The organism is Streptomyces paromomycinus (genome assembly GCF_003865155.1).
GTDB classification, from domain to species: Bacteria; Actinomycetota; Actinomycetes; order Streptomycetales; family Streptomycetaceae; genus Streptomyces; species Streptomyces chrestomyceticus.
This window is the reverse complement of the sequence record NZ_BHZD01000001.1, coordinates 6,705,167-6,762,837: the sequence shown is the minus strand read 5'-3', so window position 1 is coordinate 6,762,837 and position 57,671 is coordinate 6,705,167. Positions and strand designations below refer to the sequence as shown.

General features: G+C 71.6%; 45 protein-coding genes and 3 pseudogenes. 26 read left to right on the top strand and 22 right to left on the bottom strand.

Translation table 11 applies throughout. The annotated features are described in order from the left end of the window. Positions 1 to 123: 123 nt before the first annotated feature. The 6 genes and pseudogenes from rbsK to OEIGOIKO_RS28955 all read right to left on the bottom strand — a co-directional run bounded on the left by rbsK (position 124) and on the right by OEIGOIKO_RS28955 (position 8,359). Entirely contained in the window at positions 124 to 1,026 is a 903-nt protein-coding gene (gene rbsK / locus OEIGOIKO_RS28985; RefSeq protein WP_125059090.1) for a ribokinase, read from the bottom strand. A gap of 7 nt (positions 1,027 to 1,033) precedes the next feature. Beyond that, a pseudogene (locus OEIGOIKO_RS43115) lies at positions 1,034 to 3,132 on the bottom strand (ABC transporter permease/substrate-binding protein). Next, positions 3,122 to 4,873 carry a sugar ABC transporter ATP-binding protein gene (locus OEIGOIKO_RS28970; protein ID WP_125056503.1) on the bottom strand — a complete coding sequence of 584 codons (1,752 nt, stop codon included), beginning with the start codon at positions 4,871 to 4,873 and terminating at the stop codon, positions 3,122 to 3,124. Before OEIGOIKO_RS28970 ends, OEIGOIKO_RS43115 begins: the two are co-directional and overlap by 11 nt. Beyond that, positions 4,870 to 5,904, bottom strand: coding sequence for a LacI family DNA-binding transcriptional regulator (locus tag OEIGOIKO_RS28965; RefSeq protein WP_125056502.1), 1,035 nt, complete (start codon positions 5,902 to 5,904; stop codon positions 4,870 to 4,872). Before OEIGOIKO_RS28965 ends, OEIGOIKO_RS28970 begins: the two co-directional genes overlap by 4 nt. Positions 5,905 to 6,813: 909 nt before the next feature. After that, entirely contained in the window at positions 6,814 to 7,242 is a 429-nt protein-coding gene (locus OEIGOIKO_RS28960) for an organic hydroperoxide resistance protein (RefSeq protein ID WP_031003443.1), read from the bottom strand. Positions 7,243 to 7,336: 94 nt separating this feature from the next. Beyond that, positions 7,337 to 8,359, bottom strand: a complete 1,023-nt coding sequence (locus tag OEIGOIKO_RS28955; protein WP_125056501.1) for an NADP-dependent oxidoreductase — start codon at positions 8,357 to 8,359, stop codon at positions 7,337 to 7,339. Positions 8,360 to 8,448: 89 nt separating this feature from the next. On the opposite strand from OEIGOIKO_RS28955, the gene OEIGOIKO_RS28950 reads away from it, so the two are divergent. The 3 genes from OEIGOIKO_RS28950 (at position 8,449) to OEIGOIKO_RS28940 (ending at position 10,508) form a co-directional block, all read left to right on the top strand. Further along, a complete protein-coding gene (locus OEIGOIKO_RS28950) occupies positions 8,449 to 8,880 on the top strand; it encodes a MarR family winged helix-turn-helix transcriptional regulator (protein ID WP_125056500.1) in 432 nt (143 codons plus the stop codon). Positions 8,881 to 9,022: 142 nt separating this feature from the next. Next, positions 9,023 to 9,661, top strand: coding sequence for a mycothiol-dependent nitroreductase Rv2466c family protein (locus OEIGOIKO_RS28945; protein WP_125056499.1), 639 nt, complete (start codon positions 9,023 to 9,025; stop codon positions 9,659 to 9,661). A gap of 40 nt (positions 9,662 to 9,701) precedes the next feature. After that, positions 9,702 to 10,508 (top strand): maleylpyruvate isomerase family mycothiol-dependent enzyme, encoded by an 807-nt coding sequence (locus OEIGOIKO_RS28940; protein WP_125056498.1) that lies wholly within the window; start codon positions 9,702 to 9,704, stop codon positions 10,506 to 10,508. On the opposite strand, the gene OEIGOIKO_RS28935 is transcribed toward OEIGOIKO_RS28940, so the two are convergent. Beyond that, on the bottom strand, positions 10,495 to 12,159 hold the full coding sequence (locus tag OEIGOIKO_RS28935) for an MFS transporter (protein WP_125056497.1): 1,665 nt from the start codon (positions 12,157 to 12,159) through the stop codon (positions 10,495 to 10,497). The genes OEIGOIKO_RS28940 and OEIGOIKO_RS28935 overlap by 14 nt on opposite strands. 169 nt (positions 12,160 to 12,328) lie before the next feature. On the opposite strand from OEIGOIKO_RS28935, the gene OEIGOIKO_RS28930 reads away from it, so the two are divergent. After that, positions 12,329 to 13,357: a GntR family transcriptional regulator gene (locus OEIGOIKO_RS28930; RefSeq protein WP_125056496.1), complete on the top strand. Its 1,029-nt coding sequence runs from the start codon at positions 12,329 to 12,331 to the stop codon at positions 13,355 to 13,357. On the opposite strand, the gene OEIGOIKO_RS28925 is transcribed toward OEIGOIKO_RS28930, so the two are convergent. Continuing rightward, positions 13,323 to 14,558, bottom strand: coding sequence for a helix-turn-helix domain-containing protein (locus OEIGOIKO_RS28925; protein ID WP_125056495.1), 1,236 nt, complete (start codon positions 14,556 to 14,558; stop codon positions 13,323 to 13,325). The two genes, OEIGOIKO_RS28930 and OEIGOIKO_RS28925, sit on opposite strands and share 35 nt — an antisense overlap. A gap of 14 nt (positions 14,559 to 14,572) precedes the next feature. Continuing rightward, positions 14,573 to 14,716 carry a hypothetical protein gene (locus OEIGOIKO_RS41865; RefSeq protein WP_170251898.1) on the bottom strand — a complete coding sequence of 48 codons (144 nt, stop codon included), beginning with the start codon at positions 14,714 to 14,716 and terminating at the stop codon, positions 14,573 to 14,575. Between the two features lie 279 nt (positions 14,717 to 14,995). On the opposite strand from OEIGOIKO_RS41865, the gene OEIGOIKO_RS28920 reads away from it, so the two are divergent. The 9 genes from OEIGOIKO_RS28920 to OEIGOIKO_RS28875 all read left to right on the top strand — a co-directional run bounded on the left by OEIGOIKO_RS28920 (position 14,996) and on the right by OEIGOIKO_RS28875 (position 26,875). Further along, positions 14,996 to 15,943: a PorA family protein gene (locus OEIGOIKO_RS28920; protein WP_125056494.1), complete on the top strand. Its 948-nt coding sequence runs from the start codon at positions 14,996 to 14,998 to the stop codon at positions 15,941 to 15,943. A 209-nt stretch (positions 15,944 to 16,152) separates the two neighbouring features. Next, positions 16,153 to 17,388 carry a glycosyltransferase family 4 protein gene (locus tag OEIGOIKO_RS28915; protein ID WP_125056493.1) on the top strand — a complete coding sequence of 412 codons (1,236 nt, stop codon included), beginning with the start codon at positions 16,153 to 16,155 and terminating at the stop codon, positions 17,386 to 17,388. A 7-nt stretch (positions 17,389 to 17,395) separates the two neighbouring features. Then, the gene (locus OEIGOIKO_RS28910) at positions 17,396 to 18,121 is read left to right on the top strand and encodes a class I SAM-dependent methyltransferase (RefSeq protein ID WP_125056492.1); all 726 of its coding nucleotides are present in this window, start codon (positions 17,396 to 17,398) and stop codon (positions 18,119 to 18,121) included. After that, entirely contained in the window at positions 18,118 to 22,560 is a 4,443-nt protein-coding gene (locus tag OEIGOIKO_RS28905) for an alpha-(1->3)-arabinofuranosyltransferase domain-containing protein (protein WP_125056491.1), read from the top strand. The genes OEIGOIKO_RS28910 and OEIGOIKO_RS28905 overlap by 4 nt, the downstream gene beginning before the upstream one ends. Further along, positions 22,557 to 24,239 carry a condensation protein gene (locus OEIGOIKO_RS43110; protein WP_246177576.1) on the top strand — a complete coding sequence of 561 codons (1,683 nt, stop codon included), beginning with the start codon at positions 22,557 to 22,559 and terminating at the stop codon, positions 24,237 to 24,239. Before OEIGOIKO_RS28905 ends, OEIGOIKO_RS43110 begins: the two co-directional genes overlap by 4 nt. Further along, positions 24,236 to 25,024, top strand: coding sequence for a class I SAM-dependent methyltransferase (locus OEIGOIKO_RS28890; RefSeq protein WP_125056490.1), 789 nt, complete (start codon positions 24,236 to 24,238; stop codon positions 25,022 to 25,024). Before OEIGOIKO_RS43110 ends, OEIGOIKO_RS28890 begins: the two co-directional genes overlap by 4 nt. Positions 25,025 to 25,028: 4 nt before the next feature. Then, the gene (locus tag OEIGOIKO_RS28885; RefSeq protein WP_246177575.1) at positions 25,029 to 26,000 is read left to right on the top strand and encodes a DMT family transporter; all 972 of its coding nucleotides are present in this window, start codon (positions 25,029 to 25,031) and stop codon (positions 25,998 to 26,000) included. A gap of 3 nt (positions 26,001 to 26,003) precedes the next feature. After that, on the top strand, positions 26,004 to 26,240 hold the full coding sequence (locus OEIGOIKO_RS28880; protein ID WP_125056489.1) for a Trm112 family protein: 237 nt from the start codon (positions 26,004 to 26,006) through the stop codon (positions 26,238 to 26,240). A 38-nt stretch (positions 26,241 to 26,278) separates the two neighbouring features. Next, positions 26,279 to 26,875: a hypothetical protein gene (locus tag OEIGOIKO_RS28875; RefSeq protein ID WP_125056488.1), complete on the top strand. Its 597-nt coding sequence runs from the start codon at positions 26,279 to 26,281 to the stop codon at positions 26,873 to 26,875. A 38-nt stretch (positions 26,876 to 26,913) separates the two neighbouring features. On the opposite strand, the gene OEIGOIKO_RS28870 is transcribed toward OEIGOIKO_RS28875, so the two are convergent. After that, positions 26,914 to 29,253, bottom strand: coding sequence for an ATP-binding cassette domain-containing protein (locus tag OEIGOIKO_RS28870; RefSeq protein ID WP_125056487.1), 2,340 nt, complete (start codon positions 29,251 to 29,253; stop codon positions 26,914 to 26,916). Between the two features lie 61 nt (positions 29,254 to 29,314). Here OEIGOIKO_RS28870 and OEIGOIKO_RS28865 point away from each other — a divergent pair, with 61 nt between their 5' ends. Further along, positions 29,315 to 30,319: a helix-turn-helix transcriptional regulator gene (locus OEIGOIKO_RS28865; protein ID WP_125056486.1), complete on the top strand. Its 1,005-nt coding sequence runs from the start codon at positions 29,315 to 29,317 to the stop codon at positions 30,317 to 30,319. 150 nt (positions 30,320 to 30,469) lie between these two features. Beyond that, entirely contained in the window at positions 30,470 to 31,501 is a 1,032-nt protein-coding gene (locus tag OEIGOIKO_RS28860; RefSeq protein ID WP_125056485.1) for a rod shape-determining protein, read from the top strand. Between the two features lie 108 nt (positions 31,502 to 31,609). Here the strand turns inward: OEIGOIKO_RS28860 and OEIGOIKO_RS28855 are convergent, their stop codons facing one another. From OEIGOIKO_RS28855 to OEIGOIKO_RS43105, 4 genes and pseudogenes are all read right to left on the bottom strand, one after another. After that, the gene (locus tag OEIGOIKO_RS28855) at positions 31,610 to 32,206 is read right to left on the bottom strand and encodes a histidine phosphatase family protein (RefSeq protein WP_125056484.1); all 597 of its coding nucleotides are present in this window, start codon (positions 32,204 to 32,206) and stop codon (positions 31,610 to 31,612) included. Then, positions 32,199 to 32,600 carry a thioredoxin gene (trxA, locus tag OEIGOIKO_RS28850; protein ID WP_125056483.1) on the bottom strand — a complete coding sequence of 134 codons (402 nt, stop codon included), beginning with the start codon at positions 32,598 to 32,600 and terminating at the stop codon, positions 32,199 to 32,201. Before trxA ends, OEIGOIKO_RS28855 begins: the two co-directional genes overlap by 8 nt. A gap of 117 nt (positions 32,601 to 32,717) precedes the next feature. Further along, a complete protein-coding gene (locus OEIGOIKO_RS42340; RefSeq protein WP_246178144.1) occupies positions 32,718 to 35,423 on the bottom strand; it encodes a molybdopterin-dependent oxidoreductase in 2,706 nt (901 codons plus the stop codon). A 189-nt stretch (positions 35,424 to 35,612) separates the two neighbouring features. After that, a pseudogene (locus OEIGOIKO_RS43105) lies at positions 35,613 to 36,494 on the bottom strand (FAD binding domain-containing protein); the annotation flags it as partial. Between the two features lie 220 nt (positions 36,495 to 36,714). Here OEIGOIKO_RS43105 and OEIGOIKO_RS28840 point away from each other — a divergent pair. Then, positions 36,715 to 37,071: a PucR family transcriptional regulator gene (locus OEIGOIKO_RS28840; RefSeq protein WP_125056481.1), complete on the top strand. Its 357-nt coding sequence runs from the start codon at positions 36,715 to 36,717 to the stop codon at positions 37,069 to 37,071. A 68-nt stretch (positions 37,072 to 37,139) separates the two neighbouring features. On the opposite strand, the gene OEIGOIKO_RS28835 is transcribed toward OEIGOIKO_RS28840, so the two are convergent. From OEIGOIKO_RS28835 to OEIGOIKO_RS28820, 4 genes are all read right to left on the bottom strand, one after another. Continuing rightward, complete coding sequence (locus OEIGOIKO_RS28835; protein ID WP_125056480.1) at positions 37,140 to 37,565, bottom strand: hypothetical protein; 426 nt, start codon at positions 37,563 to 37,565, stop codon at positions 37,140 to 37,142. Positions 37,566 to 37,958: 393 nt separating this feature from the next. After that, positions 37,959 to 38,942: a helix-turn-helix transcriptional regulator gene (locus OEIGOIKO_RS28830; protein WP_246177574.1), complete on the bottom strand. Its 984-nt coding sequence runs from the start codon at positions 38,940 to 38,942 to the stop codon at positions 37,959 to 37,961. 1,471 nt (positions 38,943 to 40,413) lie between these two features. After that, on the bottom strand, positions 40,414 to 40,794 hold the full coding sequence (locus OEIGOIKO_RS28825) for a MerR family transcriptional regulator (RefSeq protein ID WP_032926872.1): 381 nt from the start codon (positions 40,792 to 40,794) through the stop codon (positions 40,414 to 40,416). A gap of 319 nt (positions 40,795 to 41,113) precedes the next feature. Then, positions 41,114 to 42,355, bottom strand: a complete 1,242-nt coding sequence (locus tag OEIGOIKO_RS28820) for an MFS transporter (protein WP_218040014.1) — start codon at positions 42,353 to 42,355, stop codon at positions 41,114 to 41,116. 481 nt (positions 42,356 to 42,836) lie between these two features. Here OEIGOIKO_RS28820 and OEIGOIKO_RS28815 point away from each other — a divergent pair, with 481 nt between their 5' ends. The 9 genes from OEIGOIKO_RS28815 to OEIGOIKO_RS28775 all read left to right on the top strand — a co-directional run bounded on the left by OEIGOIKO_RS28815 (position 42,837) and on the right by OEIGOIKO_RS28775 (position 53,299). Further along, complete coding sequence (locus tag OEIGOIKO_RS28815) at positions 42,837 to 44,084, top strand: aspartate kinase (RefSeq protein WP_125056477.1); 1,248 nt, start codon at positions 42,837 to 42,839, stop codon at positions 44,082 to 44,084. Positions 44,085 to 44,191: 107 nt separating this feature from the next. Then, positions 44,192 to 45,298, top strand: coding sequence for a 3-dehydroquinate synthase II (locus OEIGOIKO_RS28810; RefSeq protein WP_125056476.1), 1,107 nt, complete (start codon positions 44,192 to 44,194; stop codon positions 45,296 to 45,298). A gap of 468 nt (positions 45,299 to 45,766) precedes the next feature. Further along, positions 45,767 to 46,591: a 2-amino-3,7-dideoxy-D-threo-hept-6-ulosonate synthase gene (locus OEIGOIKO_RS28805; RefSeq protein WP_031013194.1), complete on the top strand. Its 825-nt coding sequence runs from the start codon at positions 45,767 to 45,769 to the stop codon at positions 46,589 to 46,591. A 114-nt stretch (positions 46,592 to 46,705) separates the two neighbouring features. Further along, positions 46,706 to 47,248 (top strand): flavin reductase family protein, encoded by a 543-nt coding sequence (locus OEIGOIKO_RS28800; RefSeq protein ID WP_125056475.1) that lies wholly within the window; start codon positions 46,706 to 46,708, stop codon positions 47,246 to 47,248. A 16-nt stretch (positions 47,249 to 47,264) separates the two neighbouring features. Continuing rightward, positions 47,265 to 48,461: an FAD-dependent oxidoreductase gene (locus OEIGOIKO_RS28795; protein ID WP_170251896.1), complete on the top strand. Its 1,197-nt coding sequence runs from the start codon at positions 47,265 to 47,267 to the stop codon at positions 48,459 to 48,461. Positions 48,462 to 48,582: 121 nt separating this feature from the next. Further along, positions 48,583 to 49,377 (top strand): arylamine N-acetyltransferase family protein, encoded by a 795-nt coding sequence (locus OEIGOIKO_RS28790; RefSeq protein WP_307721250.1) that lies wholly within the window; start codon positions 48,583 to 48,585, stop codon positions 49,375 to 49,377. 122 nt (positions 49,378 to 49,499) lie between these two features. Next, entirely contained in the window at positions 49,500 to 50,726 is a 1,227-nt protein-coding gene (locus tag OEIGOIKO_RS28785; protein ID WP_218040012.1) for an MFS transporter, read from the top strand. 187 nt (positions 50,727 to 50,913) lie between these two features. Next, entirely contained in the window at positions 50,914 to 52,353 is a 1,440-nt protein-coding gene (locus OEIGOIKO_RS28780; protein ID WP_246177573.1) for an AMP-binding protein, read from the top strand. Between the two features lie 175 nt (positions 52,354 to 52,528). Beyond that, positions 52,529 to 53,299 carry a methyltransferase domain-containing protein gene (locus OEIGOIKO_RS28775; protein ID WP_170251894.1) on the top strand — a complete coding sequence of 257 codons (771 nt, stop codon included), beginning with the start codon at positions 52,529 to 52,531 and terminating at the stop codon, positions 53,297 to 53,299. 345 nt (positions 53,300 to 53,644) lie between these two features. Here OEIGOIKO_RS28775 and OEIGOIKO_RS28770 read toward each other — a convergent pair whose 3' ends face one another. From OEIGOIKO_RS28770 to OEIGOIKO_RS43100, 3 genes are all read right to left on the bottom strand, one after another. Beyond that, complete coding sequence (locus OEIGOIKO_RS28770; RefSeq protein ID WP_125056466.1) at positions 53,645 to 54,472, bottom strand: TIGR03619 family F420-dependent LLM class oxidoreductase; 828 nt, start codon at positions 54,470 to 54,472, stop codon at positions 53,645 to 53,647. A 131-nt stretch (positions 54,473 to 54,603) separates the two neighbouring features. After that, the gene (locus tag OEIGOIKO_RS28765) at positions 54,604 to 55,110 is read right to left on the bottom strand and encodes a MaoC family dehydratase (protein WP_125056464.1); all 507 of its coding nucleotides are present in this window, start codon (positions 55,108 to 55,110) and stop codon (positions 54,604 to 54,606) included. Between the two features lie 815 nt (positions 55,111 to 55,925). Then, complete coding sequence (locus tag OEIGOIKO_RS43100; protein ID WP_246177572.1) at positions 55,926 to 56,081, bottom strand: hypothetical protein; 156 nt, start codon at positions 56,079 to 56,081, stop codon at positions 55,926 to 55,928. Between the two features lie 141 nt (positions 56,082 to 56,222). On the opposite strand from OEIGOIKO_RS43100, the pseudogene OEIGOIKO_RS43095 reads away from it, so the two are divergent. Further along, a pseudogene (locus tag OEIGOIKO_RS43095) lies at positions 56,223 to 56,495 on the top strand (helix-turn-helix transcriptional regulator); the annotation flags it as partial. 231 nt (positions 56,496 to 56,726) lie between these two features. On the opposite strand, the gene OEIGOIKO_RS28750 reads toward OEIGOIKO_RS43095, so the two are convergent. Beyond that, on the bottom strand, positions 56,727 to 57,632 hold the full coding sequence (locus OEIGOIKO_RS28750; RefSeq protein WP_125056462.1) for a helix-turn-helix transcriptional regulator: 906 nt from the start codon (positions 57,630 to 57,632) through the stop codon (positions 56,727 to 56,729). Between the last annotated feature and the right edge of the window lie 39 nt (positions 57,633 to 57,671).

Here is a 57,671-nt window from a genome sequence, read left to right as displayed (position 1 = left end):
TCCGGCAGCAGCCTGCGGGAGGCGGGCCCACACCGCTGACGACGCATCAGAGGTGAGCGGGCCCGGGCGGGGCCGGCCTGCGTACGGCCGCCCCCGCCGCGCCCCCGCGGCTGCGCCCTCCGCTCAGGACGGCAGTTCGTCCGGCGTCGGGTAGGACGGCTGGGCGCCCGGCTTGGTGACGGCCGCGGCGCCCACCCGTACGGCGAAGCGGGCCGCGTCCGTGAGGGAGTCGCCGCGGGCCAGGCGGGTCGCGAGGGCGCCGGTGAAGGCGTCGCCCGCGCCCGTGGTGTCGACGGCCTCGACCTTGACGCCGGGGACCCGGCCGGTGCCGCCCTCGCCGTCCACGACCAGCGCGCCGTCGCCGCCGAGGGTGACCACGACCGAGCGGGCGCCCTGCTCGCGCAGCGCCCTGGCCCAGTCCTCCGGAGTGCCTTCGCTGCTGCCGCCCGCGAGCTGCTGCGCCTCGTGCTCGTTGACCACGAGGGGGTCGGCGGCGGCGAGCAGCTCCGGGTCGAGGCTGTCGGGGGTCGGGGACGGGTTGAGGACGACCCGGGTGCCGGTCTCCGTGGCGGTGGCGGCGGTGGCCCGTACGGTCTCCATCGGGACCTCGAACTGGAGAGACACCGCGGCGGACGCGGCGATGACGTCGCGGGCGGCCGCCACGTCCTCCGGCGTGAGCGCCGCGTTCGCGCCCGGGGAGACGACGATGCTGTTGTCGCCGTCCGGCCCCACGACGATCATCGCGGTGCCGGTACGGGCGCCGGACTCGACGATCACGTGCGCGACGTCCGTGCCCGCGGCGCGCTGCGCGTCCAGCAGCAGCTCGCCGTACGCGTCGTCGCCGACCCGGGCCAGCAGGCCGACCCGGCCGCCGAGCCGGGCGGCGGCGGCCGCCTGGTTGGCGCCCTTGCCGCCCGCCGACTCGACCAGGTCGGAGCCGTGCACGGTCTCGCCCGCGCCGGGCCGCCGCGCCACCCGGACCGTCAGGTCCGCGTTGGCCGAGCCCACTACCAGTACGTCGTACATCTGCTTCTCACCCATCGAATTCCGCCGCGTTCTTGCCGGTCACCAGGACCACCGGCACCTTCACCTGCTGCGGCAGCCGCTCGCCGCGCGCCGCCTTGAGCGCCTGCGTCACGGCCTGCCTGCCCAGCAGCCTGGGCTGCTGGGCGACCGTGGCGGTCAGCGTTTTGCCGCGTACCGCCGCGACGCCCTCCGGCGTCCCGTCGAACGCCACGATCTTCACGTCCTTGCCCGCCCGGGCGCCCAGCGACTTGGCGGCGCCGAGCGCCATCTCGTCGTTGGCCGCGAAGACGCCGCCGATGTCCCGGTGTACTTGGAGCATATTGGACATCACGTCCATGCCCTTGGCCCGGTCGAAGTCGGCGGGCTGCCGCGCCACCACCTCGATGCCCGGATACGCCTTGATGCCCTCCTCGAAGCCCTGCCCGCGCTCCCGGGCGGCCGAGGTGCCGGGCTGCCCCTCCAGGAAGGCCACCTTGCCCTTGCCGCCGAGCGACTCGGCCAGCGTCTTCGCGGCGAGCCGGCCGCCGGCGACATTGTCGGAGGCGATGGCCGTGCCGACCCGGCCGCCGTTGACGCCGCGGTCGAGGGAGATCACCGGCACGTCCGCCCGGTTGGCGACCCCGACGGCCGGCACGGCGGCGTCGGAGTCCACCGGGTTGATGATCGCCGCCTTGACGTCCTGGCTGGTGAACGTCTCCATCTGGTTGATCTGCTGCATGGGGTCGTTCTGCGCGTCGGTGATGTTGATGTGCAGGCCGCGCCGGTCCGCCTCGGCCTGCGCGCCCTCCCGGACGGCGACGAAGAACGGGTTGTTCAGGGTGGAGAGGGCCAGCCCCAGGTCGGTGTCGCCGCCGCGGTCGCAGCCGGACAGGGCGAGGGCCCCGGCCAGGACGGCCGCGCCGAGGAGGCCCGTACGGTTGCGGAACGAGCCGGTGCCCCTGACGGGCGTACAGCTCGCGGGCAGACCCGTACGCCGTTTGCGGAACGAGCCCGCGCTCCTGCCGGGCGTACCGGCGTCGAGCGGCCCCGTACGCCGCTTGCCGAACGAGCCCGTCCCCCCACCGGGCGTACCGCCGCCGAGCGGCCCCGTACGCCGCCTCATCGCGCGCTCCGGCGCCGCAGCGTGTCCAGGAGCACCGCCAGCGCGATGACCAGGCCGGTCGCCACCTGCTGCCAGAACGCCGAGACGCTCAGCAGGTTCAGGCCGTTGCGCAGCACGGCGAGGATCAGGGCGCCGATGAGGGTGCCGGACGCCTTGCCGGAGCCGCCGGAGAGGCTGGCGCCGCCGATCACGACGGCGGCGATGGCGTCGAGTTCGTAGCCGACAGCGGCCTGCGGCTGGGCGGAGGTCAGCCGGGCCGCGAGGACGATGCCCGCGACCGCCGCGAACAGTCCGGACATCGCGTAGATCACCAGCTTGCGGCGCTTGACGTCGATGCCGGAGAGCCGGGCGGCCTCCTCGTTGCCGCCGATGGCGAACATCGTGCGGCCCGCGTACGTCCGGTTGAGGACCAGTGCCGCCACCAGCCCCATCGCGATCATGACCAGGACCGGGACGGGCAGCCAGCCGCCCAGCGTGTCCCCCAGCCTGCTGACCGAGGCCGGGAAGGGGATCGGCGTGCCGCCGGTGATCACCAGGGCGAGGCCGCGGCCGACGGAGAGCATCGCGAGAGTGGCGATGAAGGCGGGCAGCTTCCCGTACGCGACCAGCGCGCCGGAGACCAGACCGGCCGCCGCGCCGAGCGCGAGCCCCAGCAGGACGGCGGCCCACACCGGCAGGCCCGCGTCGGTCGCGGCCCAGGCGACCACGGTGGCGCTGAGGGCGGCCACCGAGCCGACCGACAGGTCGATGCCGGCCGAGACGATCACGAAGGTGACACCGAAGGCCAGGACGGCGGTGACGGACGCCTGGACGCCGACGTTGAGGAGGTTCTGCCCGTTCAGGAAGTCCCCGGACAGGATCGCCATGACCACGACCAGGGCGATCAGCCCGCCCAGCGGGCCGTTCCGCAGGACGGCCCGGGTGAACCACGGGCCGAAGCCGTCACCGGGCGGGGCGGTGCCGACCGCCTCGGCGGCCGCTCCCGTCTTCACATCAGCGGACATCGGAGCCCTCCTTCGCGCTCTCGTTCGTCGTGTGCGGGGTCGTGCCCGAGGTCGTGTGCGGGGCCGTCCCGTGCGGTCCGGACGCGCCGCCGTCGGACCGCACCGCCAGTTCCATCACCGCGTCCTGCGTCGCCTCGTCGCCGGAGAGTTCACCGGCGAGCCGCCCCTGGGCCATGACCAGCACCCGGTCGCTCATACCGAGCACCTCGGGCAGATCGCTGGAGATCATCAGCACCGCGCGGCCGGCTGCCGTCAGCTCGTTGACCAGCTGGTAGATCTCGACCTTCGCGCCCACGTCGATGCCGCGCGTCGGCTCGTCCAGGATCAGCAGCCGGGTGTCGGCCAGCAGCCACTTGCCGATGACGACCTTCTGCTGGTTGCCGCCGGACAGGGTGCGGGCGTGCTGCCCCAGACCGCTCATCCGTACTTTCAGCTGGGCGGCCACCTCGGCGGCCGCCCGGCGCTGGCCGCGCCGGTCGACCAGGCCGGCGCGGGTGTCGCGGTCCAGCCGGGCCAGCGTCAGGTTGTCCTGGAGGGAGGCGTCCAGGACCAGCCCCTGGCCCTTGCGGTCCTCGGGGACCAGGCCGAGCCCGGCGCGCATCGCGGCCCGTACGTCGCCGGGGGCCAGCACCTTCCCGTCGACCTCGACGCTCCCGGCGTCGTAACGGTCCACGCCGAACACCGCCCGCGCGACCTCGGTACGGCCCGCGCCGACCAGGCCCGCGAGGCCGACGACCTCACCGGCCCGCACCTCGAAGCCGATGTCCTCGAAGACGGGTGCGCCGTCGGTGCCGTGCCGGGTCAGGCCGCGGACGCGCAGCAGCGGCGCGCCGGGCCCGTCCGGGCGCTGCCGCGGGTACTGCTCGGCGATGTCCCGGCCCACCATCAGGCGGATCAGCTCGTCCTCGCCCGTACCGGCCGGGACCTCGGCGACCGAGCGGCCGTCGCGCAGTACGGTGACGCGGTCGCCGAGGGCGCCGATCTCCTCCAGGTGGTGGGTGATGAAGATGATCCCCACGCCGTCGGCACGCAGTTCGCGCACGATGCCGAAGAGGGTCTCGACCTCTTCGGAGGTCAGTACGGCGGTCGGCTCGTCCATGATCAGGACGCGGGCGCGCAGGCTCAGCGCCTTGGCTATCTCGACCATCTGGAGGCGGGCGATGCCCAGTTCGGCGACCGGGGTGTCCGGGGAGACGTCCAGGCGTACCCGGCGCAGCAGGTCGGCGGCGCGCGCCCGCATGGCCTTCTTGTCGATCAGGCGGAGCGCCGTGCGCGGCTGCCGGCCGAGGAAGATGTTCTCCGCGACGGTCAGCCGGGGGACGAGGTTGAACTCCTGGTAGATGGTGGCGATACCGAGGCGTTCGGCGTCCTGGGCGGTGCGGATGTGCACTTCGCGGAGAGCGTCGGGAGGGGTGTCTCGGGGGGTGGCGGCGGCCGGGGCGGGGCCGCTGTGACCTCCGTCATCGACGTGATCGCCATGATCGCCGTGATCGCCCGTCGGTGCGTCGGCCGCGAGGATGCGCCCCGCGTCGGGCCGGTGGGCGCCGGAGAGCATTTTGATCAGGGTGCTCTTGCCCGCGCCGTTCTCGCCGAGCAGGACGTGCACCTCGCCCGCGCGCAGGCTCAAGTCCACGCCGTCCAGCGCGCGCACGCCGGGGAACGTCTTCGTCACCCCCTCCACGCGCAGCAGTTCGCGGCCTGTCGGTGCGTCGTCCCGAACGTCGTCGTTGACGTCGGTCATGCGCTGCCCTCCTCCTCTTGGGTGTCCTCACGGGCGGTGCCCGGTTCGCCGCAGGAGCGGCGGGTGACGAGGCGGGCCGGCAGCAGTACGGAGCCGGGCGCGCGCCCCTCGATCCGTTCCAGCAGGGTGTGCAGGGCGGCCCGGCCCAGCTCGCGGGTGGGCTGCGCGATGGCGGTGAGCGGCGGGTCGATGTGTGCGAACCAGGGCACGTCGTCGTACACGACCAGCGCCATGTCGTCCGGCACCCGCAGCCCGCGTGCGCGGAGCTCGTCCATCGCGCCGAGCGCCATCAGGTTGTCGGTGGCCAGTACGGCGTCGGGCGGCTCGGGCAGGTCCAGGAGACGCCGCATCACCTGGCGGCCGCCGGTGGGCTGGAGGTCGGGCGTGGAGCCGACGCGCTCGTCCGGCAGCGCTATGCCGTGCGCGGCCAGCGCCGTACGGAAGAGTTCCAGCCGCTCGTCGCCGGTCGGTGTGCCGGCCGGAGCCACGATGATCGCGGGGCGGCGCCTGCCGAGGGCGGCGAGGTGGGCGGCCAGGTCGGTGAGCGCCGCGGCGCCGTCGGCCCGTACGCACGGCGCGTCGACGCCCGGCACGATCCGGTCCAGCAGCACCAGCGGCGTGCCGGAGGCGACGACCTCGCGCAGCATCGCGGAGCCGGTACCGGCCGAGCTGACCAGCAGGCCGTCGATACGGCGGTCCAGCAGCGTACGGATGTAGTCGTCCTGCTGGGCGGTGCGTTCGGCGGCGTTACCGATGATCAGGCTGTAGCCGAGGCCGCGCGCGGCGTCCTCGACGGCATCGGCCAGCTCGGTGAAGAACGGGTTGGTCAGGTCGCTGATGACCAGGCCGAGCGTGCCGGTACGGGCGGTCCGCAGGGCGCGGGCGACGTTGTTGGGCCGATACCCGAGCGCCTCGACGGCGGCGAGCACCCGTTCCCGCGTCTCGGCCACCGGACTCCGCCCGTTGAGCACCCGGGAGACGGTCGCCACGGACACCCCGGCCCGCTCGGCCACATCCTTGATCTTCGCCATCCCGCCCCAGCCCTTCCGTGCAGGTCCGCGCAGGCAGGTCGAGGACACCACGGCGCGGGGCGTCTCGATCGCACAACGGCGTGTAATCGATTTCGTGTGGGCTTACGTAATCGATTTCACGCCATCGCCGTCAAGATGGTGTACGAGTGGCCTGCGTCACAGGCGGGCCGGAGGCGACGGAGGGGGCAGTGGGGGGCGCAGAGGAGACCGTGGGATGACGGTGGGCGGCGACACGCGGCCCGACTCTGCCGCCACTCACCCCCCGGAAGCCTCGCACCATCACGTCAACCACTGTCCGCACGGCACCCCAGAGCGCGGCCGGAACCGAAATTGGCGCGAACCTGACACTCGCGCGGGTGGGCCGACCCTGGGGGCGGATCGGGCTTGGAGCTGATCGGACCTGAAGGCCGATCGGCCCTGAAGGCTGATCAGCCCTGGGGGCGGATAGGTCCTGAAGGCTGATCGGCCCTGGGGGGCGGATAGGCCCTGAAGACGGAAAAGCCTTGGGAGCGGATAGGCCCTGAAGGCTGGCCGACCCTGGGGGCGGATAGGCCCTGGGGCTGATCGGCTGGACCGAACTGCCTCGGGAAGGCGAACCGCCGCGGGACGCCTTTGGGCGCGCGCAACCAGAAGGCCCCCCGGGCGGGCCGCCCCCGGGCAGGCCGCCCCTGGGCAGGCCACTCCAGGACAGGCCGCCCCTGGGCAGGCCGCCCCTGGGCAGGCCACTCCAGGACAGTCCGCCCCTGGGCAGCCTCCGGAGCGACCGGCACTCCTACGCCCGACGCTCCTGCCCCCGGCACTTCGACGACCGACACCCCGGCCGAAGGCGTGGAGGCACCCCCACAGCAGCCGGAACGAGTCGAGGGCCGCACCCCGAGCAGGAGTGCGGCCCTCAGCCCTGACCTCGCGTCAGCCGACGCTGAGCTTGACGTCGATGTTGCCCCGGGTGGCGTTCGAGTACGGGCACACCTGGTGGGCCTTTTCGACCAGGTCCTTGGCGGTGGCCTCGTCCACGTTCGGGATGGTGGCGTTGATCTCGACGGTGAGGCCGAAGCCGCCGGACGGGGTCTTGCCGATGCCGACCTTGGCGGTCACCCGGGAGCCGGAGACGTCCGCCTTCTCCCGGCGGGCGACGACGCTGAGCGCGCCCTGGAAGCAGGCGCTGTAGCCGGCCGCGAAGAGCTGCTCGGGGTTGGTGCCGGCGCCGCTGCCACCCTGCTCCTTGGGCGGGTTGACGACGACGTCCAGCTTGCCGTCGTCGCTGGCGACGCGGCCGTCCCGGCCGTTCTCCGCGGTGGCGACGGCGGTGTAGACGACGTCTACGGGCTGGATGGACATAGAGATCCTCCTGTGGTTCGCCGCGACTCGCGCCCACGGTCGCGACGGCTTGGGGCCGAGCCTAGTGGCCCGGCGCAACCGGCTCCGTAACGGGTCAGTCCGTGAGATCGACGACCATCTTGCCGGTGTTGTCGCCGCGCAGCAGGCCGACGAACGCCTCGAAACCGTTCTCGATGCCGGCGACCTTCGTCTCGCTGAACTTCAGCTCTCCCGAGCGCACCCAGGCCGAGACCTCGGAGACGAACTGCTCCTGGAGGTGGCTGTGGTCGGCGACGAGCATGCCCTGGATGCGCAGCCGCTTGCCGATGACCAGCGCGAGGTTGCGCGGCGCCGGGGTCGGCTCGGTGGCGTTGTACTGCGAGATCATGCCGCAGACGGCGACCCGGCCGTGCACGTTCAGCGAGTCGATGGCGGCTTCCAGGTGGTCGCCGCCGACGTTGTCGAAGTAGACGTCGATGCCGTCGGGGGCGGCGTCCCGGAGCTGCTCCTTGACGGACCGGTCGGACTTGTAGTTGAAGGCGGCGTCGAAGCCGTACTCCTCCGTCAGCAGCTTGACCTTCTCGTCGGAGCCCGCGCTGCCGATGACGCGGGAGGCGCCCTTGAGCTTGGCGATCTGGCCGACCTCGCTGCCGACCGCGCCGGCCGCGCCGGACACGAAGACGGCGTCGCCCTCCTTGAAGGAGGCGACCTCCAGCAGGCCCGCGTAGGCCGTCAGGCCCGGCATGCCGAGCACGCCCAGGTAGGCGGAGAGGGGCGCCAGGGAACCGTCCACCTTGGCGATCTTGGCGGCGTCCACCACGGCGTACTCGCGCCAGCCCTTGAAGTGCAGGACGTGGTCACCGACCGCGAAGCCGTCGGCGTTGGAGGCGACGACCTCGCCGACCGCGCCGCCCTCCATCGGCTCGTCCAGCTTGAAGGGCGGGGTGTAGGACTTCACGTCGTTCATCCGGCCGCGCATGTACGGGTCGACGGAGAAGTACAGGTTGCGGACGAGGAGCTGCCCCTCGCCGGGCTCGGGGACCGCGGCCTCGCGCAGCGCGAAGTCCTCCGGCTTCGGCCAGCCGTGCGGACGGGCGACGAGGTGCCATTCGCGGGCGGACGTGGGCAGTGCGGACATGGGCTGCTCCTCCTAAAAATGCTTCAGGTGCTGAAACAACAATGCTCCTCGATATTTCATGTTGTCAAGCAATTCGCTACCCTGGTGTCATGACTCCTCGCGCAGACCACCTGACCGCCGAGGTCGTCGAGCTGATCGGCACCGTCGTGGCCCGCTATCACGAGGAGTACGAGCACGCGGCGGCCGAGCATTCCCTCACCGGCGCCCAGGCGCGCGTTCTCGGCCTCCTCGCCCGCGAGCCGATGCCGATGCGCCGGATAGCCCTGAGCCTGAAGTGCGAGCCGTCGAACGTGACCGGGATCGTGGACCGGCTGGAGTCCCGCGGCCTGGTCGAGCGCCGCCCGGACCCGGCCGACCGCCGGGTCAAGCTGGCCGCCCCCACCGAGACGGGCCGGGCGACGGCGGCGCAGCTCCGCGACTCCCTGGACTTCGCACGCGAGCCGCTCGGTGAGCTGTCCGTCGCGGAGCGCGCGCTGCTCAAGGAGCTGCTCCAGCGGATGCTGGGCGTCACACCGGAGTAGCCCGGCCGGCTGAGGCGGGAGGCGAGTCCGCGTCCGCCGGTCGGCGGACGCGCCCCGGAAGCCGCCCGTCCGGACGTGCCCCCTCCGGAAGCCGCCGCCGTAACTCCCGGCCGGAAGTTGCGAAGCGAACTATCGTGGCGTCATGACTGCTCAGAATGCGTCTTCCCCGGACAACACCCGTCACACAGTCGACTTCTACTTCGACCCGCTCTGCCCGTTCGCCTGGATCACCTCGCGCTGGATCCTGGAGGTGGAGGCCCACCGCGACATCGACCTGCGCTTTCGCGTGATGAGCCTGTCCGTTCTCAACGAGGGCCGTGAAGGGCTGCCGGAGCAGTACCGGGAGCTGCTGGCCAAGGGATGGGGGCCGGTGCGGGTGTGCATCGCCGCCGCCCAGAAGCACGGCGAGGAAGTACTGCGCGACCTGTACACCGCGCTCGGCACGCGCCTGCACAACGACAGCCGTGAGGACTACGGCACCGTCATCGAGGAGGCACTCGCCGAGGCCGGCCTGCCTGCGGAGCTGGCCGCTGCCGCCGACAGCACGGAGTACGACGACGCGCTGCGCAAGAGCCACCACGAGGGCATGGACCCGGTCGGCGAGGAGGTCGGCACGCCCACCATCCACATCGACGGCGTGGCCTTCTTCGGCCCGGTGCTGACGGCGATCCCGCGCGGCGAGGACGCCGTACGCGTCTTCGACGGTGCCCGGCTGCTCGCCGGTTACGACAAGTTCTTCGAGCTGAAGCGGACGCGGACGGGGGACCTGGACTTCAGCTGACCCGAAGCCGGTTGTCAGTGGCGGGACTTACCGTGGCGTCATGAACGCTTCGACGTACGACCGCCACTGCTCCGAAATCGTCGCGCAGACCGACCTGTTGAGGTCGCTCGTACGGGGCGCGGCCCAGCTGAGAACCCCGGTCCCCTCCTGCCCCGGCTGGAACGTCGGCCAGCTGCTGCGACATCTGGGCGGTGCGCACCGCTGGGTCGAGGAGGTCGTCCGCACCGGGACGGAAAGGCCCCCGCCCGACGGGCACTTCCGCGATCTGTCGCCGTACGCCGACGAGGACCCGGCCGTGCTGGACGGCTGGCTGGGCGAGGGAGCCGCCCTGCTGGCCGAGACCCTGCGGACCGCCGGGCCGAGCGCGGAAGCCTGGGTGCCCCTCCCCCAGCTGGGCCCGGCGGCCGCGTTCTTCGCCCGGCGGATGGCCAACGAGACGGCGGTCCACCGCGCCGACGCGTTCCTGGCCGAGGGCGCGCCGTTCACCCTCGGCGAGGAGACCGCCGCCGACTGCTTCGGTGAGTGGCTGGAACTGGTCGCACAGCCGCAGACCCTCGATCACCGCCCGGAGCTGCGGGAACTTCTCGGCCACCCTGGTCGCACGCTGCGCTTCCGGGCCAGTGGCACGGCACCGGGGACGGCGGCCGACTGGCTGGTCGACCTCACGGGTGCCGCCATCTCCTGGCGCCACGCGCCGCGCGAGGAGGCCGCCGTCACCGTCAGCGGCCCGCTGACCGACCTGCTGCTGGTCCTCTACCGCCGGCTGCCCGCCCGCAGCCCCGGCATGGTGATCGGCGGTGATGCGGAACTGCTGGACTCCTGGCTGGAGCGGGTCAGCTTCGGGTGATGGGGCGATGAGAATCGGCATGGGCAGAAGGGGAAGCAGCAGAAGGGGAAGCGGTGACGGGGGCGACGGACTCGCGCCTGCCCGTGACCGGCTTGCATCCGGTCGCCTCCTCCCCCGGCTCCGGAGACTGCATCCGTACGCCCCTGAGCAGCCCCGCGGCCAGCAGTGCGCCCAGGGCCATCACGGCCGCCGCCCCGAGCAGCACCGCGTGCAGACCGTCGAGGAACGCCGTACGGGCCGCGGTGAGCAGCGCCTCCCCTGCCTGCCCCGGCAGTTCTCCCGCGACTGCCGCAGCTCCGGCCAGGGTTTCCCGTACGGTGTCCGCCGCGCCCGCGGGCAGCCCATCGGGGACGGCGCCGTCGACGGTGCCACGGTAGACGGTGCTGCCGAGGGTGCCCAGAAGCGCCAGGCCCAGGGCACCGCCCAGTTCGGAGCCGGATTCCAGGAGGGCGGAGGCCGAGCCCGCGCGCTGCGGCGGGGCGACGCCGAGGGCCAGTTCGGTGCCGAGCGACATCACCATGACCAGCCCCGCCGCGTAGACGCCGGCACCCAGGAGCACGATCCAGAGCGGAGTCTCCGCCGCCACCCGGGACACCCACAGGAACCCTCCGGCGGCGGCCAGAAAGCCTCCGGCGATGACGAACGCCCGGTCCACGCGGCGGGCGAGGGCGGTGGCGGCCGGGGCCATGCCGCCGACCGCGACGGTCGGTACGACGTTCCACAGGGCGGCTTCCAGCGGGCTCATGCCGCGTACGGACTGGAGGTATTGGGTGAAGAAGACCGCGCTGCCGACCAGTGCGGACATCGCCAGCAGGTTCATCAGGACGGAGCCCGAGTAGCCGCGGTGGCGGAAGAGTTCCAGATCCAGCATCGCGTGCCGGGCGGTGCGCTGGCGGCGTACGAACGCGGCGGCGGCCAGCAGTCCGGCCGCGACGGCCAGTACGGGCAGCGCCTCGAAGCCGTCGCGGGCCAACTCCTTGATGCCGTAGACGACCGGGAGCATCGCCGCCAGGGAGAGCAGCGAGCCCGGCAGATCGAAGCGGCCCGCCGCCGGGTTCTTGAACTCGGGCAGCAGCAGGGGTCCGGCCACGAGCAGCAGCACCATCGCCGGAGCGTTGATCAGGAAGACCGAGCCCCACCAGAAGTGCTCCAGCAGCACCCCGCTGAGCACCGGACCGAGCGCGATGCCGCCCATCATGCCGCCGGACCAGATCGCGACGGCCTTGCCGCGCTGTCCGGCGTCGTGGAAGAGGTTGCGGATCAGGGCCAGGGTGGACGGCATGAGGGTGGCGCCGCCGACGCCGAGCACCGCGCGGGCCGCGATGAGCATGCCGGCGCTCTGCGCGTAGGCGGCCAGGGCCGAGGCGACGCCGAACAGGACGGCACCGGTGAGCAGCAGCCTGCGGCGGCCGATGCGGTCGCCGAGCGCGCCCATGGTGATCAGGAGCCCGGCCAGGACGAAGCCGTAGACGTCGAGGATCCACAGCTGTTCGACGCCGCTGGGCGCGAGTTCGGCGGAGAGGAACGGTACGGCGAAGTAGAGCACCGAGACGTCCATCGAGACGAGCAGGCACGGCAGCAGGAGGACGACCAGGGCCGTCCACTCGCGGCGCCCGGCGCGGGGTGGCGGTGCATACGGTGTAAACGTCATAGCCAGGAAGGTAGGCAGGGCGCGCTTACAGCGCAAACCCCAGACACGACAGGGCACTTGGACATGCATCACACTAGTGCACCTGGACCGCTCCCACCGGCGCCGTCGCGGTCTTGCTACTCTCACAGCCCCTTGGTGCACTAGTACGGAGAGCCCGGAGGCCGCCGCCATGGACCGTTCAGCCAGCCCCGCCGCGAACCGTTCGGCCACCCCTCCGTATCGCCGGATCGTCGCGGAGCTCCGGCGGCGTATCGACGCGGGAGAACTGTCCCCGGGCGACCGCGTGCCCTCGACGCGGCGGATCACCCAGGAGTGGGGGGTGGCGATGGCGACCGCGACCAAGGTCCTCACGACACTGCGCCAGGAGGGTCTGGTCCGGGCCGTGCCGGGGGTGGGAACGGTGGTCGCGGACCCCGGTGCGAGCGCGGCCGGGGACCCCGCGCCCCGGCCGCGCGGCAACATTGGTTCCGGCGGCGGTCGGCACGCCCTCCCGCCCGGTGACGACCAGGCCGCCGGCCGGCCCCCCTCCCTCAGCCGCGACCGCATCGTCCGGGCCGGTGTCCGGATCGCCGACGCCGAAGGGCTGCGCTCGCTGTCGATGCGCCGCGTGGCCGCCGAGTTCGGCGCTTCCTCCATGGCGCTCTACCGTCATGTGGCGAACAAGGACGAGCTGGTCATGCTGATGGCGGACGCCACCTTCGCCGAGATCGAGCTGCCCGACCCGGCGCCGCGGCACTGGCGCGCGCGGATGGAGGCCGGGGCCCGTCTCCAGTGGCAGTTGTACCAGCGGCATCCGTGGGTCGCCCAGTGGCTGTCGATCACCCGTCCGCAGCCGATGCCGCACGCGATGATCCTCATCGAGTGGACCATGGGCGCGGCGACCCGGTTCGACCCGCTGACCAAGCTGCGGCTGGCCCTGACGCTGCTCAACCACGTACGCGGCACGGCGGTCGCCCTGGAGGAAGACCTGGAGGCCGAGCAGCAGACCGGCATGGACCAGGAGCAGTGGATGGCGTCGCTGGAGCCGGAGTACGAGCGGATCCTCGAATCCGGTGCGTTCCCCATGTACGCGGGCATCGGTGACGAGGACGACGCGGGGACGCTGCGACTGGACGCGATGTTCGAGTTCGGGCTGGCCCGGCTGCTGGACGGCTTCGAGGTGTTCAACGACGGCTGGACGGGCCGCCCGGCACCCTGAGTTCGCCGCGCAGCCGCCGGGCCCGCAGCACCAGTTCCAGTTCGAAGCGGCGGTCCGGATCGTCCACCTCGTCGCCCCACAGCTCGCGTATCTGGCGCAGCCGGTAGCGGACGGTCTGCGGGTGGACGCCGAGCCGGGCGGCCACCTCGGGCGCGCCGCCGCGCGTCTCCAGCCAGGCGAGGAGGGTCTCGGCCAGCCGACGGCCGTGGGTGGGCCCGCAGTGCGCCAGGGGTTCCAGCCGCCGCCGGGTCAGGTCCTCGATCAGTTCCTCAGGCGGCAGGAGGACCAGCGCCTCGGTGTGATCGGTGCAGTGCAGCAGCTGCCCGGCGGGCAGCAGGCCCCGCTCGATCAGATCCACCGCGGTGTTCGCCCAGCGCAGCGACTTCGCCGCGTGCGCCAGCGGTACGGCCGGGCCGAGCGCGCCCGACCACCCCGCCGTGGCGCGCTGGAGCAGTTCCCTTCGACCGGCGGCGTCCGGCTCCGGCACCACCATGCGGGGCCGTTCGCACTCCATGTCCAGGAGGACGTCCGTACCGACGGCGGGTGCGACGGACTCGCGGGCGGGGCGCAGCAGTACGGCCACGGCGACCTGTGCGGGCAGTGCCCAGCCGATCCTGGCGGCGCGGTCGGTGAGCGCGGGGGCCGTGTGCGCGCGTGCTCCGACCGCGAACAGCTGCTCCATGAGGCGGCGTTGGTGCCGCAGCCGTTCGCCCGCCTGGCGGGCCGCGGCCTCGGCGAAGCCGCGTACCGATTCGGCGACCAGCCCGTCCAGGTACTCGAAACCCGATTCGGCCAGTTCGTACATGGCCGGGGCCGGAATCGCCACCTGCTGGCCGATTTCGGCCAGCCGCCGCCAGGCCAGCCGTACGCCCAGCCGGTAGATGGCTTGCAGGGCATCCAGACTGCGGCCCTGGATGCCCGCGCCACGGCCGAACTCCTGGAAGATGCGCGGGTGTACGTGTGGACTGTCCAGGCCTGCGGACATGTGCTCCACGAAGTGCTCCAGCGACTGCCGGATGCCTACCAGCGCGCGCGGCTCGCCGCACTCGTCAAGGGTCAAGGGCAGTTGCGGATACTCGCGACGGATCTCCGCCAGGATGCGCTGTGCCAGTGCCGGCACCTCGTCCAGAGCGCGCGCGGCGAACTCCCGTACCTGCGCCGGGGGCACGTCGCGCCAGGCCGAGCGGACCGTCTCCACCACGCCTGCGGCCTCCCCTAAGGCGTCCGGTCGAAGGTCACCAAGGGCACGTTCGGCTGCTCCGGCGTGGCGTCCAGGGCGGCGACGATGCCGAGGGACGCGCCTACGGCCAGGGCGGCGGCGCCCAGCGCGGTCAGTACGGCGGCGAGCAGTCTGTGCATGGCGCGGCGGGCCCCTTCGGTGGCAGGTACGTCGAGGGTTGCGCGGCGCACCGGCCCGGCCCGGTCCGCGGACGGCCTCGGGCGCACGCGGGACCGCACGGCGGCGGCCGCGGTGCCGTACCGCGCCGGCAGGGCGCCGGGCCGCGGCGGCCGCGGTGCCTGCCGAGTGTGTGGGGGCATTGACGGCATGTCAAGGATGCGCCTACGGTTCCCGCCCGTTCACCCGGACCACCGCCACGCCGCACGTGCACTGCCCCCGCCGCCCTCAGGAGTGCCCGTATGCGTAAGACCGCCTCACCCTTTTCCCTGGTCCTGCTGGGACTCGGCGTCTTCCTCCTGGTGCTCGCCCCGATGCTCGCCTGGTACGTCGCACCGCGCGCCCAGCGCACCCCGGTGGACATCGACGCGACCACCGTCTTCACCGGCACCGGCAGCTACTTCGACACCGGGACGCTGCGCACGAAGAACCGGCAGAAGATCACCATCACCCGGCACGTACTGGGGGACGTGGCGGAGAGCGAGCGCAGCGGGCGGGCCGTGTGGGACGTGTCCACGACCGTCGACACCCCGGTGACACTGGAGCTCAAGGACCCGCGCAAGGCGTTCCAGTGGACGCTGGAACGGTGGGTCACCGACCGGCGCACCAACGCACCGGTGCACTGCTGCAAGGAGGCGCCGACCCGCTTCGAAGGGGACGCGTACCTGAAATTCCCCTTCGACGTGCAGCGCCGGACCTATCGCTGGTGGGACAACACCCTGGGCGCCGCGGTCCCGCTCCGCTTCGCCGGCACCAAGCACGTACAGGGGTACGAGGGGTATCGCTTCACGGGGACCGTCGCGCCCACCAGGACGGGCAGCCGGCAGGTGCCGGGGCGGCTGGTCGGGCGGCCGGCGCAGGGCCAGGTGCAGGCCGAGGAGTGGTACGCGAACAGCGGGATCGAGATGGTCGTCGAGCCGCGCACCGGCCGGATCATCAACGCGTCGATCTCGCCGCACAAGACGCTGCGGGCGCCCGGGGCACGGACCGACGCGGTGACGCTGCTGCGCGGGTCGGGGCTGGAATTCACGCCCGCGACCCAGCGCACGCAGGTGGCGCTGGCGGACGCGGACAGCACCAAGCTCAAGACGGTCGGCGAGACGGCACCGCTCGCGGCCGCCGTGGCGGGCGGCGGATTGACGCTTTTCGGGGTGGTGCTGGTGGTGCGCGGGAGGCGGCGGTTCAGCTGATCCTGCGCGAAGTGATGAGGCGTCAGGCGAAACCGGGGCGGAAATTGTCACGCCGGTGAGTAGCCGCATCGAACAGGGCGGCGAAAACTATCCAGCTCACCCACCCGCGTCCCCGTTCGCGGCCCCAGGCCGGCAGGTCCGCACGACTCAGTACGCAGTACATCCCCCCACACCACTGGTACCGCACCCTGAGACGAGTTGGAGCGCACATGCCCCAGCACGTACGACCGTCCTTGTCCGCCGCACCACCCGCACGCCACGAACCACCCGCACGCCACGAACCGCTCGCACGCCCCGCACCACCCACCCGTGCGGCCCCACCAGCCACCTCCGAGCACTCCGAACACCCCACACCCCCACTCCCCCGCCGCATCGTCTTCCTCGCCCGCCGCGACCTGGGCAATCCCGCCGCCGGCGGCTCCGAACTGCTCGTCGACCGCATCGCCGAGGGCCTGACCGCGCACGGCCACGAGGTCACCCTGCTGTGCGGCGGACCCGCGGCGGACCGCGGCTACCGGGTGGTCTCCGCGGGCGGCGACGCCGGTCACTTCCTCCGGGTGCGACGGCAGTTCAGCCGCCGGGTCGGCGCGTGCGACCTGCTGGTCGAGGTCTGCAACGGGATGCCGTACCTGGCGCCCCTGTGGCACACCGGACCGACACTCTGCCTGGTCAACCACGTCCACACGGACCTGTGGGGGATGCGCTACCCCGCGCCCGCCGCCCGGCTCGGCCGGCGGCTGGAGCACTGGGCGCTGGCCGGTACCCACCGCGGCAACCTCATGGTCGCCGTGTCGGGCTCGACCGCCACCGCGCTGCGCGGCCTCGGGGTGGAGCGGGAGCGTATCCGGCTGGTGCACAACGGTGTGGAGGAGCCGGGGCCGCTGCTGCCCGAGGCGCCGGAGCCGCTGTTCCTGGCCATGGGGCGGCTGGTCGAGTACAAGCGCGTCGATCTGCTGCTGCGCCTGTGGGAGCGGGTACGGCCGGTCACCGGCGGCCGGCTGGTGATCGTCGGCGACGGCCCGGAGCGCGACCGGCTGACGGCCATGGCGGGTCCGGACGTGCACTTCACCGGCCGGATCAGCGAGCAGGACAAGCACGAACTCCTCTGCCGCGCCTGGCTGCTGCTGCACCCGTCGCTGGTCGAGGGCTGGGGTCTGGTCGTCATGGAGGCAGCCGCCCGGCACACTCCTGCCGTCGGGTTCGACATCCCCGGCCTGCGCGACTCGGTGGACGACGGGGTGACCGGGCTGCTGGCGCGCGGCGAGAGTTCCTTCGCCGCGCACTGGTGCACGCTGACGCTCAGCCACCCGCGCCGGCAAGCGCTGGGCGCCGCCGCCGCGCAGCGTGCCGCGCGCTTCCGGTGGAGCGCCACCGTCCGCAGTTTCCGGTCCGTGGCGGCCGAGTCGTACGCCGAGGCGCACCTCGACCTCCCCGCCGGGCGGTGATGCTGAGGTGCGGGACCCTTCCCTGCGCAGATCTCTCACCCTTTTCCGCGCCTTCCTGCGCGAGCAGCACGACCCCGAGCACTGCTACGGCCTGCTCGCCCGGGACGCCGCCGACCAGATCGAGCGGTACGAGCCGCTGAAGGGCCGGGTCGTGGCGGACATCGGCGGCGGCAGCGGGCACTTCACCGAGGAGTTCCGGCGCCGCGGCGCGCACGGCTACCTCTTCGAGCCCGACCTGCGCGAGCTGTCCGCGCGCGGCCGTCCACCGGGCGGCGCGGTGCTCGCCGACGGCTATCTCCTCCCGATGGCCGACGGCACCGCCGACATCTGCTTCTCCTCCAACGTCCTGGAGCACGTGGCGGACCCGCAGACCTTTCTCAGCGAGCTGGTGCGGATCACCCGGCCCGGCGGTCTGATCTACCTGTCGTTCACCAACTGGCTGTCCCCCTGGGGCGGGCACGAGACGGCGCCCTGGCACTACCTGGGCGCCCGGCGGGCCCGCGAGCGCTACCGGCGGCGTACCGGCCGGGCCGCCAAGCACACCCTGGGGGAGAACCTGTTCGCGCTGCACGTCGGCCGGACGCTGCGCCAGATCAGGCGGCGGGACGACGTGTGGATCGTGACGGCCCGCTCCCGGTACGCGCCGTTCCTCGCCGAAACGATCCCGCGCCTGCCGGGCGTACGTGAAGTAGCCACCTGGAACCTCCTCCTCATCCTGCGGCGGTTGCCATGACCCAGACGCTCGTGTCCAGCTCACCGGGATCGCCGGACGCCGGAGGCACCCCGGCGTCCGCGCCGGGCGCGCCGCCGCCCGGGCCGCCGCGGTCCCGGCGCTGGCTACTGGCGTTCTGGGCCGTCACCTTCGTGCTCTTCCTCGCCCCGTCCGCCGGGAAGATGACCTTCGAGACGAAGCTGGGGGTGACCACCGACCCCTGGCGGTTCCTGAGCGACCTGGGACAGCTGTGGCACGACCGGGCGGGCTTCGGCGGCATCACGGACCAGTATGTCGGCTACGCCTTCCCGTCCCTGCCGTACTACGCGCTGACGGACCTCGTGCACCTGCCGGTGTGGCTCGCCGAGCGGCTGTGGATGTCGCTGATCGTCACCACCGCCTTCTGGGGAGCGCTGCGGCTGGCCGAACGGCTGCGCGTCGGCACGCCGCCGTCCCGGCTGCTCGCCGCCGCCGCGTACGCGCTGTGGCCGACGTTCACCATGGTCGTCGGCTCCACGTCCGCCGCCGCGCTGCCGGGCGCGCTGCTCCCCTGGGTGCTGCTGCCGCTGACCAACCACCGCGCGCCCGCGCGCTTGGCCGCCACCCGCTCTGCGCTGCTCATCCCCTTCATGGGAGGCGTCAACGCAGCATCCACACTGGCGTCGCTGCTGCCCGTCCTGCTGTACGTGCTGTCGCGTACGGGCGCCCGGCGCAGGACGCTGCTCGTGTGGTGGATACCGGGCGTCGTCCTGGCGACCGCGTGGTGGGCCGTACCGCTGCTGCTGCTCGGGGTGTACGGCGAGGACTTCATGCCGTACATCGAGCAGGCCAACACCACGACCGGCACCATGTCGGCGACCGAACTGCTGCGCGGCGCCGGCAACTGGACCGGCTACCTCAACTTCGGCGAACCCTGGCTGCCGGCCGGCTGGACCATGGCGGCGGGTGTCGTCGCGATCCTCGGCTCGGCGCTGGCCGCCGCGCTGGGGCTGGCCGGGCTCGCCCGCCGGGACACGCCGGAGCGGCGCTGGCTGCTGCTGACGGTGCTGGTGGTGGCCGGTATCTGCCTCACCGGGTACGCCGGTGCGCTGGGCGGCCCGTTCCACGGGCTGTGGCAGGACTGGCTCGACGGCTGGCTGCGGCCGTTCCGCAACATCTACAAGTTCGGGCCGGGCCTGGCGCTGGCCCTCGCGTTCGGTCTGGCGCACCTCGTCGGGGTGGCCGGTGAACGGCGCGGCACCCGGCGCATCCCCGGACGCCGCCGTATCCCGCTGGTCGTCGCGCTGCTGACCCTGCCCGCGCTCGCCCTCCCGTTCCTCAACGGGACCGTCCTCCAGCCCGGCGCCTTCAAGAAGCTGCCGAACGCCTGGGAGCGGACCGCCGACTGGCTGAAGAAGAACACCCCCGACAACCGCGCCCTCGTCGTCCCCGCCACCGCGCACGGCATCTACACCTGGGGCTCCCCGATCGACCAGCCCCTGGACGTGCTCGCCCGCTCCCGGTGGGCGCAGCGCGACTACGTGCCGTTCGGGACGCCCGGCGTACGGCGCGCCCTGGACGCCGTCGAGCAGGCGCTGCTGTCCGGCTCCGAAGTACCGGGGCTGCGCGACTTCCTGGGGCGGGCGGGTCTGTACGACGTCGTCGTCCGCAACGATCTCGACCCCGACCAGATCGGCTACCTACCGACACAGACCGTCAAACGCACCCTGGAGGCGTCCGGCTACCGCCGGGTCGCCGCGTTCGGGCCGCTGACCACGGACGGCAAGATCGCTCCCGACACCCCCGTACAGATCCAGGGCCTGTACCCGCGCCAGCGCTCGGTGGAGATCTACGAACCGGTGGACACCCCGCGCCCCGGCCCGGTCACCGCCCAGCCCGTGTCGGACACCGCGCAGGTCAGCGGAGGGCCGGAGGCACTGCTCCCGCTGTCCGCCGACCCCACGCTGCGCCACCGGCCGGCCGTGCTGACCGGCGACAACCACCCGGGCGTCGGCACCCCGCCGCTCCAGCTGACCGGCGACGGGCTGCGCCGTGCCGACACCCGGTTCGGACTGGTCAACTCCAACACGTCGTACACGTACACGCCCGGGGAGAAGAATCACCCGGACAGCGTCCAGGACCCCGGACGCCCGCCGCGGCAGATCCTGCCCTCCGAGGGCATCGGCCACCAGACCACCGGGGTACTGCGCGGCGCCGCCTCCGTCACCGCCTCCAGCAGCGGCAACTGGCTGTTCCACCTGCCGCAGTACGACCCGGTGCACGCCTTCGACGGGAACCCGGACACCGGCTGGGCCGAGGGCAGCGCGGGCGAACCGGTCGGCCAGTGGCTGCGGATCGGCTTCACCCGGCCCACGTCCGTACCGTCCGAGATCGGGCTGACACCGCTGCCGGGCGACGGCATGCGGGCGGCGCCGACCTCCGTACGCGTCCAGACCGATCGGGGCAGCATCGAGAGCCAACTACTGACCAACGGCACGAAGCAGCAGGTCAGAGCACCCGCCGGGGTCGCGAAGTGGCTGAAGATCACCATCACCGGGTCGCAGACGCCGCGCGCCGGACTCTCCGGCGCGGGCTTCTCCGAGGTGTCCGTACCGGACGTGCAGGTCACCCGGCTGCTGCAACTCCCCACGGACGACGAGAAGTCCACGGCGCCGTCCGCCACGTACTCCCTGCACCGCGGCAGCGACCCCGGCGGCCTCTCGCCGGTCTCCGCCGAGGTCGGGCTGCACCGCCAGTTCCGTACGGGCGCGAGCGCGTCGTACGCGGTGGCGGCCAAGGCCGTGGCCGTACCGGGGCCGGAACTCGACCAACTGCTGGACCGCGTGGCCCCACAGCGGAAGGAACGCATCACCGCCACCGCCGACTCCACCAGCTTCGGCTCCGGCCGCTCGCTCAGCCCCCGCAACCTCGTCGACGGCGACCTGACCACCGCCTGGATCGCGGGCGACAAACCGACCCTGCACCTGCGCTGGCCGGGCAAGCGGGCCGTCGGCCAGATCGTGCTGGCCGCGGCGGGCGGCATCTCCACCCGCCCCGAACAGATCCTGGTCAACTCCCCCGACGGGGCCGCGACCGCCGGGGTCGACGAGAACGGCCAGGCCCGCTTCGACCCCATCACCACCGACCGCCTCGACATCACCATCAGCAAGGTCAAGGAACTCACCGTCCACAACCCGGTCGCCGACCAGGCCCTCCAACTGCCCGTCGGCCTCAGCGAGGTCTACATCCCGGCCCTGGACGCGCTCCGCACCCCGCCCCCCTCGGCCGCCGACCGGTTCTCGCTGGCGTGCGGCCAGGGCCCGCCGCTGGCCGTGGACGGCACCCTGCACGCCACCAAGGCTTCCGGATATGTCCGCGACCTGACCGAGCGCCGGCCCGTCGATGTCGAACTGTGCGCGGGCGAAGCACGCGACGGGAACCTCGAACTCCCCTCCGGGCAGCACCAGGTGGAGGCCGGCGACCAGGGTCCGCTGGCGCTGACGGACGTCACCCTCAGCCGGGGCAGCGCCCCCGCGCCCGCGAGCGAGCGGCGGACGGTGACGGCGCAGGACTGGGCGGGCGACCAGCGGTCGGTGCGGGTGGGCACCGGTGCCGCCGCGTACCTCCAGATGTACGAGAACGCCAACGCCGGCTGGCACGCGACGCTCGACGGCCGCGAACTGTCGCCGGTCCGGCTCGACGGCTGGCAGCAGGGCTTCCTGGTCCCGGCGGGCAGGGGCGGGCTCGTGAAACTCTCGTACGCGCCCGCCACGACGTACGATCTCGGGCTGCTCGGCGGCGCGCTGGGCATCGCCGTACTCATCGGCTCCGCCCTGATACGCCGCACACCGCGTACGCCACCGGAACCGCAGGCGCCGCCCGCGCCCTCCTGGGTGCTGGGCGTCGTCGTCCTCACCGTGGTCGTGGCGCTGGCCGCCGGGCCGTACGCCGTGATCGTGCCGCTGCTGGCGCTTGCGGCCCGGTTCCGGCCGGGGGTCCTCGTGCCGGTCGCGCTGCTGGCCATGGTGGGCGCCGGCGTCACGGCGGCACTCGGCGCGGGCGAACCGGCCGCCGCCGACGCCGGGGCCTTCAGCGCCACGGCGCAGGCGCTGGCCCTGCTGGCGCTGGCGGCCGCGGTGGTGACGGTGCCCGGTTCGTGGGGGCGGCGCGGGGCGCGGGCGGGAGGCGGGGCGGGGCCTCGGGGAGAGGCGGAGTTGGCGGAGGAAGCGGAAACGGTAGCCATGCCGCCGGTCTCCGGGCCGGTGGCGTCGGGGCCGCCGGCACCGCCGCTGCCCAGACGCCGGCGACGGCGTGGCGTGGCGTCGGAGAGCGCGGCGCCTTCGGGCGGCGAGCCGCCACGCGGCGAGCCGCCCTCGGGCGACGCGCCCCCGAGCGACACTCTGCCGAGCGCCACCCCACCGAAAGACTCGCCACCTGACGGCACTTCACCGGACCGGAGCGGGGAGGAACCCACTCGATGACCGCACTGCAGCCGGCACGACGGGGACCGGCCGGGGACGGGCCGCCCGGCGCGGCGGACCGGACCGTACGGCGCATCCCGTTCCCGGTAGTCGACGAGATCACCCGGCACTGCCTCACGGACGACGAACCGGAAACCGTGCACATCGAGGTGCACCTGCCCGGAAGGCCGGACCCCGACCGGCTGCGGGCGGCCTTCCGGGAGGCGCTGTGCCGACACCCCCGCATCCTGATGCGCCAGGCTCCGCACCGCTGGTGGCGGCGCCGGTACGCGTGGGAGCTGACCGGCGTGCCGGACGTGGACCCGGTCGTCTTCCCGCCACCGGGCCCGGACGCCCTCGAACGCGCCCGGGAGCGGGCTCTGGCCGACTGCCCGCCGCTGGACGCCTCGCCGCCGGTACGTCTGGAGGTCGTCGAGCGGGGGCCGGACGGGGGCGGGGACGAAGGCGGGAAGGGAGCGGCGAACGGCGGCACCGTACTGCTCGTCACCATCAACCACACCGCGCTGGACGGTCCGGCCTGCCTGCGGGTACTGGCCACCGCCGCCCAGCTCTACGGGGGCGCCGACAACTCCCCGGCGCCACCGCCCGTCCGCGCGCCCGGGGCCGCCACGGGTGGCGCTCTTCCGGACACGCCGCCGCTCGGCGGGCACCGCCTGGCCCGGCCGGTACGGATCGCCGCCGAACGCGGGCCCCGGAGCGCGGACGGCCGGGGCGGCTCGGGCACCCGGGGTGGTTCGGGCGCTCGGGGTGGCTCGGACACCCGGGGTAGCTCGGGCACCCGGGGTGATTCGGGCGCTCGGGGTGGCTCGGACACCCGGGGCAACGGGATGCTCATCACCGAGCTGCCCGTTCCGGCCCGGCCACCCCGGGTCGGCGGCGTCGCCGCCTTCACCGTCAACGACCAGCTGCTCGTCGCCACCTGCCTGATGGTGGCCCGCTGGAACCACGTCCACGGACGGCCGAGCGCCCCCGTCGTCGTGACCATGCCGGTGGACGACCGCCCACGCGGTACGGACATGCCCATCGGCAACGGCACCCGGCTGGTCTCCGTCGGTTTCGGCCCGGAGGAGAAGCAGGACGCGGCGCTGCTCACGGCTGACCCTCCCGACCCGGCGGCGGTCGCCCGGCTGCTGCGGCGCACCGCTGCCCGCACCCGTTCCCTGAAGGCCGCGCCCGGCTCTCAACTCGGCCTCGGCGCAGCGCTGCTGACCGCGCCGGTGCTCCCGGTCGGCGCGCGCGGCGTCCTCACCCGGGCGTTGCGCACCGCCGCCGCGCCCCTGGCGTCCACCACGCTGCTGTCCAACATCGGCCGCATCCCCTATCCGCTCGACTTCGGGGACGCGGGACGCCCCACCGCCGTGTGGTTCTCGGCCCCGGCCCGGATGCCACGCGGCCTGACCGTCACCACCGTCTCCGTCGGCGGGCGCATCCAGCTGGCGCTGCGCTGGTCGCACGCACTCCTGGACGACGAGGCGGGCGCCCGTCTGGGCACCCTCTTCGCCCGGTCGCTCGCGGCCACCTCCTGGACACCACCGGCCGGAGAAGACCACCCGGACCACACAGACCGTACGGACCACCCGGATCACCCGGATCACCCAAACCGCCCGGACCACACGGACCGCACAAACCGCCCGGACCACCCGGACCACACGGACCGCCCGGAAGGAACCGCCCCGTGACCCGGCAGACCACCACGACCCGGGACGGCGCTCCGCAGGCCACAGCGGACCGCGAACCACCGCCCACACTCCGGGAGTTCTACGAAAACCCCGCCGTCCCCGTCGCCTCCGGTGACGCCCGGAGCCACCGCCAGGCGCTGATGCTGGCCCGAGCCCTGGGACCGGTACGTCCCGGCGCGCCCCCGGCCACCGTCCTGGACGTCGGCTGCGGCGACGGGAGCGCCGCCGCCATCGCGGCCACCGCCCTCCCCGGCCACCGCATCGTCGGCGTCGACTGGTCACAGGACGCGCTGCGCCGCGCGGCGGCCCGGGTTCCGTACGCCGTACGGGGTGAACTGGGCGACCACGGGCTGCCGTTCGCGGACGGCGGTGCCGACGCCGTCCTCTTCAGCGAGGTCATCGAGCACCTCGTCGACCCCGACGCGGCCCTCGACGAACTGCGCCGGGTCCTGCGTCCCGGCGGTCACCTGATGCTCTCCACCCCCAATCTCGCTGCCTGGTACAACCGTGGACTCCTGCTCGCGGGGGTCCAGCCCGTCTTCTCGGAGGTGAGCATGCGCGGCATCCACGGACGGCCCGGTACCCAGGTCGTCGGCCATCTGCGCCTCTACACCGCCCGCGCCCTGCGCGGCTTCCTGCCGGCCTGCGGCTTCGAGGTCGTACGGATCGCGGGCGCGCCGTACCACGACGTGCCGCGTCCGCTGCGGCCCCTGGACCGCGCCGCCTGCCGGCTGCCTTCGCTGGCCTCCGTCCTGCTCGTCCATGCCCGCCGGAGAAGGGAGTAGGGCAGTGCTGTGGTGGGGCGTGGCGGCCGCGCTGCTCGCCAACGTCCTGTACAGCACCGGGTTCGTCCTGGAGAAGCGCGCCCTGTCCGCGCTGCCCGCACTGAACACCCGCCGGCCCGCCCGGCTCGTCCGCCACCTGCTGAGCAGCCCGCTGTGGCTCGGCGGCTCGCTGGCCCTCGCCGCCGGTTTCGCCGCCCAGCTCGCGGTCTACCGCACCCTGCCCATCGCCGCCGCCCAGGGCATCTTCGTCTCGGGCCTGGTCCTGCTGCTCCTCCTGTCGTCGGTCTTCCTGGGCGAGCGCACCACCGGCCGCGAACGCCGGAGCATCCTGGCGATCCTGCTCGCGCTCGGCATGGTCGTCGGGTCACTCCAGGGCAGCGGCGCCGGCACCGTCACCCGCACCGCACCCACCGGCACCCTGCTCGCCCTCGCCCTGCCCTCGCTGGCCGCGGGGCTGTGGCTGTACGGGTCAGCCGAGCGGCGCGCCAAGCGCCGTCACCGCCAGCCCACCTCGGGCGTCCCCTACGGTGTGGCCGTCGGCCTGCTCTACGGCGTCAGCTCGCTCGCCATCAAGGGCGTCTCCGGACTGCTGAGCGCGCACGACCCCGCGGGCGCCGTCCGTGACGTGTTCACCTCCCCGTATCCGTATCTGCTGCTCTTCACCGGCCCGGTGGGCCTGGTGCTGTCGCAGACCGCGCTCCAGCGCTGCCGTGCCTCCCTCATCGTCCCCGTCTGTACCACCGTGACCTGCGTCTTCACTGTCGCCTGCGGCACGGTCGCCTTCGGCGAGCCGCTGCCCGCCGATCCCCTGCGCCTGGGCCTGCGCCTGGGCGGCACCGCGGTCGCCGTACTCGTCCTGCTGGCCCTGCCCCGCCAAAACGCCCCGTCACCGGAACCAGAGCTGGAACCGGAACCGGAACCGGGACCGGAACCGACGACGGATACGCCCGACGCCCGCCCCTCCCCAAGGAGCTGAGCCGTGACCCCCGACGACCCCCTGCTGCGAATCCTCGCCTGTCCGATCGACAAGGGCCCGCTGACCCTGCTCGTCCCGGACGACATCCTCTACAACCCGCGGCTGCGCCGCCGTTACCCGATTCTCGACAACATCCCCCAGCTCCTCCCCTCCTGCGGTGAACAGGTCACCGAGACCGAACACGAAGCCATCCTGCGCCGCCTGCCCCCGGACGAACGCCCACCCGAGGAGCCCCGTTAGGGTGCTCGCCCGCCCTGTCGTCCGCGAACATTTCCATCATGAACCCCACCACTGACAACGGCCCGGGCAACGCGCCCGCCGACGGCCCCCGCGTCTTCCAGCTCGTCCTGCTGCGCCGCATGGCCGACCACCAGCCCGGCCTGGTCGAGGACGCGCTGCGCACCCTCGGTGCCTCCCGCGCCGAGCTGCGGGAGGCCAACCGCCGCTGGCAGGCGTGGGCCCACTCGCCCCGGTCGCGCGGCGCGGTGCAGCGCTACCGCTCGCTGCTCGGCCGCCCCGAGTCCGTCACCGCCCGCCGCCTCGGCGATCTGACCTGCGAGGCGCTGACCTGGCCCGTACCACTCTGGCCCGATCTGCGGTTCGAGGTCCTGACCGGTCCGCAGGGCACCGCGTGGAACGCGTGGCTCGTCCGGGCGCCGGGCGCCGCCGCCCCCGCCCTGCGGACGACCGACGACCTGGTCCCGTGGTCCTGCACGGTCGACGAGGTGGCCCGCGCGTTCGCCCCGGCGCGCCCCATGGAGGGCACGGCCCCCACCCGCTGGCGCCTCGCGTTCACGGCGCCCGACACGAACGGCGAACAGCGGCCGGCGGTCGCGGAGTTCACCTGGGGTCTGCTCCAGCGCACCGTCGACTGAGCCGCAGCCAGTCAGCCGCCGCCCGAGGCCGCAACCAGTCAGCCGTCGACTGAGGCCGCAGCCAGCCGGCCGCCGAGCGAGCCCCGCAGACAGTCGGCCGTGACCGAACCGCGCGCCGCCAGCAGGCCGCGCGGCGTCCCGGCGTACACGATCTCGCCGCCGCGCCGGCCGCCGCCGGGCCCGAGGTCGACCACCCAGTCCGCCCGCTTGACGACATCGAGGTCGTGCTCGATCACCAGGACGGTGTTGCCGTCGTCCACCAGCCGGTCGAGGAGTTCCAGCAGGCCCGCCACGTCGGCCATGTGCAGCCCGGTGGTCGGCTCGTCGAGCACGTACACACTGCCCGTACGGTGCAGCCGGGTGGCCAGTTTGAGGCGCTGCCGTTCGCCGCCCGACAGGGAAGACACCGACTGTCCCAGCGTCAGGTAGCCGAGCCCGACCTCGACGAGGGCCGCCAGCTTCCGTTCGATCCCTGCCGCCTCGTCGCCGCCGCTCCCGGCAGCGGCCGGACCACCCGCCCCGAAGAACGCCACCGCCTCCTCCGCCGTCATCTCCAGCACCTCCGCGACCGACCGGCCGCTCAGGGTCAGGCCGAGCACCTCGTCCTTGTAGCGCCGCCCCCGGCACGCCTCACAGGTCGAGGTCACCGGGTCCATGTACGCCAGGTCCGTATGGATCACCCCGCGCCCCCGGCACTCCTCGCACGCCCCGGCGGCGTTGAAGCTGAACAGCCCCGCCGGTACGCCGTTCTCGCGCGCGAAGAGCGCCCGTACCGCGTCCATCGCCCCGAGGTACGTGGCCGGGGTGGACCGCGCGGACACCCCGATCGCCGACTGATCGACCACCACGGCCTCCGGGTGCGCCCCCACGAACGCCTCGGACACCAGCGTGCTCTTGCCGGAGCCCGCCACCCCGGTCACGACCGTGAGCACCCCGGTGGGCACGCGGAAGTCCACGCCCTTGAGGTTGTGCAGCGTCACGTCCCGTACGGTCAGCCAGTCCACCGGCGTACGGACGTCCGCCTTCACACCCGTCACGCGCCGCAGCCCGCGCCCCGTGGGCGTGTCGGCCGCCGCCAGCCCCCGCACCGTCCCCGCGAAGACCACCTCGCCGCCCTGCGCCCCGGCCCCGGGCCCCATGTCCACCACGTGGTCCGCGACGGCGATGACGTCCCGGTCGTGTTCGACGACGAGCACGGTGTTGCCCTTGTCGCGCAAGCGCACCAGGAGGTCGTTGAGGCGGCGTACGTCGCTGGGGTGCAGCCCGGTGCTCGGCTCGTCGAAGACGTACGTCATGCCGGTCAGGCTGCTGCCCAGGTGGCGCACCATCTTCAGCCGCTGCCCCTCGCCGCCGGACAGAGTGGCGGCCGGCCGGTCGAGACTGAGGTAGCCGAGGCCGATGCCGGTCAGCCGGTCCAGCGCGGTGACCGCCCGCGCCGCGACGGCCGCGCCCACCGGCTCCTCGGCCGGGTCGATGCCGCGCAGGACGTCGCTCAGCTCGGTGACCTCCAGCGCCGCCATCTCGGCGATGGACCGCCCCGCGACCAGGGACTTCAGGGCCGCCGCAGTCAGCCGCGCGCCCCCGCACACCGGGCAGGTCCCTTCCCGTACGAAGCCGCGCACCATGGCTCTGGCCTTCTCGGAGAGCGCCGAGACGTCCCGCTTCACATAACGCCGGTCGAAGTTCTCGACCAGTCCCTCGTACGTGTTGTTGTAGGCCCGCTCACCGCGCTTGACGGTGAACCCCTTGCCGTACAGGAGCAGGTCCCACTCCCTCGGGGTGTACCGGTCCAGGGGCTTGTCCGGGTCGAAGAGGCCGGAGGTCGCGTAGATCTGCCAGCCCGCCGTGCCGACGGCGAGCGGCGGGAAGCGGATCGCGCCCCCGTTGAGGGAGCGGCCGGTGTCCAGGAAGCGGTCGAGGTCGATGCGCGTGGTGCAGCCCAGCCCGGCGCACTCGGGGCACATGCCGGCCGGGTCGTTGAAGGAGTACGCGGTGGCCTCACCGGCGCTCGGCGTGCCGCAGCGGGAGTAGAGCACCCGCAGGATCGCGTAGATGTCGGTCAGGGTGCCGACGGTGGAGCGCGCGCCGCCGCCGAGGGGCCGCTGGTCCACGACGATCGCCGGGGAGAGTCGCTCGATGGTGTCGGCCTTGGGCCGTTCGTGTTTGGGCAGCTGGTTGCGTACGTACCAGGTGAAGGTCTCGTTCAGCTGGCGCTGCGACTCCACCGCCACCGTGTCGAAGACCACCGAGGACTTGCCCGAACCGGACACCCCGGTGAAGACGGTGATGCGCCCCTTGGGGATCTCCAGGTCCACGTTCTTGAGGTTGTGCTCCCGTGCGCCGGTGATCCTGATGCTGTCGTCGTGCGTTGCTCCCATACGGCCACGCTAGGAATGAAGTAGGTCAGAACATGACCGCCTTCTGCGGCACCCTGGGAGCATGAGCGACACCCCGGCGCGCCTTCTGAAGCTGCTCACGCTCCTCCAGACCGGCCGCGAACGGACCGGCACCGAACTGGCGGAACGGCTGGGCGTCAGCCCGCGAACGGTCCGCCGCGACATCGACCGGCTGCGCGGCCTCGGCTACCCCGTGGACGCGGCCATCGGCGCCGTCGGCGGCTACCGCCTCGCCTCCGGCACCGCGATGCCGCCGCTCCTCCTGGACGACGAGGAGGCCGTCGCCATCGCCGTGGGCCTGCACGCGGCGGCGGGCGGCACGGTCGCCGACGTGGCGGAGACCTCCGTACGGGCGCTGGCCAAGCTGGAACAGGTGCTGCCCGCCCGGCTGCGGGACCGGGTCACCGCCCTCCAGGAGGCCACCGTCCCGCTCTACGGCCTGCTCACCGGCGGTGGCGAGGCCCCCGTCACCGACCCGGCCGTGCTGACCGCCCTCGCCACCGCCTGCCGCCGCCGCGAGCGGGTGCGCTTCGGGTACGCGGCGGCGGACGGCGCCCCGAGCAGGCGGCACGCCGAGCCGTACCGCCTGGTCAGCGCGGACCAGCGGTGGTATCTCGTCGCGTACGACCTGGACCGCGCGGACTGGCGTACGTTCCGGGCGGACCGGGTCGACGGCCCGCGGCTCACCGGGGCCCGCTGCGTACCGGACCGCCGGCCGCCCACACCGGACGCCGCCGCGTTCGTCGCCGAATCCGTCACCAGCCACCGCGCGCGGCACCGGGCCCTGGTCACGCTGCACACCACCCTGGAGGACGCGACGGCCCGGCTCCCCGCGGGCACCGGCCTCCTGGAACCGCTCACCCCGGACTCCTGCCTGCTGCGTACGGGAGGTGACGCGCTGGACTGGCTCGCGTTCCGGCTCGGCCTGCTGGGCGTCCCCTTCGAGGTGCACGAACCTCCGGAACTGATCGCTTACTTGCACGATCTGGGCGGTCGGCTGATGGACGCCGCACGGCGCTCCACAACCCCGCCACCCTCCGGCCTCTGACATCACGCCTGCCCCCTCGGACCCCCGGCGTCCCCCAACCGGACCTCCCCAACGCGCACCTGACGACCCGTTGGCACACGATGGATCACGAGTGGCCGCCGGCGGCCACTCGGCCCGTACTGCCGAACGCTCCCCGGGGAGGCACCATCCATGACCGCCAGCCTGGCACAGTTGCTCCGTTGCTCGGTCGCCGTCGATCTGGGCGCGGCCCGCACCCGGATGTACGTCAAGAACCAGGGCCTGGCGGTGGACCAGCCGACCGTCGCGGCCGTCAACATCCGCACCGGCGCGCTGATCGCCGTCGGGGACCGCGCCGAGGTGATGGACGGCCGCACGCCGGACCACATCCGGGTCGTACGCCCGGTCGCCGGCGGCACCGTCGTGGACATCGACATGGCCCAGCGGCTGCTGCGCAACCTGGTCGACGACAGGCTGCGCAAGGCGTGGCGGCGCAGACCCACCATGCGGGCCGCGATCTGCCTGCCGTACGGCAGTGAGCCGCTGGCGCAGCGGGCCGCGGTGGAGACCCTGAACGGGATCGGTGCCCGCCGGGTGGAGATGGTCGACACGCTGGTCGCCGCGGCGGTCGGCTGCGACCTGCCGGTGGAGCAGCCCGAGGCCACCATGATCGTGGTGTGCGGGGCGGGGACCACGCAGATCGCGGTGCTCTCGCTCGGTTCGATCGTGGCGGCGGAAACCGTCCCGGTGGGCGGCAACGCCATCGACCACGCCGTCGTCCAGCACCTGCGGCTCCAGCACAAGCTGCTGCTGCCGGGTCAGTCCGTACGTCCGCTGCACCTGATGCTCTCCAGCAACGGCGACCTGGCGGCGGGGCCGACCGAGGTGCACGGCCGGGACGTGGTCAGCGGGCTGGCCCGTTCGGTCATGGTCGAGACCGAACCGGTCCAGCGGGCCATCGCCTCACCGCTGACCACCATCCTGGACGGGATCGGGTCGGTGCTGCGGCGCTGCCCGCCGGACCTGGTGGCGGACCTGGGCGAGCGCGGGATCATGCTGGCGGGCGGCAGCGCGCTGATTCCCGGCCTGCAGTCGATGATCCGGCAGGCCACGACCATGCCGGTGCACATCGCGGACCGGCCGGACACCTGTGCGGTGCTGGGGCTGGGCGCCATGATCGAGGGCAAGGTGGAGCCCCTGCACCTCGATCCGATGGCCACCTGAAGGGCCGGACGGCAGGGAGCTACGGCCCGGCCGGCCGGCCGGAACGTACGACCTGGCCGGCCGAGGGGCGGCCGGCACAGCCAGGCGGCCCCGCCCCGTCCCCGACTCTCACAGCGTCCGGGTGTTCCACCCCACCACCGCGGGCCGCCCGTGCTCCTCGCCGAGGATGCCCACCGTGCCCGTCTCGAAGGTGAACAGCGCGCCCGCCGACGCCGGCAGGCCCAGCCGACGGGCCGTCAGCACCCGCTGGAAGTGCCCGTGGCCGACCAGCACCACATCGCCGTCCGCCGTGCGCAGCTGTTCCTCGATACGGGCGAGCACCCGGTCGGCGCGCGCGCCGACCTCCTCGGGCGACTCGCCCGGGTGTTCCGGGGGCCCGGCGGTCACACCGTCGGTGAACAGGAACCAGTCGGGACGGGTCCGGTGGATCTCGTCGGTGGAGATGCCCTCGTACCCGCCGTAGTCCCATTCGATCAGGTCGGCGTCGATCTGAGGGTCCGGCAGGCCGGCCAGCTCGGCGGTGCGCCGGGCCCGCTGCAGCGGGCTGGAGAGCACCGCGCCGATCTTCCGGCCGGCCAGGACCGGCCGCAGGGAGCGGGCCTGCTCCTCACCGCGGGCGGTGAGCGGCAGATCGGTCCAGCCGGTGTGCTGCCCCGATCTGCTCCACTCCGTCTCGCCGTGGCGGATCAGGAGCAGTTCATTCACCGGCGGCCTGCCCGTCCTGCTTCTGGGCCTCCTGCTTCTGGGCCTCTTCGACGGAGGCGCGGACCTCGTCCATGTCCAGGTTGCGGGCCTGGCCGATGACGTCCTCCAGGGCCTCCTCCGGCAGCGCGCCGGGCTGCGAGAACACCGCGATGTTCTCGCGGACGATCATCACGGTCGGGATCGACTGGATCTGGAAGGCGGCCGCCAGCTCGGGCTGTGCCTCCGTGTCGACCTTCGCGTAGACCAGGTCGTCGTTCTTGTCGGACGACCGTTCGAAAACCGGGCCGAACTGCTTGCACGGGCCGCACCACTCGGCCCAGAAATCGATCAGGACGAAATCGTTGCCGGAGACGATCTCGTCGAAGTTGTCCTTGGTGAGCTCTACCGTGCTCATGCGTACTTCCCTGCTTCCGGTTCCGGTCTCTTCTCGGTCCCGCTGCGACAACGGGCTCATCGCCCGCCCTATTCCGCACGCCGGACCGTCCCGCACCCCTGCCCAGCAAACGCCGTCCTATCCATATGAATTTCCTCGCCCGTACGGCGGCGTCCCCGGCCCCTCTCGCGACAGCTCCCGCCACACCCGGTCCCGGGCCAGCGGCAGCCGGGTGAAGCGCACCCCGGTGGCGGCACGGAGCGCGTTGGCCAGGGCCGGCGCGACCGGATTGAAGGGGCTCTCGCTCATCGACTTCGCGCCCGCCGGGCCGATCGCGTCGGACGTCGGTGTGAAATACACCTCGGTCCGGGGCACGTCCGCGAAGGCCGGCAGCCGGTACTCGCGGAACGCCGCCGTGCACACCGCCCCGCGCCCGTCCAGCCGTACGTCCTCGAAGAGCGCCACCCCCAGCGCCTGGGCCACCCCGCCCTCGACCTGTCCCCGGCACTGCATGGGGTTGATCACGGTGCCCGCGTCCGCCACGTGCACGCTGCGCAGGATGCGGATCTCCCCGCTGTCCGGGTCGACCGCGACGCGGAACCAGTGCGCGTTGAAGGCGACCGTACGCGGCGTCCCGGCGGAGCGGCCGTACCCGGTCAGCGGTCCGTCACCGTCCCCGCGCGCGGCCCGGACCCGTACCAGCCGCGCCAAGGAGCGCGCCGCGCGCAGCACCGCCTCTCCTGCGACCACGGTCCCGGCCGAGCCGAAGGCGCCGGTGTCGTGCCCGACCACGTCGGTGTCCGCCTGCCGTACGACGATCCGCGCACTCGTGATGCCGAGTTCGGCGGCGGCGATCTGGCGCAGTGCGGTGGTGGTCCCGTTGCCGGATTCGATCGATCCGACGGCCAGTTCGTACGTGCCGTCCTCGGTGAGCGTGACCCGGGCGTCGGCGAAGTGCCCGCCCGGCCCGGCGGCGGCGATCATCGAGACGGCACTGCCGTCGCCCACCAGCCATCCAGGTGGCGCCTCCGGACCGTCCGACCCGGCCGGCCCACACGCCACATCCACCCCTGTCGACGCGGAAACCTCCCGCAGCTTCCGCAGACACGCATCCAGCCCGTAACTCCCGATGCGCAGATCGGTCACCCCGCCCACCACCGTCTCCAGCGCGTCGCCGGGCCGCACCACGTTGCGCTCCCGCAACAGCAGCGGGTCGACGCCCAACCGCCGCGCCAGCTCGTCGAGCGCGCTCTCCAGCGCGAAGACGACCTGCCCGAGCCCGTACCCGCGGAAGGCGCCGGCGGGGACGGTGTGGGTGTGGACGGCGAAACCGTCCGCCTTCTTGTTCGGGCAGCGGTAGAGGGCCAGGGCGTCGACGCACCCGTGCGACAGGACGGTCCGGGCGTGGTTGCCGTACGCGCCGGTGTCGGACACCACGTGCAGCTGGAGCGCGGTCAGGGTCCCGTCCCGGCGCGCGCCGGCCTTGACCCGTACGGTGAACGGGTGCCGCGTCGTCGCGCCGTGGAACTGCTCGGCCCGGGTGAACTCCAGCTTGACCGGCCGCCCGGTCCGCAACGCCGCCAGCGCCACGACGTCCTCGACGAGCATCTCCTGCTTCCCGCCGAAAGCACCGCCGACCCGCCCCGCGACGACCCGTACCGCCTCGGGCGGCAGGTCCAGCAGCGAGCAGAGGGAGCGGCGCACGAGGTACGGCGCCTGCGTACTGGTACGGACGACCAGGCGTCGGGGGCCCGGGGCGTCCGGGCCGTCCGGGACACTGCCTTCGAAATAGGCGACCGCGCCATGCGTCTCCAGACTCGCGTGCTGCGCCCGCGGCGTGCGGAAGGTCTCCTCGTACACCGCGTCGGCCGCGGCGAACCCGCGTTCCACGTCGCCGATCTCCCCATGCACCTCACCCGCCACATTGGCCCCGGACAGCCCGGCCTCGGACAGCTCCGCCGCTTCCCTCGCGTGCACCACGGGGGCGCCCGGCAGCAACGCCTCCTCCGGGGTGAGGACCGCGGGCAGTACCTCGTACGTCACCTCGACACGGCGGCAGCCCTCCTCCGCCGCCGCCTCACTGTCCGCGACCACCGCGGCAACCCGCTGCCCCACATGGCGGACGGTGTCGTCCAGCAGCCGGGTGTCGTGCGGATCGTCCTCGGGATGTTCGTGCTGAGCGGTGGAGAAGCGTCGGTCAGGGGCGTCGTGGTGGGTGAAGACCGCGTGCACGCCCGGCACCCGCAGCGCGGCCCGGGTGTCGACGGCGGTGATCCGGGCGTGGGCGTGCGGCGAGCGCAGCAGCTTCATGTGCAGGAGGCCGGACAGCGCGCCGGTGCCGCCGTCGAGGTCGAGGTCGAAGGTGTAGCGGGCCGTGCCGGTGACCACTTCCCGGCCACCGGGTGCGGGAGCGTTGCGGCCGACGGCATCGTCCGCCGTCGGTTCCTCGATGTGCCGGACGCCCCGTACGGCGTCCTCGATGGCCCGGTAACCGGTACAGCGGCACAGGTTCCCCTTGAAGGCGCGCGGCAGATCGGCGAGCAGTTCCTCGTCGAGCGCGGCAGCCGTCATCACGAACCCGGCGGTACAGAACCCGCACTGGAATCCCTGCGCCTCCAGGAACTTCCGCTGTACGGGATGCAGGCGGCCGCTCGCCTCACCGTCCGGCCCCGCGTCGGCCAGTCCTTCGACGGTGGTGACCGACCGGCCGTCAACACGTACGGCCGGATACACGCAACTGTGCACGGGCTCACCGTCCACGTGCACCGTGCATGCCCCGCAATCTCCGGCGTCACATCCCTTCTTGACCCCGAAGCTGCCACGCTCCCGCAAGTACGTGCGCAAGCACTGGCCGGGGCGAGGTGCGGTGCTTGTGGAAGTGCCGTCGACCTCGGCACGAAAGGAAGCGCGGGAACGCGGACGTACGGACGCGGACGGAAGCGGGACGGCCGACCGGCCCCATGCCCGCGAAGGCGCCCCCTGCCCCAATGACACCCCCGACCGCCCCCACCCCTCTCGCCCCAGCTCCTCCCGCCCCAGCTCCTCCCGAATCTCCTCCCCCATCCGATACGTCATGTGCCGCCGCCACTCGGGCAGTCCGTGCACGTCGTCGAACCACCCGTCGTCCGGTACGGCCCGCCCGACCGCCGCCCGCAGCTCGGGTGCGGACGGCGGCTCCGGGAACCGCAGCCGCACCGGCCGTACGGTGGCGGCGGTGATCGTCAGGGTGAACGCCCCGTCCACCGGGTCCCGCGTCCCGATCAGCAGCGCGGCGGAGCGCCCGAGCCCGTACAGCGACGTCTGCCGGAACGCCGTACGACGCTCCAGCGCGCGAGCCGGCAACGTGACCGAACGCAGCAACTCGCCCTCCGCCAGCGCGTTGCGCCCGGCGCCGGTGACGAGGTCTGTCACCGGCAGTCGCCGCTCCGTACCGTCCACAGCCAGCAGCAGGCAGGTACCGTCCAGCGCCGCCGTCAGAGCGACCATCGGCGCGGCGGGCAGCGCAAGGCACAGGTTCCCGCCGACGGTGGCCGTGTTCCAAATCTTGAACGAGGCCAGGAAAGCACGGCAACACTGCTCGAAGAGCACCCCCACCGGCAACCCGCCGATGCCGCTACTACTACGGCCGCCACCACCCCCACCACCACTACTCCCGAACCGGGACACCTCAGCAACCGTGCACGTCGCCGCGATCTCCAACGCACCGTCCGGCAGCCACCGGAACGGTTCCCAGCCCGCCCGGCTCAGATCCAGCAGCCGCCGCACCCCCGGTTGAGGCTCGGAGAAGAGATACGTACCGCCGCCCAGCCAGGCATCACCCGCCCGCCACTCCGAACGTCCCCTCGCACCCCGTATCTCCCCGGCCTCCCCGGCCGTCCCGACCCCCAAGACCTCCCGCACCGCATGCAGATCCATGCCCCGAGTGAAACAAGCGAGCCCCTCCACCACCCGCAGCCACGCACACGACACACGCCCGCACACCCGTCTCCACCGCCCGCCCCCTCACCCCGCATCAGCGCAACTACACACCCATCCCGCTGGCATTTACGATGCTTTTCCGCGCTCTCACCTGGCGAGTGCGCACGGCAAGGTCCGGGCCGCGCCCGGCGCCCGGACGGTACGAGGAGCACGCCCCATGCCGCACACCACCCCGCCCGCCCCCGGGGGCAGCTCCGCCCCCGCCACCCTCGAACGGCTGCTGTCCGCCGTACCCGCCGACGTCCGCGCCGTCTTCAGTGCCCGCGCCCTGCGCCCGCTCCTCCCCGAGCACGACAGGACCGGCACCCTGCTGCACACCCTGGAGGTCTTCCTCCGCCACGACGCCTCGTGGTCCCGCACCGCCGCCGCGCTCCACCTCCACGTCAACACCGTCCGCTACCGCATCCAGCGCATAGAACACCTCACCGGCCGCGACCTCACCCGCCTCCCTCACCGCCTCGACCTGCACGCCGCCTTGCTGTGCCGCGCGGGGGCGGCCGGCGGCGAAGCGTAGGCCCCGGACCACGCCGCCCCACGCGAAAGGCGGGACGGCAACCGCCGTCCCGCCCGGAACCGGCCGGATCAGATGTGCAGCAGGTACACGTACTTCCCGCCCGCGCCCGCGTTCAGGTCCTTGTCGTAGCGCTCCCAGGGCTTCGGGGGCTGGTAGTCACGGTTGTCGGTGAGCGCGACGTCCAGCGAGTTGATCGGCGAACCCTGCTCGCCGCTGCGCGTGTACGCGGCGTAGATGTACTCGCCGCCCGCGCCGGCGTTCAGGTCCTTGTTGAGCTTGCGGTAGCCGTGCGGGGGCTCGTCGCCCTTGGACAGGAAGATGATGTCGGTGATGGGGCCGAACGCGGCGTTGGGCGCGGAGAGCTTGCTGTCCGTCTCGAAGGCGAAGTACAGGTACTGGCCACCGGAGCCGGCGTTCAGATCCTTGCTGATCTTCGTCCAGCCCTCGGGCTCCTGCTCGTCCCCTTCGAGGATCATAAGGTTGATGACGGCCATGGCGTCTCTTCCTTTCTCGTCGGCGTACGGAGAAGAGGCGGGCTCACGCTATGGCCGCCACCCCGGGACCACATCGGGCGCAACCGGCCAGCGGGGCGTTCGAATCGGCATCAGGTCACGGCGTTGCTGAGCTGCCGACCATGTGGAGCCGCCGGCCAACGGACTCGAACAACCGAGCGGAACGGCAGGTGGCCTTCTGTCCGATTCCACCGTCGGACCCCACTCGCTCCACCCTGGACGGCGCGTTCCGGAGAAGTTGACCGGCCTGCTCCACGTTCTCCGCACGCGACCGCCCCGGGCCGGCAACACCAGATGAGCAGTGGGCCGCCCCGCTCTCGCCGGGGGCAGGAGCGAGGCGGCCCGGCGCTGAGGCGTCACGCGTGGTCGCGCGAGTCACTTGGCCCAGTCATAGAAAATGATCTCCCGGGCCAGGGCCACGCGGTTGGTCACGTTGAGCTTGGCGAAGCTGCTGCGGACATGGGTCCCCACGGTGTGCACCGACAGCACCAGGAGGTCCGCTATCTCCTTGTTGGTCTTTCCCTCCGCGACCAGTCTTGCCACGGCCAACTCGGCCCGCGTCAACGCACACACCCTCGTCGGCACGGAAACGTGGGACGGCACGGGCGCCCGGCCTTGCGGCTGAACACCGGTCCGGTCCGAGGAGGGTGTCGGTACGGGGACGCGGCGCGGGTTCGGCACCCGGGCCGACGGAGCGTGTGTGGTGCACGTGGGGCCCTGGCTCCGGGGAAGAGACCCCGGGACCGGGCCGGCCGCCTGCCCCAGGTCCATGAGGACGGCCGGATGCCTGGTCTCCGGGCGCTGCGGGCGGATGGTGAGGCTGACGGCCGTGGCGGGGGCGACGAGTTCGATGTGCTGGCAGCGGCCGGCCGAGTCGACGACATGCAGGTGCCGGGCGGCCCGCAGCGCGTCCTGGCGCGGCGAGCGCCGGTCCGCCTCACGTCCGCGCTGCCCCCATACCGGGCATGCCGGTGTGCATTCGGACGACTCCAGGACAACGCCTCTGTTCAACAGCAAGGTTCTGGAGCGCCCGCCCGCCACCAGTTCGCCGATCCACAGGATGATGGCGGCATAGCGCGCGGGGACGCTGATGCCCGCTTTGAGGATGCCGAGCAGGACCAGTAACTTGCCCATCCTGGATTCCTTCGCCAGGCAGACCCGCTCGCCCGCTGTCGCCCGCTGGGCACGGAGGGCACGGGCGATGCCGTCGGACATCCGGTCGACTTCGGCGTAGGACAGGAAAGTGCCCGAGCTCTCGTCGACCACGGCGGTGATATGAGGCTTGCGAGCGGCTTGTTCGGCAAAGAGTTCGCCGAGGGAGGCGTCGAACGTGGGACACATCCTCATGCTGTCGCTCACCGGGTGGGAGTTTCTCGTTCTGCCCGCCAGGGCGCTCTCCATCGGTTCGCCCTCAATGTGCTCGCCATCCGTTCCAGCAGCACTCACGACAGCATTCCTCCCGTTGGGTGTATCCACTTGCGGGGCCGGCGCACTCCCACCCGCGCAGTCCGCGGGGCTCGACACCGGCAGGAAAAAGCTCCCCAGCGACCTCGCCGCACAGCTCTGACGTGCGGGGATGCTCACCAGGCTGAGCCTTGCACCGTTCTCCAGGGGCCCCGGTCAGGTCACGGCGACAACCGGGTACGAGCCACCCGCCCGGCTGTCACCGGCGAGAGGCGTCAAGTCGGTTTCTGGTTGAGGTTTCGGCGGACGAGATGCCCGAGGCGAGGACGGGTGGCGGCCACGTTCGGGGGGCGGAGATGAGCTGGCGATGCGCTGCCCTTCTGTCGCCGTCGGCCGCGCTGCGGACGTCTGGGCACCTGCGGCCGCGCGTACGGATTACGTGTCGATCACCACGAAGGGCGGATCGCCCGGTCGGCGGGCCCACTTGAGAGTTCCGGGTTCCGACGACCGAATCCGGCGTGAGCCCGGCCGGCGGGGCGGAACATCAGGTCGGCATGGCGTCGCCTCGGCGTCCGGAGCAGAACCTGTACGAACGACACATGGAAAGGCTCAACCCAATTTTTCTAAGAACATTGGTAAACCTGCGACAGGAAGGCGCACCACTACAGCCTCGACCAAGAGCACTTAGCTGCGCAAACCGTCGCACAAAGCGATGCAGCGCCACGCTGTTTCCGCCGCGCAAAGTGACCCCCTGTACCCCGTTAGCGCGCCCTCGGTTCCAGCGACTCGCGCCGGGAACTTCATTGAGCAATCACGGCGAAGATGCTGCCGAAGATGCGTGCCTATGTCAACCACATTACGCACGGCAACCGACCCCGGCGAGCGCGGGACTTACCCACGGTGATCGAATAAATTCGGGAAGGTTAGTCACAGCAGGCCATGTGGCCACCCTCCGGAAGAGGCGTCACCGTCTGCCACGTTTGACAAAATTCCCGTGAGCACCATCACACGCGGCGCCGGGTTCACTATCCACCATTCAGCTGCGCCCATCAGCCGCGACAACCGAGCCAATACCGTACAGAACTCACAACACGGAGGACGGACCTTGTCGGAACATGTCCAATGGGCGAGACGCAAGCCGCAATGGCACGAGAAACATACAGGTGAATACACCGTTAACGGTGGATGACCAGGTGTTCAGGTGGGGCACCCGTCTTGACTGCGACGGCGACACTCCCGAAAGGACATACGGTCCGTCTTGCTCCGTGGCGCACAAGGAAGTACGCAATCAACCGCCCGGTTTCCCGCGGCCCGCATCTACAGCCACGCCCAGGCACGCGCCCCCGGCCGGCGGACACGCACGCTCACCCGGCCGGCACACCGTTGCCGCGGCACCTGACCCATCGTCGAGGCGTAAGCGGCGACCTCAGGCAGAACGCCGGGAATAGTGCGGGTCGTTCCGGAATTCGGCGACCTTCGCCTGCAGCTTGCTCTCCACCTCGGCAAGCGCCGCCAACTTGGCCCGGACAGCCCGGAGTCGCTGCTCGTAGAGGCTGTAGGCTTCCTGGCAGACGGGAACATGGTCGAGGGGCTGCTCGTCGAGACACGTGTTGAGTTCACGAATGTCGTCGGCGTTGAGCCCTGCGTCGAGGAGCGCGCGGATGTTGTGGACCCGCGTGACGGCAGAATCGTCGTACGTCCGATATCCGTTGTCCTGGCGACGGGATTGGAGCAGACCGCGCTGTTCGTAGTAGCGGAGCGCCCGCGTTGAAACTCCAGCCGCGTCGGCAAGTTCCCCAATCCTCACTGTGCCCCCTTTTCCATGGCCGTGATGATACCCACCCCGTCGGTGAACCTCCACCGTCCCGGCTCCGCGAGCGGCGAACGCGCCTGTCCAGCAGGGCATTTCAGGCTCGTCGCCCTACACACTTGTCGGGTACGTCGGCTGAATCACGTACACGTCATGACGCGAACCTTTCCCATGCTCAGGGAAGTTGGGACACTCCGGGCTTTATGCGAACCCCACCGGCACATCCAGTGGACGCGCCGGCCGCGGGCTCCGGGCGGGCTGTATCAGGGTGAACAGGACTCTGCTACGGGTCTGTTCGTGTTGTGGGTGGGGTGGTTCAGGTGGTGGCTTTCTCGGGGGTGTCGGTGGTGCCGGTGCCGGTGTTGGTGGGGGTGGTGGTGTCGGTGGGGGCGGGGGTGTCGGTGTTGGTGTCGGTGGTGTGGCGGGGGGAGGGGTAGCGGTGGACGGACCAGGCCATCACCGCGATGGTCAGCAGGCCGGCGGCGCAGGCGAAGGCCAGGACGCCCAGGCCGCCGTAGAGGTTGACCGCGCCGCCGCCGACGGCCCCGGCCAGGGCGATGCCGGCGTACAGGCCGCTGGTGTTCAGCGCCAGCGCCTCGGTGGCCGCCTCGCCGCCCATGTGCAGGGCCCGCGCGTTCATCGGCGGGTTGTTGCCCCAGCCGGGCACGCCCCACAGCACCAGCACCGCGGCCACCAGCCACACCGGTGCCGCACCCCGGCCCAGGCCGCCGACCAGCAGCAGCACCAGGGCGGCGGCCACCACCCCGCCGAACATCACCAGCAGCGTGCGGTCCACCCCCCACCGGTCGGTCAGCCGGCCGCCCAGCACCGTGCCGGCCGCACCGGAGACCCCCACCACCGCGATGAACATCCCCACCAGATGGCCCCCGGCCCCGGTCAGGTCATCGGTGACCGGAGCCATGTAGATGTAGGGCATCAGCCCCCCGCAGGCCGCCAGCAGCGTGCCCAGCACACACAGCAGCACCGGCGGCCGGCGCAGCAGCCGCAGCCGCTCGGCCACCCCCACCACCGGCGTCTGCGGAATCCCGGGCAGCGTCCACGCCGTCATCACCACCGCCAGCGAGGTGAACACCCCCACCGCCACGAAGGTGGCCGGCCACCCCGCCACCTGGCTCAGCCACGACCCGAACGGCACACCGACCACCAGCGACAGCGTCAGCCCCGCGGCCACCGTGCCGATCGCCCGGCCGGTCCGCTCCGGCGCCGCCAGCCGCCCCGCCACCGCGAACGCCGCCGGCGACAGCGTCGCCGCCACCAACGCCGCCGCCACCCGCAGCCCCATCAGCACCGCGAACGAGGACGCCAGCGCCGTCACGAAATTGACCACCGCGAACGCCCCCAGCCCGCCCACGATCAGCGCCTTGCGCGGCACCCGCCGCGTCGCCACCGCCAGCACCGGACAGGCCACCGCATAAGTGATCGAGAACACCGTCACCAACTGACCCGCGGTCCCCTCACTCACCCCCAGCTCACCGGAGACCGCCGGCAGCACCCCGGCAATGATGAAGTCATCCGTACCGATGACAAACGTCGTCAACAACAGACCGAAGAGCCAACCAGACCCAGCCCGAAGCGGCATCCGCTCACCTTGAGTTCCCACGTCTTCACTGATCCTTCGCGTGTCCCGCGTGTGCAGAGTCGGTTGTCACGCTACGACCTTGACACTGCGTCAAGGTCAAGCCCGTTCGGTCGACTGCTTTCCGGCTCGCCCTGCGTGAAGCCGCGCGAAGCCGCAGGCGGTGCCCGCTTCCTCGGGCCGGACGGGTGCCGCCCCCAGATCGGCGGCGGGAGTCTCCGGCAGCAGCCGTGGGCCGGCCTGCCCCGTGCAAGCGGCGCTCCGCCGGATCGCCCCGCGGGCCGCCGGACACCCCGGCTCCACGTGGGGACCTCGTGCCTGTCGAGCCCGCTCTCGCCGACATCGCACATTTGCGTGATCCGCGCGAGACACCACCTCCCCTAACCTCCGATGGCGCGGGAAACGGGCGCCGGACGCGCTCGCACACCTCGGACGGAGCAGAATGGATATCGCCATTCGGAAGTACGGAGGAAGCTCGCTGGCCACCGACCAGCAAGTCGCCTCCGCCGCGGAACAGGTGGCACAGGCACACGGCCAGGGGAAGTCGCTCGTTGTCGTGGTGTCGGCACGCGGACGGAAGACAGACGAGCTGGTGAGGTCCGCAGCGGGTCTGGGGCGTGTTCCCGACTCCCTGGAAATGGACAAACTACTCGCGACCGGTGAAGCGGAGTCGGCTGCTCTGTTCGCCATCGCGCTGCGGAACCTAGGGGTTCCCGCAGAATCGCTCTCCGGTGCGCAGGCCGGATTGCGTGCGGTCGGCCGCCATGGTGCGGGATTCGTGTCGGAAGTGGATCCGGAACCGCTGAACAGCAGGCTCGAAATGGGCCGGGTCGCAGTAGTCGCGGGCTTCCAGGCACAGAATCCCGAAGGGGCGACCATGACCCTGGGCCGGGGCGGCTCGGACATCTCGGCTGTCGCACTGGCCGTCGGACTCGGAACACGGGTCTGCGAGATCTATACGGACGTGGACGGCGTGCACCGGGCGGACCCGCGAGTGATTCCCGGAGCACTGCTCCTGCCCTGGGTCGACGCCGAAACCATGTCCGAGATGGCGTTCTCGGGCGCCGGGGTCATGCATGCCAGGGCTGTGGAACTCGCCGCCGCACACGGCGTCGACGTCGTGGTACGCAATGCGGCCGATTGGACCAGGCAGACCACCATCGTGGGAAGGAGCACAGACGTGCCGGGAGCGGGCGGGATCGAAGGACGGGCCGGCGTGGTCGCCGTGACGCACGACCGGGCCGTCACCCAGGTCGTCGTCAACGGAGGCGCCGGTTTCGCGGCACTCGACACCGTGGCGCGCATGCAGATCGCCGTCGACTCCGTCACCTGGCGGTCGGCGCCTTCCGACGACCTGCACATGGCTTTCTGCCTTCCCGAGGCAGCTCTTGAGGAAGCCCTCGCCGAAATGGCGGGTGTGGTGCGCGCCGAAGGCGGCTCCGTGGAGACGAGACGCTCGCTCGCCAAGGTGTCGCTCGTCGGCGTCGGACTGCTGAGCAGGCCGGCTACGACGATCGGCGCGCTGACCGCCCTGAAGAACCGCCGGATCGACGCCCATTGCGTCTCCGCGACCCAGGCCAGGACCACTTTCCTGGTGCCCCGGGCCCGCGTGGACGAAGCCGTGGCGGCGCTCTACGAGGAATTCCTGCTCGACCTTGACGAGAACGACCTGGAACTGATGAGCGCCTGACGGTGCTCCGGGCGCGTGGACACCTCCCAGAAGACATGTCCGCGGCACCCCCTGACCCCAAGTGGCCGAAGAACTCCGCACACACAGACGGACCTGGAGACATCTGCATGAGCAAGATCAGTTGGCTGGACATCCGGACGGCGGGCGACGCGAAGGCCGCCATCCTCCAGGAGGCGATCCACCAGCGGGTGGAAGCCGTCCTCGCGGCCGACCCGGCGGATCTGGCCGACCTGCCGCCCACCGTCAAGAAGGTCCTCTTCCCCGTCGGGCGGCCGGGGCCCGAGGAGATCGCCGCGGTGGACGTCGTGATCGTCGACCCGCGGGTGCACGGCGCGGTCGAGACCTATGCGCTCGACCACCCCGACACCGAGTTCGGCGAGTTCGTCGAGATCGTGGACGCGCCCACCCTGGAGCAGGCGTGCAAGGCCGCGAGCTCCCGGAGCACCAGCCTGCTCCAGTTCCGCGACCCGACGAAGATCCCGCTGGAGATCGTGATCGCGGCCGCCGCGGCGGCCACCGGCAGCATCATCACCGAGGCCAGGGACGTGGCGGAGGCCGAGATCATCTTCGGCGTTCTCGAACACGGCTCGGACGGCGTGCTGCTCGCACCGGGCAAGGTCGGTGACATCACCGAACTCCGGGCCGCCGCCACCGAACGGCCGCCGGAGCTCGACCTGGTCGAGCTGGAGGTCGTACGCACCGAGCATGTCGGCATGGGCGAGCGGGCCTGCGTCGACACCTGCACCCACTTCAGCGAGGACGAGGGCATTCTCGTGGGCTCGCACTCGAAGGGCATGATCCTGTGCGTCAGTGAGACCCACCCGCTGCCCTACATGCCGACCCGCCCGTTCCGTGTGAACGCCGGAGCGATCCACTCCTACACGCTCTCGAAGGACGCCCGCACCAACTACCTCAGTGAGCTGAAGGCGGGCAGCAAGGTCCTGGCCGTCGATGTCAGGGGGCAGACCCGCCTCGTCACCGTGGGCCGGGTCAAGATCGAGTCGCGCCCGCTGATCTCCGTGACCGCGAAGAGTGCCTCCGGGGTCGAGGTCAACCTCATCCTCCAGGACGACTGGCACGTCAGGGTCCTCGGCCCCGAGGGCGTCGTCCTGAACAGCACCGAGCTCAAGCCGGGTGACAAGGTGCTCGGCTACCTGCCTACCGAAGACCGGCACGTCGGATACCCCATCGACGAGTTCTGCATAGAGCGGTGAGCTGAGCCCCCCCGAGGCACGGGACGTCATGACCCGAACGGCTCCCCACCGCGTGCCGCCGCTCGCGGGCCGGGGAGCGGGAATCTGAACCCTGGACGACATGGATGTGCGAAAAGCCCCCCAGTTGCGGCCGGCTCGCTCCGGCACCGGCCGGCCGTTGCCGTCCGGCGGAATTGGTACGGCTGGATTCCCGGCTGGGGCGTGTCCCTCGCACCGGGTGCTGATGGGCTTCCGCAATTCCATGACGTGGTGCGCCGCTGAGTTCCGCAGCCGCCCGAAGCTCATCGAGCCGGGCGGCTGCGCAACCGATCGGGGAATTGCCCCGCCTGCGGCCCAGGGCGGCTGGACGGCTTCGGGCGGCCGTGCACGCCGGACCTCCGAGAATCACGTAAACGCGGGATGGTTCCCGGCGAGGTGAATCAGCGAGACTCGCAGAACAGAACCGAAACACAGGAAGGATGCGAAGAGATGGGCAACCACCGCACCACTGCCGCTCTCATGCGTATGTGCCGGCTCCATCGTTTCGGCGACGACCGGCTTTTCATTGTTCCGCTGGACCACTCGGTGGCCGACGGTCCGATTCTTCCCGGGGACCAATTGGACCCGCTCATCGGTACGCTTGCCGACAACGGCGTCGACGCGGTGGTGCTGCACAAAGGGCGAGTGCCGTTCGTGGACCCCCGCCGCTTCGCCGACATCGGACTCATCGTCCACCTGAGCGCCAGCACCATGCACGCGCCGGACCCCGACGCGAAGTATCTGGTCGCCAGCGTGGAGACGGCCGTACGGCTGGCCGCTGACGCGGTGAGCGTCCACGTGAACCTGGGCTCGGACGACGAGAGCACACAGATCGCGGACCTGAGTGCGGTGGCCGACGCCTGCGCCACCTGGCGCGTCCCGCTTCTGGCCATGATGTATCCGCGCGGTCCGCGCATCACCGATCCGCGTGACCCCGTCCTGTTGGCGCATGCCGCCTCCCTCGCCACGGATCTCGGCGCGGACATCGTCAAACTCCCCTGGGCGCACAACGCCGCGGAGATGAAGGACGTGGTGCGGCAGAGCGCCATTCCCGTGATCACCGCAGGGGGTCCCGTCGAGCGGGATCTCTCCGGAATCCTCTCCCAGGTCTCGCACATGCTGGACGGCGGGACCGCGGGCGTGGCGATGGGCCGGAACGTGTTCCAGGCCGCCGACCCGGGAAAGGTCGCGCGTCGAGTGGCGGAATTGGTCCACCCGACCCTCGGTTTCGACGCGGAGTTCAGTGCTGGGCCGGCGCTTCTGGCACCGAGCTGATATGCGCCTGGGAACGTTCGTCCCGACAGCCGCCGTCATCGGCGACCCGGCGTTCGTCGAACCGCGAACTCTGATCGCCGGGCCGGAGAAGGGGAACCGAGAGGTGAGTTTCCGGTGACCGGTAGCGAGAGTGGGCCCCGGACGGTCGCCGCCGAGGACCTGCGCGCCTGCATGCGTCGGTTTCCCACCGGCGTCGCACTGCTCACGACGGGCGAGGGCGACGGTGCGGTGGGGCTGACCATCAACTCCGTGGTCAGTGTGTCGCTGTCCCCGCCGGCCTTGCTGGTCTCGGTGCACCGGCACGCCAGGATCACCGAACGCCTCGTACCGGGGGCGGACTTCTCGGTGAGTTTTCTCAGCGCCGGTCAGGCCGATCTCACGTGGCAGTTCGCCTCGGCCGACCGCCCGGTCGGCGAGGCAGCGGTGTCGGCGATGGGCCGGGCGAAAGGGTCCAACGGTGTCCCGTTTCCCGTCGGGGCGCTGGGGGTCCTTGAGTGCGTGGTGGAAAAGACCGTGCCGGTCGGCGACCACGTCCTGGTGATCGGCCTGGTGGCCCGCGCGGAGCCGGGCCCGGCGGACCACCTGCCGCAAGTCTTCCACCGTGGCGAGCTGACCACGGTGAACCGTGCGGCACACCCGGTCGACGCGAAGGTATAGGACAGAGGAGAGCACGGTGCACGAGAACGACGGTCATGCGGACTGCGGCATAGTCGGCGGCGGTCCGGCCGGACTGCTGTTGGCTCTGCTGCTCGCCCGGCGCGGATGGCGGGTGACGGTGGTCGACAAGAACGCGATCCGTGATCCGCGGATGGCGAAAATCGCCCCGTTCCTGTCTCCGCCGAGCCTGGAACTCTTCGAGGAGCTGGGCTTCCTGGACGAACTGGCCCGGGTCGGGCAGCCGGTGCGGGACGTGGTCGAATTCACCGCCACCGGAGAACAGCGCGCGATGGATTACGCCTCGTACATCTGGCGCCGTCATCCCTACATCATGAGCGTCCCGCTGCCGACGCTGACCGGTGTACTGCACGACGCACTCGAACGCGAGGCGACCGCTGCCGTCCTGCCCGGCACATCGGTGCGGAAACTGACCGACGCCGACGGTGAATACCGCCTCGACCTGGCCGACGCCCACCGGGAGAAGACGCTGACGTGCCGCTACCTGATCTGCAGTGACGGCAAGTTCTCACCCATGCGCACGGCGGCCGGCATCGAGGCCGACGTATTCGACTTCGACCGGCCCGCGGTGTTCTTCATCCATCCGCAGCCGTCCGCATGGCCCGCGCGCGTCGACGTGCACCACGCCCCGGACGGCTCCTGGCTGGGCGTGATGCCGCTGGCCAATGAGCAGCTGGCCGTGCAATGGGCCGCCGACCCCGAAGACTTCGAACACGTCCGGTCGGCAGGAGTGGCGGAGCTACGCGCGCGGGTGCTGGCTTTCCGTCCGGATTTGCACGAGTGGATCGGCAACCTGACCGACTGGGACCAAATAACGGTGGCTTACCACCATGTGGTGCAGCCGAAGGTGTGGTCGCGTGGCGGCCTGGGGCTGCTGGGTGACAGCGCCCACGGCATGCATGCGATCGGGGCCCAAGGGCTGAACATGGCGATCCAGGACGCACTGGTACTGGCGGACCGGCTGATCAGGGCGGCGGAGGGCGAGCTGGCCGCGCCGTTGGAGTCCTACGAAGCGCTGCGGCGGCCGTTCGTCACGGAGCTCCAGCGCTACCAGATGAGACTGCCGCATGCCACCACGCAGGGCGACCAGGACCGCGCCGGCGACAGCATGTACGCCGGTATCGCGGAGCTCATGGCAAATGGGCAGCCCGAGGTCCGCCCCTGTTTTGAGCGAGTCGTCGCCGGCGCCAAGTGATGCGGCTGTCCAGCCTGACGCGAACGGGCACATCAATTCACCGGCGGACGCCAGGGCTGCACCGGGGCCGCACTCGACCGAGCGGAGTCCGGCCGGACACCTGTACCAGCGCGAGGAGGACATGACGATGGAAGGCCAGCTGATCCAGGACTATCTGCATCGTCTCGGCGTATCGGCACGTGCCCCCGACGCGGAATTTCTCCGGGAATTGCAGGAACGCCATCTGATGGCGGTCCCGTTCGAAAACATCGACTTCCACCTGGGCAGACCCATCCGACTGGGCGAGCACGCGCTGGAGAAGGTCGTCCGCCGCGGCCGGGGCGGTACCTGCCGTGAGCTCAACGGGTCGGTGTTCCCTGCGCTGCTGCGGGCGCTCGGATACCGGGTCACCCTGCTGGGCAGCCGGGTCTTCCGCGGTGACCGCCCGAGCTTCCCCCTCGGGCACACGGTGATCCGGGTGGACACCCCGCAACCGTGGCTGGTCGACGTCGGCTTCGGCCGGGACGGCGCCCGCTACCCACTCCAGCTGGACAGCCGCGCCCCACAGCCTGACCCGAACGGCACCTTCGCCTTCGTCCCCGGCCCTGACGGCGACCTCGATCTGCTGCGGGACGGAGCCCCGGTGCTGCGGATCGAGCAGCACCCCCGCACCGTCGACGATTTCCTGCACGTGCTGTGGTGGTACGAGAACTCACCCAGCTCGCCTTTCAGGAAAAGCCTCTTCTGCACACGCCAGTCGGAAAACGGGCGGATCACGCTACGGGGAAATCTTCTGACGCGCACCGGGAAAGCACACCGCGAAAAGCTCCTGCTCAACGGGGACGCTGAGATACGACAGGCGTACCGGGAGCACTTCGGAATCACACTGGACCGGCTTCCGCCGATACCGCAGGAAGTGCCGGAACACTCACTCTGAGGTCCGGGTGAAGAATCGGACGGACAATTCAGCGATGTTGAGGTAAGTGGGGCGTATCAGTGGGAACTCAAGGTGAGCGGATGCCGCTTCGGGCTGGGTCTGGTTGGCTCTTCGGTCTGTTGTTGACGACGTTTGTCATCGGTACGGATGACTTCATCATTGCCGGGGTGCTGCCGGCGGTCTCTGGTGATCTGGGGGTGAGTGAGGGGACCGCGGGTCAGTTGGTGACGGTGTTCTCGATCACTTATGCGGTGGCCTGTCCGGTGCTGGCGGTGGCGACGCGGCGGGTGCCGCGCAAGGCGCTGATCGTGGGCGGGCTGGGGGCGTTCGCGGTGGTCAATTTCGTGACGGCGCAGGCGTCCTCGTTCGCGGTGCTGATGGGGCTGCGGGTGGCGGCGGCGCTGGTGGCGGCGACGCTGTCGCCGGCGGCGTTCGCGGTGGCGGGGCGGCTGGCGGCGCCGGAGCGGACCGGCCGGGCGATCGGCACGGTGGCCGCGGGGCTGACGCTGTCGCTGGTGGTCGGTGTGCCGTTCGGGTCGTGGCTGAGCCAGGTGGCGGGGTGGCCGGCCACCTTCGTGGCGGTGGGGGTGTTCACCTCGCTGGCGGTGGTGATGACGGCGTGGACGCTGCCCGGGATTCCGCAGACGCCGGTGGTGGGGGTGGCCGAGCGGCTGCGGCTGCTGCGCCGGCCGCCGGTGCTGCTGTGTGTGCTGGGCACGCTGCTGGCGGCCTGCGGGGGGCTGATGCCCTACATCTACATGGCTCCGGTCACCGATGACCTGACCGGGGCCGGCGGCCATCTGGTGGGGATGTTCATCGCGGTGGTGGGTGTCTCCGGTGCGGCCGGCACGGTGCTGGGCGGCCGGCTGACCGACCGGTGGGGGGTGGACCGCACGCTGCTGGTGATGTTCGGCGGGGTGGTGGCCGCCGCCCTGGTGCTGCTGCTGGTCGGCGGCCTGGGCCGGGGTGCGGCACCGGTGTGGCTGGTGGCCGCGGTGCTGGTGCTGTGGGGCGTGCCCGGCTGGGGCAACAACCCGCCGATGAACGCGCGGGCCCTGCACATGGGCGGCGAGGCGGCCACCGAGGCGCTGGCGCTGAACACCAGCGGCCTGTACGCCGGCATCGCCCTGGCCGGGGCCGTCGGCGGCGGCGCGGTCAACCTCTACGGCGGCCTGGGCGTCCTGGCCTTCGCCTGCGCCGCCGGCCTGCTGACCATCGCGGTGATGGCCTGGTCCGTCCACCGCTACCCCTCCCCCCGCCACACCACCGACACCAACACCGACACCCCCGCCCCCACCGACACACCCGACACCACCCCCACCCCCGCCTCCGAGAAGGCCACCACCTGACCCACCCCACCCACAACACGAACCAACCCCCGATGACCACAGCAACTGGAAAGGGCAGGACTCGATGACACGCCAACGCCAACCCGCTCCGGGCCAGCACCGAGCGGCCCCCGGCTCCCTTGGCGACCCGATCGAAGGGATGGACGTCACCGCACCTGTCCCCGACGGTGCCGGCGGAGCCACCCCTGTGGGCGCCGCACTGGATCGTCTGGCCGCGGAGTCCCCCGATGCCCCGGCGGTGACCTGCGACGGTGTCACGCTCAGCCGCGCGGACCTGGCCAGGGCGAGCAACCGTTACGCCCGTGCGCTGGCCCGGAAAGGAGTGGGCGTCGGCGACTTGGTCACCATCGGGCTGCCGAACGGGATCGAGTTCTACGTCGCCACCGTGGCCGCTTGGAAGCTCGGAGCGACCCCGCAGCCGGTGTCTGCACGCCTGCCCGGGGCCGAGCTGTCGGCAGTCATCGACGTCGCGAACCCGGCGGTGGTCGTGGGGCTGCCCAGTCCGGACGGCAGGCCGAGCCTGCCGGCCGGGTTCGAGCCGGACCCCGCGCTGTCGGACGAGCCGCTGCCTCCCGTTGTCCCGCCGTGCTGGAAGGCGCCGACCTCCGGCGGCAGCACCGGTCGCCCCAAGATCATCCTGTCCCAGGATGCCGGGACGGCCGAGGCCGTGCTGGCACGGGCCGGCTCCCTGCGCATCGACCCCGGCTGCACCTTCTTGGTGACCGCCCCGCTCTACCACAACGCGCCGTTCACCTTCTCCCTGGTAGCGCTGGTCAACGCCGGGCACGTGGTGGTGATGCCGCGCTTCGACGCCGCCGATGTGCTCCGGCACATCGAGCGGTACCGGGCCACGTGGGTCTACCTGGTGCCCGCCCTGATGGGACGGATCCTGCGGTTGCCCGGCGAGATCCGCGCCGCCGCCGACCTGTCCAGCGTTCGCACACTGTTCCACGTGGGCGCCCCATGCCCGGAACACGTCAAACGCGGCTGGCTGGACCGGCTCCCCCCGCATGTGGTGCTGGAGCACTACACCGGCACCGAGGCCATCGCGATGACCGCCATCGACGGCGAGGACTGGCTGCGGCACCCCGGGTCCGTCGGCCGCCTGGTCTCCGGCGAGATCCTGATCACCGATGAGGATTTCCGGCCACTGCCGCCGGGCGAGGTGGGCGAGGTGTGGATGCGTCCCCCGGCCGGCAGACGGACGTACCAGTACGTGGGTGCCACCCCGCGGGCGAGGGACGGCTGGGAGTCGCTCGGCGACATGGGCCGGTTCGACGCCGACGGCTACTTGTACCTGGCCGACCGGCGCAGCGACATGATCCTGGTCGGTGGCGCCAACGTCTACCCGGCGGAGGTCGAGGCCGCGCTAGAGGCGCATCCGTCCGTGCGATCGGCCGCGGTCATCGGGCTGCCGGACGAGGACCTGGGCAATCGGGTGCACGCGATCGTGCAGACCGACGCGCCCGTCGAGGACGACGCTCTCGACCGGTTCCTTCGTGACCGGTTGGCGCCGTACAAGATTCCGCGCACCTTCGAACGTTCCGACGTCCCCCTCCGCGACGACGCGGGCAAGGTCCGTCGTTCCGCACTGCGAGCCGCCCGGATGTCCCCGGCGGCCCCTTGACGCCCGGCTGCTGCCGCGGCACCCATGGCGCCCCGGCCGCGTAGCTCCCGTTCCACAACCCCATGCGGACGGCCCCGCTACGGCCCGGCCGGACGCGATGACCGAAGAATCCGCCCGCATCGTGCAGCCCCGGGTGCCGGCATCCCACCAATCCGCAGCATATGGAGGAAGAGCAGTGTGGAACTCCGAGGAATACCTGAAGTACTCGGACGCACAGTCCAGAGCCTTTGAGGACCTCTCCGCGCGGATCGGCGCTCGCAATCCGCGGCGGGTGGTGGACCTGGGGTGCGGCCCCGGCGACCTCACCGCGGCACTCGCGCGGCGTTGGCCGCAGGCCCAGGTCACCGGAATCGACAGTTCGCCCGCCATGGTGGCAAAGGCGCGGGAGCACGGCGTCCAGGCCGAAATCGGTGACATCCGGGAATGGAACCCCAGCGCGGACACCGACGTCCTGCTGTGCCACACGGCCATCCACTGGGTGCCTGAGCACCCCGAACTCATGGCCTCGTGGCTGCACGCTCTCCCCGACGGCGCCTGGTTCGGAATGTGCTCACCGGACGACGCCGGCGACGGTATCCACTCGGTCATGGAAGAAGTGGCGGACCGCCCGCATTGGCGTGAGCTGATATCGGACTGCGTGCTGCGACTGGGTGAGGTCATGCGCCCGCCGGACGTGTACTACGACATTCTGGAACAGCAAGGATTCCGGCCTGAGGTGTGGCAGTCACGGCACTGGCGGTGCCTGCACGGGAAAGACGCATTGCTGCACGACCTCGAAGCGGCACCGCTGCGTCCGATTCGGGCGAGGCTCGACGACGAACAGTGGGAGGCGTTTCGCGCCGAGTTCGCTCCGTTGCTGCGGAAAGCATATCCGGAACACCCGGACGGGACGACGCGCCTCTCCACCCGCATGCTGTTCGTTGTCGGGCACCGCACCCAACGGTGACGAGAACGCCGGCGAACTTTTCGACGTCCGGTACTTCCGTGTAGCGCGCTGACCGAAAAGCGGCCTGGAAGACGACACGGCGATGTACAAAGGTCCCGCCCGAGGCCGGGGGCGGGACCTCGCGGCTGTCCCAAGTACCGCGCGTACCGCGCGTACCGCCAGGACGATGCCGCACACCACCAGCGACAGCGCTGCCTCAGCAGCCTCTGCGGTCCCTCAGCCCCCCAAGGACGTACCGCAGCTCACGAGCGTCCGCCGACAGAGCCGACGTCACAAAGCGTTGCGCTGTCGTCCCGCTGCCCACCTCGGACGGAGGTGCCCTCCACCAGCTCCGACCGAGCGCGCTCAGAGGTACTGCGCGTAGTCGTCCAGGGTGCGCAGCACCTCGGCCTCGCCCGCGGACGGCAGTTGCAGCACGACCTCCTCCACACCCAGGTCCCGGAAGTGCGCGAGCTTCTCCGCGGAGGGCCGTACCCCGTACAGCACCACCTCGGGCTTCTTCTCCCGCCCCTCCCGCTGCCATGCCTGCTGCAGCGCGGGGAGCGCCTCCGTCAGATCGTCGCGCCCGTCGTTCGGCAGCCAACCGTCGGCGTACTGGGCGATGTGGGAGAAGAGTTTGGGACTCGCCACCCCTCCGAGCAGCGTCCGCGGGGCTCCCCGCACCGGCTTGGGGTGGGCGTGGCTGGCGCGTACCGATCCGAATGCGCCCTCGTACGCGGTGGGTTCCACCGCCCACAGTGCCCGCATCAGCGCCAGCCGGTCGCGCACCAGCTCGCGCCGCGTCGCCCACTCCACCCCGTGGTCGGCGGCCTCCTCCTCGATCCAGCCGAGGCCGACGCCGAGCGTGAAGCGGCCACCGGACAGGAAGTCGAGCGTGGCGACCTGTTTGGCGAGGTTGATGGGGTCGTGCTGGGCGACCAGCGTGATGCCGGTGCCGAGCGCCAGCCGCTCAGTGACGACCGCTGCCTGCCCGAGCGCCACAAACGCGTCGAGTGTGCGCCCGAACTCGCGCGGCAGCGGATCCCCCATGTGGGCCGACGCCTTTCTGTTCACCGGAATATGAGAATGCTCGGGCAGATAGAGCCCGGTGAAGCCGCGCTCTTCCAACGCGCGCGCCAGCCGGTCCGGCCGGATCGTCTCATCGGTCAGGAAGATCACGGTCGCTGTGCGCATCGGCTGCGGTACCTCCGGGGCTCGGCGTTCAGGCACTTCGATCATGGCAAGTACATCTTGGGGCGCACAAGGAATCAAGGTGTCGCCTGACGGGCTGCGGCTCATCCCTGATCCGTCAGGCCCCGCTCAACTCAGCCTTTCACACGCGGCGTTGCACCCGGACGACTCCCCTCACGGGCGCCACTGTGTCCGGCGGCCGGCACCATCATCTTGCGACGGAATACGCAGACCAGGGTGCCGTCCTGCTTGTAGCCCCGGGTCTCCACGTGCACAATGCCGCGGTCCGGCTTGGACCTCGACAGAATCTTGTCCAGAACGGTTGTCTCGCCATAGACCGTGTCCCCGTGAAAGGTGGGCGCGACATGCTTCAGCGACTCCACCTCAAGGTTGGCGATCGCCTTGCCGGAGACGTCCGGGACGGACATGCCCAGCAGCAGCGAGTAGACGTAGTTCCCGACCACGACGCCTTTCTCGAAGTCGGAGTTCTGCGCGGCGTAATGGGCGTCCATGTGCATGGGGTGGTGATTCATCGTCAGCAGACAGTAGAGGCGGTCGTCGCACTCGGTGATGGTCCTTCCGGGCCAGTGCTTGTACGTGTCACCGACGGTGAACTCCTCATAGATTCGCCCGAACTGCACGGTGACTCCTTAACGGCGCCTCGTCAGGTTGTTCTGCTCGTGGGGTACGTGACGCTTCATGCTACCGTTCGCGACCCTTGAGGTAACGGTTAACTACGGTACTCATAAAGCGACTTCACTTCCGAGACGCCCCGCCCCGCCCCGCCGATACGCCAGGTTCATCACGGATTCAGGAACCGTGATCCGCGAAGCCTGACGCCGAAGGAAACAGCCCAAGGCAGCTCGGCCTCGGTCCGCCCGGCGATCCACTCGCGGCCGGCACGACCGGCCGTTGGCCGGCAGCAACGACATCGCTGATGTCGCTGCGCATCCACCCACAGCCACCGAGGCGGAACTGGAGCGGAGTGGCCGACCTTCCTCCACACAGGACAGACCTCGTCAGAGCTACAGGGAAGCAAGTCCACCGACTGCCGGCAGTAGCGTGATCGGTCACTGAGCGTCCGCCTCGAACGCCCCTCGTAGGACGAACCGGCTGAGGAGAGCCGAGTGGAGTCGGAGGCGAAGTAGCGGGACGCACAGACCAACTGGCCCCGCGTCAGCAGCAGCCCGCAGCTGTACGCCCGTGGGTGGCCGATACCCTCGGACGTTTCCGGTCCACCTCGAAGCCCGCCTCGGCGACACTTTGGCGGTTCGCTCCACGCTGCCGTCGTACTTGAACGCGATCTCCGGAATGTGCTCCAGGAACTTCCCGCCGAAGTGCCGGTGGCAGAAATCGCGGTAGTGCTTCGTGTCCAGGATGAAGTTGTGGACCGCCGGATCCACGAGGCGGCCGGCGCACAGCTCCAGGCGCCGGCCCCACTTCTCCATCGCGGTGATCAGGTACGAGACCGCGGCCCCGAACAGCCGGTCGGCATCACCTCGTCCACCGGGTGGTCCCGCATCAGAAGCTGGATCTGCCAGTCCCACACCTCGCGCGTCACGTAGTCCCGCGGATCGCGGACCTGCGCCCTGATCTCGATCGCTGTCACCATCGTGTCCTCCCGTGTGCCGCGACTGTCCGGCCCGTTGCGGGCCGTACGCCCACGACACCACCGGCCGAGCCCGGCCGGTGGTCAACTTGCGTGCTGTGCAGACGATTTGCAGATGCTGCACACGACATCGACGCGGGCACGATGTGTCACTACCGTGGACGGGACCCCGGCCCTTGGCGCGCGGGAGGTGCGGTGTTCGGCGACACTCTGTGGTCTTCCGAGAAGGCCCGCTCCCTTGTCGCCGCCCGGCACGCCGGCGGGCTCGTCAAGGTCGGGCGCACCGCGCGCGGATGGCGGCAAGAGGACCTGGGCGGGCGCCTGGGGTGCTCAACCTCCACGGTCTCCCGGCTCGAAGCCCGCCGCTGCCCTTCCGACCTGCGTCTGCTGCGACGCGCCGCCGAAGAGGCGGGGGTACCGACGGATGTTCTGACGGCGTCGCTCGCCCTCAGCGGGGCCCCGGCCGCCAGGGTGTCGCTCGATGGTCCACAAGACGAGGAGGCCCCGATGCGCCGCCGCACCCTGCTCGCCGCCGCCGGACTCGCGGCCCCCGCGCGAGAGCTACCTCGCCGGCCCCCACCTCCGCACCGCAATGATCTGGATCGACGGCCTACTGGACCACCGACTGATCACGACATCGCACAGGCCCTAGGTGGACGGGGTGACGCTGTGCCGGGGGTGAGGCGGTTCGGTCATCTGCTGAGTGCCGATGACGTCGAGCAGTCCGAGACGGCTGGCGGAGTCGCTGCCCGGCGGGGCGGTGAGGATGACGATGCGCAAGTCGCCGCCGGGTTCAGTGAGGATGTCGCAGTCAAGGTGAACGGGCCCGACCTCGGGATGATGGACGGTCTTGGTGTGCAGCATGTGACCGCTCACCTCGTGGGCCTCCCACAGAGCGGCGAAGCGCGGGCTCGTGCCGCGCAGGTCCGTGACAAGGCGGCGTAGGACCGGGTCCGTGGGGTAGCGCGTGGAGGCGGATCGCAGGTCGAAGACCACGGCGGTTTCGAATCGGGACTGCTGGTCGGGGGTGTGGCGCACCGGGCCGGGCACACCGGTGAAGTGCTGCCGGACCAAGTTGCGGTCACGCTGCGGAAGTGAGGACGGGTCGCCCAGTAGTGCGGCGTGCAGTCGGTTGAAGGCAACGAGGGTCCAGGCCGCGTCGTACACGCCGACGGGTGTGCTCGGCATCTGATCGAGCAGCCGCTGCACCCCCGGCGTGACCCGGTGCGGCAGCCGGCCGTCGACGGGTTCGGGCTGTCCGGCCAGGGCGAACAGATGGGCACGCTCGGCCTCCGACAGGCGAAGCGCCCGCCCCAGAGCGCCGAGCACCTGGGCGGAGGGGGACGTCGCCCGTCCCTGCTCCAGGCGGATCACGTACTCGGCGGATATGCCTGCCAGGAGGGCCAGTTCCTCGCGGCGCAGCCCGGGCGTCCGACGGGTTCGTCCTGCCTGCAACCCGACCGTGGCAGGAGGTATGCGGTCACGCCACCGGCGCAGTGTTTTCCCCAGATCGCCGTCCCGCCGGGAAGGTCCGCTGTCGCCCTGTGCGCTCATGGTCCCAGTATCGGCCTCCCGCTCAACGCCGTCCTGGTA

Bases quoted from the DNA above. Each gene is read 5' to 3' on its own strand.
- rbsK (WP_125059090.1), bottom strand. From the start codon at position 1,026: ATGTACGACGTACTGGTAGTGGGCTCGGCCAACGCGGACCTGACGGTC.
- OEIGOIKO_RS28970 (WP_125056503.1), bottom strand. From the start codon at position 4,873: ATGACCGACGTCAACGACGACGTTCGGGACGACGCACCGACAGGCCGC.
- OEIGOIKO_RS28965 (WP_125056502.1), bottom strand. From the start codon at position 5,904: ATGGCGAAGATCAAGGATGTGGCCGAGCGGGCCGGGGTGTCCGTGGCG.
- OEIGOIKO_RS28960 (WP_031003443.1), bottom strand. From the start codon at position 7,242: ATGTCCATCCAGCCCGTAGACGTCGTCTACACCGCCGTCGCCACCGCG.
- OEIGOIKO_RS28955 (WP_125056501.1), bottom strand. From the start codon at position 8,359: ATGTCCGCACTGCCCACGTCCGCCCGCGAATGGCACCTCGTCGCCCGT.
- OEIGOIKO_RS28950 (WP_125056500.1), top strand. From the start codon at position 8,449: ATGACTCCTCGCGCAGACCACCTGACCGCCGAGGTCGTCGAGCTGATC.
- OEIGOIKO_RS28945 (WP_125056499.1), top strand. From the start codon at position 9,023: ATGACTGCTCAGAATGCGTCTTCCCCGGACAACACCCGTCACACAGTC.
- OEIGOIKO_RS28940 (WP_125056498.1), top strand. From the start codon at position 9,702: ATGAACGCTTCGACGTACGACCGCCACTGCTCCGAAATCGTCGCGCAG.
- OEIGOIKO_RS28935 (WP_125056497.1), bottom strand. From the start codon at position 12,159: ATGACGTTTACACCGTATGCACCGCCACCCCGCGCCGGGCGCCGCGAG.
- OEIGOIKO_RS28930 (WP_125056496.1), top strand. From the start codon at position 12,329: ATGGACCGTTCAGCCAGCCCCGCCGCGAACCGTTCGGCCACCCCTCCG.
- OEIGOIKO_RS41865 (WP_170251898.1), bottom strand. From the start codon at position 14,716: ATGCACAGACTGCTCGCCGCCGTACTGACCGCGCTGGGCGCCGCCGCC.
- OEIGOIKO_RS28920 (WP_125056494.1), top strand. From the start codon at position 14,996: ATGCGTAAGACCGCCTCACCCTTTTCCCTGGTCCTGCTGGGACTCGGC.
- OEIGOIKO_RS28915 (WP_125056493.1), top strand. From the start codon at position 16,153: ATGCCCCAGCACGTACGACCGTCCTTGTCCGCCGCACCACCCGCACGC.
- OEIGOIKO_RS28905 (WP_125056491.1), top strand. From the start codon at position 18,118: ATGACCCAGACGCTCGTGTCCAGCTCACCGGGATCGCCGGACGCCGGA.
- OEIGOIKO_RS43110 (WP_246177576.1), top strand. From the start codon at position 22,557: ATGACCGCACTGCAGCCGGCACGACGGGGACCGGCCGGGGACGGGCCG.
- OEIGOIKO_RS28875 (WP_125056488.1), top strand. From the start codon at position 26,279: ATGAACCCCACCACTGACAACGGCCCGGGCAACGCGCCCGCCGACGGC.
- OEIGOIKO_RS28870 (WP_125056487.1), bottom strand. From the start codon at position 29,253: ATGGGAGCAACGCACGACGACAGCATCAGGATCACCGGCGCACGGGAG.
- OEIGOIKO_RS28865 (WP_125056486.1), top strand. From the start codon at position 29,315: ATGAGCGACACCCCGGCGCGCCTTCTGAAGCTGCTCACGCTCCTCCAG.
- OEIGOIKO_RS28860 (WP_125056485.1), top strand. From the start codon at position 30,470: ATGACCGCCAGCCTGGCACAGTTGCTCCGTTGCTCGGTCGCCGTCGAT.
- trxA (WP_125056483.1), bottom strand. From the start codon at position 32,600: ATGAGCACGGTAGAGCTCACCAAGGACAACTTCGACGAGATCGTCTCC.
- OEIGOIKO_RS28840 (WP_125056481.1), top strand. From the start codon at position 36,715: ATGCCGCACACCACCCCGCCCGCCCCCGGGGGCAGCTCCGCCCCCGCC.
- OEIGOIKO_RS28835 (WP_125056480.1), bottom strand. From the start codon at position 37,565: ATGGCCGTCATCAACCTTATGATCCTCGAAGGGGACGAGCAGGAGCCC.
- OEIGOIKO_RS28815 (WP_125056477.1), top strand. From the start codon at position 42,837: ATGGATATCGCCATTCGGAAGTACGGAGGAAGCTCGCTGGCCACCGAC.
- OEIGOIKO_RS28810 (WP_125056476.1), top strand. From the start codon at position 44,192: ATGAGCAAGATCAGTTGGCTGGACATCCGGACGGCGGGCGACGCGAAG.
- OEIGOIKO_RS28805 (WP_031013194.1), top strand. From the start codon at position 45,767: ATGGGCAACCACCGCACCACTGCCGCTCTCATGCGTATGTGCCGGCTC.
- OEIGOIKO_RS28790 (WP_307721250.1), top strand. From the start codon at position 48,583: ATGACGATGGAAGGCCAGCTGATCCAGGACTATCTGCATCGTCTCGGC.
- OEIGOIKO_RS28770 (WP_125056466.1), bottom strand. From the start codon at position 54,472: ATGCGCACAGCGACCGTGATCTTCCTGACCGATGAGACGATCCGGCCG.
- OEIGOIKO_RS43100 (WP_246177572.1), bottom strand. From the start codon at position 56,081: ATGGTGACAGCGATCGAGATCAGGGCGCAGGTCCGCGATCCGCGGGAC.
- OEIGOIKO_RS28750 (WP_125056462.1), bottom strand. From the start codon at position 57,632: ATGAGCGCACAGGGCGACAGCGGACCTTCCCGGCGGGACGGCGATCTG.